The 56,933-nt window shown below is 64.3% G+C and carries 55 protein-coding genes and 2 pseudogenes (2 of these 57 cut by a window edge); 23 read left to right on the top strand and 34 right to left on the bottom strand.

What is annotated here, in order from left to right; genetic code table 11:
• From FCN77_RS12875 to FCN77_RS26905, 6 genes and pseudogenes are all read left to right on the top strand, one after another.
• On the top strand, positions 1-205 hold the 3' end of the coding sequence (locus tag FCN77_RS12875) for a heme-binding protein (protein WP_137322573.1). Its footprint begins 224 nt before the window's first position; the window shows 205 of its 429 coding nt (coding positions 225-429); its start codon lies beyond the left edge, outside the window; the stop codon is at positions 203-205.
• Between the two features lie 150 nt (positions 206-355).
• Positions 356-1,897 carry an aromatic amino acid ammonia-lyase gene (locus FCN77_RS12880; RefSeq protein ID WP_137322574.1) on the top strand — a complete coding sequence of 514 codons (1,542 nt, stop codon included), beginning with the start codon at positions 356-358 and terminating at the stop codon, positions 1,895-1,897.
• Positions 1,898-2,279: 382 nt separating this feature from the next.
• Positions 2,280-2,486, top strand: a pseudogene (locus FCN77_RS12885) (NADP-dependent phosphogluconate dehydrogenase); the annotation flags it as partial.
• A 185-nt stretch (positions 2,487-2,671) separates the two neighbouring features.
• Positions 2,672-3,502 (top strand): IclR family transcriptional regulator, encoded by an 831-nt coding sequence (locus FCN77_RS12890; protein ID WP_137322575.1) that lies wholly within the window; start codon positions 2,672-2,674, stop codon positions 3,500-3,502.
• Between the two features lie 604 nt (positions 3,503-4,106).
• Positions 4,107-4,331 carry a hypothetical protein gene (locus FCN77_RS12895; RefSeq protein WP_137322576.1) on the top strand — a complete coding sequence of 75 codons (225 nt, stop codon included), beginning with the start codon at positions 4,107-4,109 and terminating at the stop codon, positions 4,329-4,331.
• Between the two features lie 10 nt (positions 4,332-4,341).
• Positions 4,342-4,669, top strand: a pseudogene (locus tag FCN77_RS26905) (EamA family transporter); the annotation flags it as partial.
• 149 nt (positions 4,670-4,818) lie between these two features.
• On the opposite strand, the gene FCN77_RS26360 reads toward FCN77_RS26905, so the two are convergent.
• Genes FCN77_RS26360 through FCN77_RS12910 form a run of 3 tightly spaced genes read right to left on the bottom strand, consistent with a single transcriptional unit; the run spans position 4,819 to position 6,746 of the window.
• Positions 4,819-5,193 carry a hypothetical protein gene (locus FCN77_RS26360; RefSeq protein WP_217496142.1) on the bottom strand — a complete coding sequence of 125 codons (375 nt, stop codon included), beginning with the start codon at positions 5,191-5,193 and terminating at the stop codon, positions 4,819-4,821.
• Positions 5,194-5,212: 19 nt separating this feature from the next.
• On the bottom strand, positions 5,213-6,388 hold the full coding sequence (locus FCN77_RS12905; RefSeq protein WP_217496143.1) for a hydantoinase/oxoprolinase N-terminal domain-containing protein: 1,176 nt from the start codon (positions 6,386-6,388) through the stop codon (positions 5,213-5,215).
• The gene (locus tag FCN77_RS12910; protein ID WP_175417086.1) at positions 6,381-6,746 is read right to left on the bottom strand and encodes a DUF917 family protein; all 366 of its coding nucleotides are present in this window, start codon (positions 6,744-6,746) and stop codon (positions 6,381-6,383) included. The genes FCN77_RS12905 and FCN77_RS12910 overlap by 8 nt, the downstream gene beginning before the upstream one ends.
• A 9-nt stretch (positions 6,747-6,755) precedes the next feature.
• Here FCN77_RS12910 and FCN77_RS25970 point away from each other — a divergent pair, with 9 nt between their 5' ends.
• Positions 6,756-7,010 carry a hypothetical protein gene (locus FCN77_RS25970; RefSeq protein WP_217496144.1) on the top strand — a complete coding sequence of 85 codons (255 nt, stop codon included), beginning with the start codon at positions 6,756-6,758 and terminating at the stop codon, positions 7,008-7,010.
• Positions 7,011-7,183: 173 nt separating this feature from the next.
• Here the strand turns inward: FCN77_RS25970 and FCN77_RS12915 are convergent, their stop codons facing one another.
• The 6 genes from FCN77_RS12915 to FCN77_RS12940 form a co-directional block, all read right to left on the bottom strand.
• The gene (locus FCN77_RS12915; protein ID WP_137322578.1) at positions 7,184-7,438 is read right to left on the bottom strand and encodes a hypothetical protein; all 255 of its coding nucleotides are present in this window, start codon (positions 7,436-7,438) and stop codon (positions 7,184-7,186) included.
• A gap of 124 nt (positions 7,439-7,562) precedes the next feature.
• Entirely contained in the window at positions 7,563-9,077 is a 1,515-nt protein-coding gene (locus FCN77_RS12920; protein ID WP_137322579.1) for a leucyl aminopeptidase, read from the bottom strand.
• Positions 9,070-9,351, bottom strand: a complete 282-nt coding sequence (locus FCN77_RS12925; protein WP_175417249.1) for a hypothetical protein — start codon at positions 9,349-9,351, stop codon at positions 9,070-9,072. Before FCN77_RS12925 ends, FCN77_RS12920 begins: the two co-directional genes overlap by 8 nt.
• A 105-nt stretch (positions 9,352-9,456) precedes the next feature.
• On the bottom strand, positions 9,457-11,052 hold the full coding sequence (locus FCN77_RS12930; protein ID WP_137322580.1) for a hydantoinase/oxoprolinase N-terminal domain-containing protein: 1,596 nt from the start codon (positions 11,050-11,052) through the stop codon (positions 9,457-9,459).
• Positions 11,033-12,118, bottom strand: coding sequence for a DUF917 domain-containing protein (locus FCN77_RS12935; RefSeq protein ID WP_137322581.1), 1,086 nt, complete (start codon positions 12,116-12,118; stop codon positions 11,033-11,035). Before FCN77_RS12935 ends, FCN77_RS12930 begins: the two co-directional genes overlap by 20 nt.
• A complete protein-coding gene (locus FCN77_RS12940) occupies positions 12,090-13,586 on the bottom strand; it encodes a cytosine permease (protein WP_137322582.1) in 1,497 nt (498 codons plus the stop codon). The genes FCN77_RS12935 and FCN77_RS12940 overlap by 29 nt, the downstream gene beginning before the upstream one ends.
• A 129-nt stretch (positions 13,587-13,715) precedes the next feature.
• Between FCN77_RS12940 and FCN77_RS12945 the strand changes: the two genes are divergently transcribed.
• Positions 13,716-14,444, top strand: coding sequence for a TetR/AcrR family transcriptional regulator (locus FCN77_RS12945; protein WP_175417250.1), 729 nt, complete (start codon positions 13,716-13,718; stop codon positions 14,442-14,444).
• A gap of 141 nt (positions 14,445-14,585) precedes the next feature.
• Positions 14,586-15,557, top strand: a complete 972-nt coding sequence (locus FCN77_RS12950; protein WP_137322584.1) for an IS30 family transposase — start codon at positions 14,586-14,588, stop codon at positions 15,555-15,557.
• Between the two features lie 186 nt (positions 15,558-15,743).
• Here FCN77_RS12950 and FCN77_RS12955 read toward each other — a convergent pair whose 3' ends face one another.
• The 5 genes from FCN77_RS12955 to FCN77_RS12970 all read right to left on the bottom strand — a co-directional run bounded on the left by FCN77_RS12955 (position 15,744) and on the right by FCN77_RS12970 (position 21,579).
• Positions 15,744-16,943, bottom strand: a complete 1,200-nt coding sequence (locus FCN77_RS12955; RefSeq protein ID WP_137322585.1) for an alkaline phosphatase family protein — start codon at positions 16,941-16,943, stop codon at positions 15,744-15,746.
• Positions 16,944-17,070: 127 nt separating this feature from the next.
• The gene (locus FCN77_RS12960) at positions 17,071-19,131 is read right to left on the bottom strand and encodes a phosphocholine-specific phospholipase C (RefSeq protein WP_137322586.1); all 2,061 of its coding nucleotides are present in this window, start codon (positions 19,129-19,131) and stop codon (positions 17,071-17,073) included.
• A 256-nt stretch (positions 19,132-19,387) separates the two neighbouring features.
• Positions 19,388-19,513 (bottom strand): hypothetical protein, encoded by a 126-nt coding sequence (locus FCN77_RS27395; RefSeq protein WP_302645117.1) that lies wholly within the window; start codon positions 19,511-19,513, stop codon positions 19,388-19,390.
• Between the two features lie 69 nt (positions 19,514-19,582).
• The gene (locus tag FCN77_RS12965) at positions 19,583-20,242 is read right to left on the bottom strand and encodes a response regulator transcription factor (protein ID WP_137322587.1); all 660 of its coding nucleotides are present in this window, start codon (positions 20,240-20,242) and stop codon (positions 19,583-19,585) included.
• Positions 20,239-21,579, bottom strand: coding sequence for a sensor histidine kinase (locus FCN77_RS12970; RefSeq protein ID WP_137322588.1), 1,341 nt, complete (start codon positions 21,577-21,579; stop codon positions 20,239-20,241). Before FCN77_RS12970 ends, FCN77_RS12965 begins: the two co-directional genes overlap by 4 nt.
• Before the next feature lie 178 nt (positions 21,580-21,757).
• Here FCN77_RS12970 and FCN77_RS12975 point away from each other — a divergent pair, with 178 nt between their 5' ends.
• The 7 genes from FCN77_RS12975 (at position 21,758) to FCN77_RS13005 (ending at position 29,532) form a co-directional block, all read left to right on the top strand.
• Positions 21,758-22,891 carry an ABC transporter permease gene (locus FCN77_RS12975; protein WP_137322589.1) on the top strand — a complete coding sequence of 378 codons (1,134 nt, stop codon included), beginning with the start codon at positions 21,758-21,760 and terminating at the stop codon, positions 22,889-22,891.
• A gap of 75 nt (positions 22,892-22,966) precedes the next feature.
• A complete protein-coding gene (locus tag FCN77_RS12980) occupies positions 22,967-23,668 on the top strand; it encodes an ABC transporter ATP-binding protein (RefSeq protein ID WP_137322590.1) in 702 nt (233 codons plus the stop codon).
• 91 nt (positions 23,669-23,759) lie between these two features.
• Complete coding sequence (locus tag FCN77_RS12985) at positions 23,760-24,197, top strand: DUF2871 domain-containing protein (RefSeq protein WP_137322591.1); 438 nt, start codon at positions 23,760-23,762, stop codon at positions 24,195-24,197.
• Positions 24,198-24,225: 28 nt separating this feature from the next.
• Positions 24,226-25,848: a DHA2 family efflux MFS transporter permease subunit gene (locus FCN77_RS12990; RefSeq protein ID WP_137322592.1), complete on the top strand. Its 1,623-nt coding sequence runs from the start codon at positions 24,226-24,228 to the stop codon at positions 25,846-25,848.
• Positions 25,849-25,988: 140 nt separating this feature from the next.
• Positions 25,989-27,473, top strand: a complete 1,485-nt coding sequence (locus FCN77_RS12995; protein WP_175417251.1) for an AarF/ABC1/UbiB kinase family protein — start codon at positions 25,989-25,991, stop codon at positions 27,471-27,473.
• A 266-nt stretch (positions 27,474-27,739) separates the two neighbouring features.
• The gene (locus FCN77_RS13000; RefSeq protein WP_137322594.1) at positions 27,740-27,940 is read left to right on the top strand and encodes a hypothetical protein; all 201 of its coding nucleotides are present in this window, start codon (positions 27,740-27,742) and stop codon (positions 27,938-27,940) included.
• A 503-nt stretch (positions 27,941-28,443) separates the two neighbouring features.
• A complete protein-coding gene (locus FCN77_RS13005; protein ID WP_137322595.1) occupies positions 28,444-29,532 on the top strand; it encodes an IS110 family transposase in 1,089 nt (362 codons plus the stop codon).
• Between the two features lie 236 nt (positions 29,533-29,768).
• On the opposite strand, the gene FCN77_RS13010 is transcribed toward FCN77_RS13005, so the two are convergent.
• From FCN77_RS13010 to FCN77_RS13025, 4 genes are all read right to left on the bottom strand, one after another.
• On the bottom strand, positions 29,769-31,007 hold the full coding sequence (locus FCN77_RS13010; RefSeq protein WP_217496145.1) for a hypothetical protein: 1,239 nt from the start codon (positions 31,005-31,007) through the stop codon (positions 29,769-29,771).
• Positions 31,004-31,327: a helix-turn-helix transcriptional regulator gene (locus FCN77_RS13015; RefSeq protein WP_123253988.1), complete on the bottom strand. Its 324-nt coding sequence runs from the start codon at positions 31,325-31,327 to the stop codon at positions 31,004-31,006. Before FCN77_RS13015 ends, FCN77_RS13010 begins: the two co-directional genes overlap by 4 nt.
• On the bottom strand, positions 31,324-32,265 hold the full coding sequence (locus tag FCN77_RS13020) for a tyrosine-type recombinase/integrase (RefSeq protein WP_137322596.1): 942 nt from the start codon (positions 32,263-32,265) through the stop codon (positions 31,324-31,326). The genes FCN77_RS13015 and FCN77_RS13020 overlap by 4 nt, the downstream gene beginning before the upstream one ends.
• 287 nt (positions 32,266-32,552) lie before the next feature.
• Positions 32,553-32,963, bottom strand: coding sequence for a helix-turn-helix domain-containing protein (locus tag FCN77_RS13025; RefSeq protein ID WP_137322597.1), 411 nt, complete (start codon positions 32,961-32,963; stop codon positions 32,553-32,555).
• A gap of 53 nt (positions 32,964-33,016) precedes the next feature.
• Here FCN77_RS13025 and FCN77_RS13030 point away from each other — a divergent pair, with 53 nt between their 5' ends.
• Entirely contained in the window at positions 33,017-33,883 is an 867-nt protein-coding gene (locus FCN77_RS13030; protein WP_137322598.1) for an alpha/beta fold hydrolase, read from the top strand.
• A 105-nt stretch (positions 33,884-33,988) separates the two neighbouring features.
• On the opposite strand, the gene FCN77_RS13035 is transcribed toward FCN77_RS13030, so the two are convergent.
• Both FCN77_RS13035 and FCN77_RS13040 read right to left on the bottom strand, forming a co-directional pair.
• Positions 33,989-34,924 carry a phosphotransferase gene (locus tag FCN77_RS13035; protein WP_137322599.1) on the bottom strand — a complete coding sequence of 312 codons (936 nt, stop codon included), beginning with the start codon at positions 34,922-34,924 and terminating at the stop codon, positions 33,989-33,991.
• Between the two features lie 216 nt (positions 34,925-35,140).
• Positions 35,141-35,638 carry a MarR family winged helix-turn-helix transcriptional regulator gene (locus FCN77_RS13040; RefSeq protein WP_137322600.1) on the bottom strand — a complete coding sequence of 166 codons (498 nt, stop codon included), beginning with the start codon at positions 35,636-35,638 and terminating at the stop codon, positions 35,141-35,143.
• Between the two features lie 89 nt (positions 35,639-35,727).
• Between FCN77_RS13040 and FCN77_RS13045 the strand changes: the two genes are divergently transcribed.
• A complete protein-coding gene (locus FCN77_RS13045) occupies positions 35,728-36,357 on the top strand; it encodes an NADP-dependent oxidoreductase (RefSeq protein ID WP_368074267.1) in 630 nt (209 codons plus the stop codon).
• Positions 36,342-36,656, top strand: coding sequence for a zinc-binding dehydrogenase (locus tag FCN77_RS27710; protein ID WP_368074268.1), 315 nt, complete (start codon positions 36,342-36,344; stop codon positions 36,654-36,656). Before FCN77_RS13045 ends, FCN77_RS27710 begins: the two co-directional genes overlap by 16 nt.
• Positions 36,657-36,940: 284 nt before the next feature.
• Here the strand turns inward: FCN77_RS27710 and FCN77_RS13050 are convergent, their stop codons facing one another.
• On the bottom strand, positions 36,941-37,402 hold the full coding sequence (locus tag FCN77_RS13050; protein WP_137322601.1) for a MarR family winged helix-turn-helix transcriptional regulator: 462 nt from the start codon (positions 37,400-37,402) through the stop codon (positions 36,941-36,943).
• Positions 37,403-37,540: 138 nt separating this feature from the next.
• Here FCN77_RS13050 and FCN77_RS13055 point away from each other — a divergent pair, with 138 nt between their 5' ends.
• Together FCN77_RS13055 and FCN77_RS13060 are read left to right on the top strand one after the other, a co-directional pair.
• Positions 37,541-37,873, top strand: a complete 333-nt coding sequence (locus tag FCN77_RS13055) for a hypothetical protein (RefSeq protein ID WP_137322602.1) — start codon at positions 37,541-37,543, stop codon at positions 37,871-37,873.
• On the top strand, positions 37,870-39,444 hold the full coding sequence (locus FCN77_RS13060) for a multicopper oxidase family protein (protein WP_137322603.1): 1,575 nt from the start codon (positions 37,870-37,872) through the stop codon (positions 39,442-39,444). Before FCN77_RS13055 ends, FCN77_RS13060 begins: the two co-directional genes overlap by 4 nt.
• A gap of 81 nt (positions 39,445-39,525) precedes the next feature.
• Here FCN77_RS13060 and FCN77_RS13065 read toward each other — a convergent pair whose 3' ends face one another.
• Complete coding sequence (locus FCN77_RS13065; protein WP_137322604.1) at positions 39,526-39,912, bottom strand: hypothetical protein; 387 nt, start codon at positions 39,910-39,912, stop codon at positions 39,526-39,528.
• 251 nt (positions 39,913-40,163) lie between these two features.
• Between FCN77_RS13065 and FCN77_RS13070 the strand changes: the two genes are divergently transcribed.
• Positions 40,164-40,595, top strand: a complete 432-nt coding sequence (locus FCN77_RS13070) for a class I SAM-dependent methyltransferase (RefSeq protein ID WP_254679020.1) — start codon at positions 40,164-40,166, stop codon at positions 40,593-40,595.
• A gap of 121 nt (positions 40,596-40,716) precedes the next feature.
• Here FCN77_RS13070 and FCN77_RS13075 read toward each other — a convergent pair whose 3' ends face one another.
• The 8 genes from FCN77_RS13075 to FCN77_RS13105 form a co-directional block, all read right to left on the bottom strand.
• On the bottom strand, positions 40,717-41,232 hold the full coding sequence (locus tag FCN77_RS13075; RefSeq protein ID WP_137322605.1) for a putative immunity protein: 516 nt from the start codon (positions 41,230-41,232) through the stop codon (positions 40,717-40,719).
• Between the two features lie 108 nt (positions 41,233-41,340).
• A complete protein-coding gene (locus FCN77_RS13080) occupies positions 41,341-43,872 on the bottom strand; it encodes a Tn3 family transposase (protein WP_217496147.1) in 2,532 nt (843 codons plus the stop codon).
• Positions 43,869-44,354, bottom strand: a complete 486-nt coding sequence (locus tag FCN77_RS26365; RefSeq protein ID WP_217496148.1) for a DUF4158 domain-containing protein — start codon at positions 44,352-44,354, stop codon at positions 43,869-43,871. Before FCN77_RS26365 ends, FCN77_RS13080 begins: the two co-directional genes overlap by 4 nt.
• A 270-nt stretch (positions 44,355-44,624) precedes the next feature.
• Positions 44,625-45,170, bottom strand: coding sequence for a hypothetical protein (locus FCN77_RS13085; protein WP_137322606.1), 546 nt, complete (start codon positions 45,168-45,170; stop codon positions 44,625-44,627).
• Complete coding sequence (locus FCN77_RS13090) at positions 45,121-48,540, bottom strand: RHS repeat-associated core domain-containing protein (protein ID WP_137322607.1); 3,420 nt, start codon at positions 48,538-48,540, stop codon at positions 45,121-45,123. The genes FCN77_RS13085 and FCN77_RS13090 overlap by 50 nt, the downstream gene beginning before the upstream one ends.
• On the bottom strand, positions 48,438-50,741 hold the full coding sequence (locus FCN77_RS27400; RefSeq protein ID WP_137322608.1) for a hypothetical protein: 2,304 nt from the start codon (positions 50,739-50,741) through the stop codon (positions 48,438-48,440). Before FCN77_RS27400 ends, FCN77_RS13090 begins: the two co-directional genes overlap by 103 nt.
• 451 nt (positions 50,742-51,192) lie before the next feature.
• Positions 51,193-52,110 carry a LamG-like jellyroll fold domain-containing protein gene (locus FCN77_RS13100; RefSeq protein ID WP_175417254.1) on the bottom strand — a complete coding sequence of 306 codons (918 nt, stop codon included), beginning with the start codon at positions 52,108-52,110 and terminating at the stop codon, positions 51,193-51,195.
• Entirely contained in the window at positions 52,107-53,897 is a 1,791-nt protein-coding gene (locus FCN77_RS13105; RefSeq protein ID WP_137322610.1) for a hypothetical protein, read from the bottom strand. The genes FCN77_RS13100 and FCN77_RS13105 overlap by 4 nt, the downstream gene beginning before the upstream one ends.
• A gap of 529 nt (positions 53,898-54,426) precedes the next feature.
• Here FCN77_RS13105 and FCN77_RS13110 point away from each other — a divergent pair.
• Positions 54,427-55,032, top strand: a complete 606-nt coding sequence (locus tag FCN77_RS13110; RefSeq protein ID WP_137322611.1) for a recombinase family protein — start codon at positions 54,427-54,429, stop codon at positions 55,030-55,032.
• A 117-nt stretch (positions 55,033-55,149) separates the two neighbouring features.
• On the opposite strand, the gene FCN77_RS13115 is transcribed toward FCN77_RS13110, so the two are convergent.
• The 4 genes from FCN77_RS13115 to FCN77_RS13125 all read right to left on the bottom strand — a co-directional run.
• Entirely contained in the window at positions 55,150-55,500 is a 351-nt protein-coding gene (locus FCN77_RS13115; protein WP_137322612.1) for a DUF3096 domain-containing protein, read from the bottom strand.
• Between the two features lie 211 nt (positions 55,501-55,711).
• A complete protein-coding gene (locus FCN77_RS25975) occupies positions 55,712-55,849 on the bottom strand; it encodes a hypothetical protein (protein ID WP_175417255.1) in 138 nt (45 codons plus the stop codon).
• The gene (locus FCN77_RS13120; protein WP_137322613.1) at positions 55,846-56,643 is read right to left on the bottom strand and encodes a CDP-alcohol phosphatidyltransferase family protein; all 798 of its coding nucleotides are present in this window, start codon (positions 56,641-56,643) and stop codon (positions 55,846-55,848) included. The genes FCN77_RS25975 and FCN77_RS13120 overlap by 4 nt, the downstream gene beginning before the upstream one ends.
• 99 nt (positions 56,644-56,742) lie before the next feature.
• On the bottom strand, positions 56,743-56,933 hold the final stretch of the coding sequence (locus FCN77_RS13125) for a hypothetical protein (RefSeq protein WP_137322614.1). The gene runs 241 nt beyond the window's last position; 191 of the gene's 432 nt are visible here — the last part of the coding sequence; its start codon lies beyond the right edge, outside the window; its stop codon occupies positions 56,743-56,745.

Genomic DNA, 56,933 nt, shown 5'->3' on the forward strand with positions numbered 1-56,933 from the left:
GACCAAAGACCTGGGCGATAACGCTCAGCCCCAGGAACAGTTCTTCGGCATCCACGCGAGCAATCAGGGTCGGATCATCATCTTCGCCGGTGGCATACCCGTGCGCCGCGCCGGTCGCATCGTCGGCGCCATCGGCGTAAGCGGAGGATCCGGCGACCAGGATCAGCACGTGGCTGAAGCCGGGGTTTCCGGGCTCGAAGGCTGACCTTCACGTTCGACCACGGTCAGGGGGTACCCCCAGGGTACCCCCTGACTGCATCCAGTGGGCCCCCTCCCAGCCACTACAGGGTCGTTGGCGCTGACTATTTCCGAACCGACTCCCGTTCCCGCCAAGGTAACGACGGAAGGACCAGCTTTGATTGAAATCGATGGCAAAACTTTAGACCTAAATCACATCGCAGCCGTAGCACGCGGCGGTGTTCAGATCGCAATCGCACCGTCAGCGCGGGTACGGATGCAGGAATCACAGCGGGCAGCAGCAGCAACCGCATCCGCACGTCCTTTCTACGGACGCTCAACCGGAGTCGGCGCCAACCGTTCGATCCCACTGGACCAGACTGCCGAAAGCACCAAAAATCACGGGCTCAATCTCCTGCGAAGTCACGCGGTGGATGCCGGGAGAACTCTTGAACCAGAGGTTGTTCGGGCAATGCTGGTGGTCAGGCTATCCCAGCTTGCTGCCGGATATTCAGGCATCGATCCTGGCGTCGCGGACGCTCTGGTGGCAATGATCAATGCAGATTCTCTGCCCGAAGTGCGGGAATTCGGTGGCATAGGAACCGGGGATTTACCGGCACTGGCCGGGACAGCGTTGACGCTCATGGGCGAACGGAAAACCGCGAACTGTTCCGAGATCCCATCCTTAATAGAGAGCTGGGCAGTCGAAAACGCGCTGCCCTTCCTCAGCTCCAACGCACTCACGATCGGGCAGGCGACTCTGGCGTATCTTAAGTTGGCGACGGTATTCGAGAATCTGCGGTCCGTCAGCGCCCTGTCTTTTGTGGCCCTGTCCGGAAACCCCGAGGCATTCAGTGAGGAAGTCGGTCGAGCTGCGGATTCTGTCGAAATAACGGAGGCGGCCCGCTCGTTGAGAGCACTCGTTGAAGGCCATGGACGTCCTGCCCGGATTCAAGATCCATATTGCCTGCGCACCTTGCCACTGGTGATTGGCTCCGTTTCCGAGGACCTCAATGCATTAAAGGCAACTCTTGAGCATCTGGTGGTCGCCGGACAGGAAAATCCGTTGGTCTATGGATCCGTTGCGGACGGGACAAACGACGTCGCTCATCACGGTCTCTTCGAGATGACCATCCTGACCAAGAGAGTCGACGCTGTCCAGCTCGCCCTTGGCGCAGCGTGCGCCACGGTCATTCGACGAATCAGCCTGTTATGCGACCCGGAATACACGAACCTCAACAGGTTCCTGGCCGGTGACGACAAAGGACAATCAGGCGTCATGATGCTGGAATTTGTCGCGGCAGCGGCAGCGGCCACGATCCGCGCGGGTGCCCCCGCGAGCCAACAAACTATCGCAGTGTCCCTTGGTGCCGAAGATGATGCGAGTTTCGCTCCCGTGGCCACATCCCGACTTGAATCAACTATCCGTGCCATGACAACACTCGTGGCCATCGAATTCATTTGCTCCTCCCGTGCTCTTCGACTGCAGGACAGATCACCAGAGGAATTTACTAACCCCACGTTCCGAAAGATGCTGGAAGCGGGCTTCTCCCTTCCAGCAGCCTTCCAGGACAGAGATCTCCGACCCGACATCGACGCAGCAAGCCGCCTGGTTCTCAGTCCGGTCAAACATCTGGTGCCTGCGCATTCAGCAGCTACCACCGCCGTATCAGTCAGCGCCCACCAAAACCGGCCGTCGGTGGCCCGTTTTCTCTCCTGAGATCACCGGCTTGAGTGCCGGAAATTGCGGATAGATACACTAAACCATTCCCCGCGGCTCGTTGTGCGCGGGGAAGGGTCCTCACCGGAGCCAATCGAACCGTTTGTGCCTTCCAACGTTTACTTATCTGCTGTCCGCCCAGATTGGCTCTTGCGCAAGGTATCAAGACCCGGAATTCGGTCAGAAAATATTCGTTTGTCCATTGAACATCGAAGGACCCATATGTCTCGCTCCGTCCCGGAGCCGGTCATCACACTCACAGTCAACAGCCGTGCAGACATCGAGAAGCAGCTTGACGCGGCCGCCGCGGCCGCCGGGCGGTTGGCCACACGCGACCGCCGTCAGGGAATTCTCGTGACCCGCCACGAGATAAATAGCGGTAGTCCGGCTCGGCATCCCGGTACCGGTGTTCTCCTCCTAGCTGGCCTAATATGACGGCCTGCGCCGCAAGCGACTCCCGGCCGCCGTGATCCAGGGCCAGCGTGACATCTTCGGCGCCCACACCTACGGCCGCATCGATACCGAAGGCACGTTCCACACCCTCTGGGGCGAGGACAAGTCCGAGATCGAGGCTGTGGACGCCCTTTAGCAGAAGAACTGGGCCCTTTACAGTCCCGGCTGGAGAAATCTCCGAGGCAGTATCCAGGCGCCTGAAGAGACCCAATTAACTTACTTGTCGAAATTACGGGAGCGGACGTGCCTCATCGGGAGGCACTCCCGATGCGTCCCACGGTATACGGCCGCCTCCGGTCGGCATTGAAGAAGAGGACACACATGCCAGTCACGACTGCCGCTGTCGGCGGCTTCGCGGTTCGGGACCAGAGACTAGACTCGAAAGTGCCTGCAGCAGAAAACACTCTTCGGATTCTCAAACTTCTGGCCTCCAGAAGGGGCCCGATGCCCGCAGCGAGCATCGCCCGGGCCCTGGGAGTTCCTCGGTCGAGCGTCTACGATCTGCTCGGCGTGATGGAAGCTAACGGCTTCGTGCTCCACCTGCCCGAGGAACAGCGGTATGGCCTGGGGATCCGCGCCTTCGAAGTCAGTTCCGCCTATTCACTCCAGGAACCCCTGTCCCGGCTGGGCCGGCCGATGCTCGCCTCGCTCGTGGACGTGATCGGCGAAAGCGCCCACCTGGCCGTGCTGCATGGCCGTGACGTGCTTTACATCGTCGAGGAGCGGGCCAAGAACCGCCCGTCCCTCGTGACCGACGTCGGTGTCCGGCTGCCCAGCCACCTCACCGCCAGCGGGAGCGCCATACTTGCCGCCGTACCCAAGTCCCAGGTCCGAGCGCTCTACCCCAACCCCGCCGCCTTCACCGCACGGCACGAGGTGGAGGGAGCAATCATGAAGTATTCCGTACTGTCCTCGCACCTGGACCAGGTCCGGCAGCGCGGCTACGCCACCGAACACGGCGAGGTGACGCCCGGCTTCGGATCGATCGCCGCCGCAGTCACAGACCACGTGGGATGGCCGACGGCCGCCGTCGCCGTGACCTTCCTCGAGGACAAGCTGCCCCCGGAGCAGTGGCCCGTCCTGGCCGCCCGGGTGCAGAAGATCGCGGACGAACTCTCTATCCGGATCCACGGCCGCCCCGGTTCAGGCTAGCCGTCCGGCCCAACAGCGGACCCCTGTGCCCGCGATCCGAATTTCGAAATGAACCCCTGACACACGAAGGATCCCCCCGTCAAACACGCCGATTCCACCACCATACCCGCCAGGTCCAAGCAACCCTCAACACCCGGCACAGCCACGGGACGCCCGAGGGAAACCGGGCCGCGCCTGCCCATGAACAACCTTGCCCCGGAGGTCGCCCACCGCCGGGAACGCCTCCTCGGCGATGTGCCGGAACGGGCGTCATCCGCCACATCGCGGCCGGCAATGACCGCACGCTCGAAGTCGCCGGGGAACACGACATCCGCGCCTCCAGGACGAAAATTTCGCAGGCGGTCGCTATATGAGGCAGCTTTCGGGAAAAGACGCGCCGGCCGTCGTGGGGACGACAGCGGCGGACACCGAAACAGCAAATCGAGCTTCCATCCGTGGCGGTTCCACCTCCGTTGGAATGCCGTCGGCAGCGACCGCTGCGTTCGAGTGCCCAGCCGACTGCTACTACCGCACCGGTGCAGAAACCGACTAATCCTTCACATCTCCGGCAATCATCACGCCCCAGCGACGACATGGCCGAAATCTCCATCCAGAAAGCGCAGCAATGAAAGAAGAAACCAATTCCGCACCCGGCTCCTCAAGAATTGACGTCGCGATTAGTGGCATCCACCTGCTCGACCAGGCTCTCAACAGCGCCGAAACCTCTCTGATGCCGCACGCACGTCGGCAGAGGACCGGAATTCTGATCTCCCGGCAGGGCCCCGGCCAGTACATCGTCGAAACAAGCGCAGCCGTTCCATACGGGCTGACTTACCAAAGAGCGCTGTAACGCCCGGCGCATCGGGTCCGGCCGGGCGGTCGTCGCAGCGGTTCTGGCCGCCTTCGCCCTCGCACTCACCCGGCAGCGCCTTCCTCGCGGCACGCAGTGGTCGCCGCCGGGATCGTCGTCGGCTTCCCGCTACTTACGTGCAGTTCTCCGCGGGCGCACCGGCACCCTTCTGGGTCATCACAGCCGTGGGTGCACTGGCAGCCATAGTTTTCGCCTCAGCCCAATCCGGTAGCTTCGGACAGCTGCACTGGGCGGATCTGCTCCTCGGCGCTGTTGTGTCCGCGGCCGTCGGTTACGCGGAAGGCGGCCTGCTGACACGCAAGCTGGGCGCGTGGCAGCCTCGGGGTTTGAGGACCAATGCTCGGGAAAGTCACGCTAAGCCGATCTCCAGTGGTAAGGGACTGCTTCAGAAACAGGAGCCGTGGCAGTTTTGCAGGTTCCGGCCCTGCCGTCACTGAATTTCGACTGTCCTGTCCGGGCACTACACCTAATGTGTGCCGATCCTGTCCCTGGCGCGGGTGCGCAGGATGCCGGCCGCCTTGACCCTCAGGCGTGTGGATGGCACTGCCACGTAGTTGAGCTGGACTTCGGAGATCTGCACGATGCGCACCTCGGCGGCGTCGGCGCCTGCCGCGATGGCCTGGACAATCGCGGCCTCGGTGGCTTGCTCGATGGCTTCACGGCGTTGTGCCGTGGGCGTTACCAGTTCGGCCTGGCCGCTCACGAGTGCGATCGCGGCCCCGGCAGCATTCGCGACCGATGCGTGGTCCGGTCGAAGCACCGTCTTGTTGCCGATCCTGGCGGGGACCAGTTCGGCCGCGCCGCCCACGGCGATGATCGGTGCAGCCGCCGTTCGTCCCACCGAGTAGCCGGCGAGTGATTCATCGAAGCGGCCGAGCGCATCGGAAAACCGGTCGCGGTGGACATCGCCAAACCGGCACGGTACCGGTGTGGTCCAGCGGCCCTCGGCCACAACGGCATCGGTGAGGGCTGGCACCTCGCCGCCGAAGCTGAGGGCCAGGTCGCGGATGCGGCATCCGACCGAGTCGGGGCAGTGCCCGTGTGGGTGGAGGATGGTGCCGCCGCCGAAGGGCAGTGCGGTGACGTCCGGCATCGGGAAGTTGGTCTGTACGTCGCCAATGACCGATCCTGCCGCCGACTCCCATGCGAAGCCGTCCACCAGCACGCCCAGATCTGTGGTGGGTTCCGCCGACGTCGATGACGATTGCGTCGTCCAGCCCGGTCAGCAGGGCAGCGCCGCGGATGGAGTTCGACGGTCCCGAGCCGACGGTGAGTACGGGGAAGCGTTTTGCGTACTCGCCGGTCATCAGGGAGCCGTCGTTTTGTGCGAGGAAGGTATCCACCATGAGTCCGCGCTCCCTGACGGCGGTTTTCAGTGCTTCAACAACGCCATTGGCGGTGGTGTGGAGTGCGGCATTGAGGACGGTCGCGTTTTCGCGTTCGATCAGGCCGAGTGTGCCGACCTCGTGGCTCAGTGATACCGGCACCGGTCCCAGGTGGTTGCGGATGAGGTCGGCGACTTCTCGTTCCTGGTCCGGCGAGGATGGGCTGAACACCCCGGCCACGGCAAAGGTTGCCGCTGTTCCGGCAATGCGGTCCAGGAACCGCCGGAGACCGTCGAGGTCCAGGGGGGCGATGGGGTGGCCGTCGGGGAGGTGTGCGCCGTCGAGTTCGACGACCCCGGCTATGCTTGCCTTCCGGAGTGCGGACGGCCAGCCGGAGAGTGGGGGGACGGCGGATGCAGCTGACCGCCCCAGCCTGATGACGCCGACCCGGTCCAGGCCCCGGCGCTCAACGACGGCGTTGGTGGCGTGGGTGGTGCCGAGCATGAGTGCGCTCACGCGGCCGGTCTGATCGCCCAGAGCGTCCACTACGGCGTCCAATGCGTACCGGATCCCGACGGAGACGTCGGTTGTTGTCGGTCGTTTGAAGGCGAAGAGGATGGTGTTTCGCTCGTCGATGACGGCCGCATCGGTGTTGGTTCCGCCCACGTCAAAGCCGATGCGCAGCGGGCTGTCGTTGGTGGGGTCAAGCATTGAGTGCCTCCAGGGGGACGTAGGGGTGGTCGAATCCGAATGCGGCCGGGCCGGCGATCGCGAGTCCGCGCTCGGTGCGCCAGATCGGATCACAGGGCCATGCGAGCACGGTCACTCGCTGGCCGAAGCGGATCGATTCGGTGGCGATGGGGTGCCCGGTGGCGGAGTCGAAGACTGTGATCAGATCCGGAACGCCGGCGAGGGTGCGGCCGTTTTCTTCCGCGAGCAGGTTTTCGTTCTGCAGTCGAACCGTGACGGTGCGGCCCCGGTCCTCGGCCGGCCCGCACTCGGTTTGCCTCCGCGGCGCACGGCCGCGGCGGCCACCGAGGCGCCGTTGGCACGGATGCTCCCCGGTCACCGGCCGGAGATGCCAAAGAAGGCAGAAGCCAAAGACACCGAAACAGCGAATATGACGGTGAGTATCCCCGCGGCGCTGCGGAACAGGGCGCGGGCCGCGTACCGGGCGACCAGCTACGCCGAAGGGGATAACACCTGGAGCCACTTCGTTGCAAAGGCGATCGAAGCAGAGACGACCCGCCGAGAAGCCGAGCACAACGAGGGCGAGATGTACCCTTCCTGGGGGGAGAAACTTCCAGGTGGCCGGCGGCTCAAGGACAGCTGAAGAGCATGCCCGATCTGGCCCGGGCAACGCCGCAGGCCGGCCGTGGGGCGCCCTGCGCGGGTGAACTTTGCGTGCAGGGCCACGGAGAGGACTCCATTCGATAGCAAAACCCGGGCGGTAAAGCGTTCTTCGTAGAAGCCCGCCCATCCCCCCTTGGCGGGCTTCTTCACCGGTCAGGCGACGGCCGGCTCCGTGCCGGGGCTCTCCGTGGGGGTCAGGGCCTGGGGGCGGGTGATTTCAAGTTCGGCCATGTCCAGCAGCCGGCGGCCGCCGGTGAGCATGTCCATGATCCAGAAAAGCCCGTGGTCGGGGACCGTCTCGGTCACCTTCCCATGGTGCACCAGGGAGCCGTTGTAGAAGGCCTTGATGTCATCTCCGGGCGCGAGCTCACGGCAGGAACTGACGATTGTCGTTTTGTTGAGTGTCATGATCGGGTCCTTTCCGAAGAATCCCTTGGTCATAGGGTGAACGCCCCAGGTTGCCTCCACGTTTTCAGCGCATGATTTTCTACACGGCGATGACCCCGCGCTGAGCGTCACGCTGGTTTAGCAGTTACACGGTCAGCATGTCCTCCATATAGGTCACTAAGGTCCGCACCGTGCAGCCGGTTCCCTGTTCCGGCGTGTACCCGTATGGGCTGCCGTTGTTGAAGGATGGACCGGCGATATCCAAGTGTGCCCACGGTATCTGTGCGCCTTCGGCGTCGTTGCCCACGAACTCGCGTAGGAACACGGCCGCCGTCATCATGTCGCCGTTGGGTTCGCCGATGTTGGCGAGGTCGGCCACCTGGGAGTCAATGCCGGAGCGTAGTTCTTCGGGCAGCGGCATCGGCCAGACGAGCTCGCCCGCACGGTCGGCCGAGGACTTTAGGGCAGCGGTGACACTGTCCGAGCCCATGACACCGGCCGTGCGGGTGCCCAGGGCGATGAGCTGGGCTCCCGTGAGGGTGGCGACGTCGATGATCGTGTCCGGTTTCTGACGGCTGGCCGCGACCAGGCCATCGGCGAGGACCAGGCGCCCCTCGGCATCGGTGTCGAGCACCTCGACGGTCTTGCCGCCGTAGACGGTCAGTACATCTGCGGGCCGCAGGGCGGCGCCGGAGGGCATGTTCTCCGCGATGCACAACCAGGCGGTGGCCTTGATGGGCAGGCCAAGGGCCGCAACGGCCAGCACGGTGTTAAGGACGACGGCAGCGCCAGCCATATCGCTTTTCATTTCACCCATGCCGAGCGCCGGCTTGATGGAGATTCCGCCCGTGTCAAACGTGATGCCTTTGCCCACGAGGGCGATAGACTTGGTGGCCTTCGTCGGGGAGTATTCCACCTTGACCAGACGAGGTTGGCGGGAAGAGCCCCTGCCGACGCCAAGAATGCCGCCGAAGCCTTCTTTTTCAAGACGTGTCTCGTCCCACACGGTGATGGTGACCGGAAGGCCCTCGGCGAGTTCTTTGGCCGCTTCGGCGAAGGACTCCGGGTAGAGGTGGTTCGGCGGCTGGTTGACCAGCGTTCGGGTAGCGTTGACGGCCCTGCCGATCAGAGCCGCGCGGTCCAGAACAGCTTGCGCGTCCCTCGCCTGAACGTCGGTGCATATAAGGGCCCTGGCGACCGGATCCTTCAGGCCTTCGGTGCTGGAGCGGTGTCCCGTATAGGAGTAGGCGCCCATGGCGGCGCCTTCGGCCACTGCTCCGACGTCGGCAAGGGAAGCCGTCGGAAGGGCCAGGGTCACGGAGGGGAGCCCGGCGAGTTGCCGGATAGCCGAACCGGCCGTTCGGCGCAGCGTCTCTTCACTGAGAGCGCCGCCGGAAAGCCTGCCGGCGCCCGCAAGGACCAGAACCGCTGCCCCGGTTTCCGGCAGGCCCGGCAGGCGATGAGCCTGATCGTTGGCTCCCGTGACACCGAGGTGCCGCAGCGAGAGGGCCAAGGTCCCCGCAGCTTCAGCGCTCAGCGGATTGGCCAGCAAGATGGGTCCTTCCGGACCTTGGGCGACGCCAATGACGAGCGCGTCACTGGGGGAATTTTCCAGATCCTTGGCGATGACTCCGAGGGTGATGCCGGTAGTCCTAAACATGCGGATCAGTCTCCGGTACGGTGCAGTAAATGCATTCGGCGCCACGTTCGGCCTCGCACTGGCCCCGCTCCTGTGTCAGGCCGTAGGGCACCTCCGCACTCACGGCCACGGCAAAAGTTGCTGGCCCGTGGCGGGTGACGAGGACGCCGTGCTTGCCGGCACGTATCGCCTGGTTGCGGGCGGCCTCTTCGGCGGCGTTCAGGCCTTGCTCGATGGTGACCGGCCGGTCGCCCGTGACAAGAAAGATGCATCCGGTTTCGATGGATGTGATCATCGGGCTGTTCCAGTCCTTGGCTCACGGCAGGTGCCGGTTGCTTCGTGAACGACAGGACCTTGCTGCTCAGTGGCTGTGGCCTTCAATAGTGGTTCGGGGTGATTGTTAGGATGCGGCATAAAGCAGGGTTCCTGTTTTCAATGCGCCGGCGGCTTTGACGCGGATCCGGGTCGACGGTTCGGACGCGTAAGCCAGGGGCACTTCTATGACCTGGACAATTTGCACGGAATCCGGGTCGGCGCCGGCGTCGATTGCACGGACGGTGGCTTTCTCCTGGGCTTCCTCCAGCGCGTCGCGGCGCCTCGACGTCGGTGCGATGGTCTCGTATTGTCCGCTTGCCAGGGCGATGGCTGCCCCGACGGCATTGGCAACTCCGGAGTTTTCCGGGCGGATGGTGTCGTACTTCCCGGAGATGCGGTCCGCGATCAGAGCCGCTCCGCCCCCGACCACAATCAGGGGCTGCTCTTTGCCGGCTGAGAGCGACGCGACGGACTCGGCCACGGCGTCATCGAAGATGCTCAGTGCCGCAGCGAAGTCCACGTCGTTGACATTGCCGGTGCGCCATTTGTTTGGGGGGAGTGCAGGGTCTACCTCCCAGCGGCCGCAGGCAATTGCCGCATCCGACAGAGTGGCAGTGGCGCCGCCGAAGCACAGGGATTCCTCCCGTATCCGGTAGCCGACGGACCGCGGGCCCACAGTTCCTCCTGTCAGAACTGAACCTCCTCCCATGGCGAGGGCGATGACGTCGGGCATTGGGAAGTTGGTTTGCACTCCGCCGATGACGGAACCGGCGACGGATTCCCTCGCGAAGCCATCGACGAGGACACCGAAGTCTGTTGTGGTGCCTCCGACGTCCGCGACGATGGCGTTTGTTGTGCCTGAGAGCAGCGCCGCCCCGCGGATTGAGTTGGAGGGGCCCGAACCTACCGTGAGAATCGGGAATCGTGCGGCGAAGTCCGCGCTCATGAGAGTTCCGTCGTTCTGGGCCAGATAGGCGGTGGCGTCGAGTCCATGCCGGGCGATGGCCGCAGCCAATGCCCCGGTGATTCCTGCGGCGGTTTCGTGAAGGGCAGCATTTAGGACTGTCGCGTTTTCCCGCTCCAAAAGGCTCAGATTTCCTACCTCATGGCTAAGTGAAACCGGCATGAGGTGGCCGAGTTCGGCCCGCACAATTTCAGCCACTTCAAGTTCCTGATCAGGAAACATCGGGCTGAAGAGTCCTGTGATGGCGACCGCATCGATCTGTCCCGCCATCGATTTCAGGAACTCTTTCAGACGGTATTTGTTGAGAGGCTCGAACGGGTGACCGTCGATCAGTGAACCGCCCTCAAGCTGAATGTGACCGCCGACAGCAGCCTCTTGCAGATCGCGGGGCCAGGAAGAGAGCGGCGGCACGGCCGAAGCGGCCTTCCTGCCCAAACGGATCACTCCGACCTTGTTCAGTCCGTGTCTTTCTGTCACGGCGTTGGTGGCGTGCGTCGTTCCGAGCATGAGTTTTGAAACGAAGCGCCTGCGCGGGCCGAGGGCGGTCAGTACCGTTTCCAGGGCCTGGCTGATGCCGGTGGTGACGTCGCGTGTCGTGGCCACCTTGGTTGAACAGATGATCTCGTTGCTGGTGTCCAGTACGACGGCGTCGGTGTTGGTCCCTCCGACGTCCATTCCGATCCGAAGGTCATCCGCTCTATCGAATGGAATCTGCATGTTGCTCCTCAACGGGTGTAAAGCTGTGTTTGTAGCCGAATGCCGCCGGGCCGGCTGTCGCGAGCCCTGCGGCCGTTCGCCATACCGGGTCACTGGGCCATGCCAGGACCGTGATCCGTTGTCCGTACCGTAGCGATTCGGTGGCAATCGGCATCGACGTCGCCGTGTCAAAAATTGTGATGAGATCCGGGACGCTGGCCAGCAGTGCCGGGCCTTCGATCGCCAGCAGGTATTCATTCTGGACTTGGACTTCGATGCGCCGTCCGTGGTCGTTCCCCAGGCCTTCCACCGTTATGGTTCCCCGGATGAACCCGTCGCGCGTGGTCCGGTCCACATCGACGATTTTTCCGGAAATGAGCGCGACGGCACTGAGCTCTGCGATGAGCTCGGTGATTGGATCCTGGCTGTTCTGGACAATCCTTCCCAGGCTGAGAGCCTGGCTGACGGTGCCTTGGACCGTGGCGCGGGCTGCTTCCCCGGGTGTCATGAGGTAGTCCGCCATGACGGCATTGGCTCCCGATGCGATGCACACGGCCCGAGCCCATCGCTCAGACCATTCCGGGCTGACGGTGACAAGGCTGCCCACATTGCCGATCGCGTCTGTGAGGAACAGGGTCCCCGGTGAAATCCCGGCAACATTCATCGAAATCATTTGAAGTTCAGGAAACGCCCGTCCTATGCCATCGGCGTCAAGGAGCGGCAATCCCAGGCGGGATGCCCAGCCGACCGGAGATACTCCATTGGCTCCGCCGATCTCCGCCGCCATGACGGCGACGACTTTACGGCCCGTGGCCTTTTCCACTTCCTGGCGGAGTTGCGCCGGTTCATCGCCGCTTCCGAGTATTTCCATACCCGCGGTGGGGGCTCCAATGATGGACATCGGCATGACGATTCCGTCCGCGGGAAGGTCCGAGGGCCGCACCAGCGCCACGTTTCCGTATCGGCGGATTGAATCCTGCGCCGCAAGGACACTGGAGCCAACGTCACCGCCGCCGCCCGTGCCGAGAACAGCACATCCGATTCCCAGTGCTTCGATGTCATCGGGGCCGATCCATGTCCTTGTCATGCGCTGAGCCCTTGTTCGGAACGTGCCGCGGCACGGCTTTCAGAATTCCTGGTGATGGGCCACAGAACGATGTAGCAAACGGCCGACACGATCGGGCCAAGGAAGGCCGAAAGGTCCGCCCCCCGAGCAGCCCGGACACCGGGCCCTGGTAGGTCGAGGTGTGGACGCACAGGAGATTGACCACAGAGCCCAGGCCAAAGGAGACAACCCCGTTGACACTCCATCCGCCCCAGTACCAGTGCCGGCCTTGGGGGTTCTCCTTGTGAAGTTCCGCGCCGTCGTACCGGTTTTTCCTGAGCAGGATGTCAGCAACGTAAATGGCCATGGACGGGGCAAGAACAACCACAGTGAGTTCAAGGGTCTGGGACAGTGATCCCAGAAAATCGTTATTGAAGATCGCATACGCGGCCAGTGCGCAGCTGATCAGTCCGTCCAGGAATACGGTCCGCGCCCTGGACATTCTGATACCCAGGGATTGCAGGCAGAGTCCAGAAGAATAGGCTGTCAGAATGTTGCTCGTCATCGAGCTGAACATGATGACCAGAAGCAGGATGGGGTAGAACCACGCCGGAAGGATCGCCTCCAGCGAGGACTGGGCATCCTGCATATCGATGCTCGTCCCGGCGATGACGCCAAGGACGCCGATGAGGAACGAGGGAAGGAATCCGCCCAGTCCTGTCCAGACCAGAACCTTCTTTGCGCTCACTGTCCGCGGCAGGTAGCGCGCGTAGTCGGCCCCTGTCGCCCAGGACAAAGGAATCGCGGCGGTAATGGATATCCCCAGCAGCACCGCAACAAGCAACTCGTTGCCCTGCAGCGCAGTTTCCGGCTGATAGTCGAAGTTCGCATGGCCGATGACAAAGGAACCCAAAACAGCCATAGCCACGGCCAGGACGATCGAAAAAATCGGGCTGAGCCGGGCAATAGTTGCATGCCCGTAAATGCTGACCGTAAAGGTCACAACGGCGGTAACAAGCAAAATCGCGATCTTGACAGGGACGGAGACTTCAACGCCCAACCGTTCAGCCAGCGCGAATCCAGCCAGCGAACCGATGGCAAGGTTGATGAACTCATAGCAGATCGCCACGAGCCAGCCAACACCGGCGCTCAACGGCCGGTTGCCGCGGATCCCGAACATCGCCCGGGTCACCACCACGCTCGGCGTGCCGGACACCGGACCGCTGATCGCCAGCAATCCGACGCCAACCCAGTACAGATTGCCGACGAAGAGAACAATCACGGACTGCCACAAAGACAAACCCAGCAGGATGACCGCTCCGCCGAGGGTGAAGTACAGGTAGGCGATATTCGCCGCAAACCATACCCAAAACAACTCCCGGGGGCGCCCGTGACGCTCCGCTTCAGGGATCTGGTCGATCCCTCGGGACTCAACTTTGCCAACAACGTCGACGGCATGGTTGCCGCCATGTTCCGCCGGCATGGCTATCACCGCTTGATCCTCGAACATCGAGTCCTCCCGTCCCTTGTTGGCCGGTTGGCCAATATTTGTTTTAAATGTATTCCACCTCACAGTGCGAGGTCAAGACATAATTGGCCGGAAGGCCAATTATGAATCAGAAGTGGCTAGACTATGGTCATGAGCGCATCTCCAAAACGACGGAAAGCACCTGCCGAGCGGCGTCAGGAAATCCTGGAGGCCGCGGCCGGCATTGCTCTGACGAGTGGCCTGGAAGCAGTGACAAAGAGGGAGGTGGCCGACAGGCTGGGCTGCGCTCCCGGACTCGTCCACCACTATTTCGCCACGGTCGACGACCTTGCGGCCGAGGGCTTCACCTGGGCGATGATGACCGAGCAGGACTCAACCTTTCAAAATGTCGCCGCCAGCCCAACCGCCATGGAGGGAATGCGCCGGCTCCTTGGCCAGTGGTTCGATGAAAATGCGACCGATCATGGGATGTTGTGGCTGGACGCCTGGAGCCAGGCTCGCCGGAAAGACGGCATCCGTCAGGCGGTGGACAATGTCATGAGGGACGGCCACATCAGGGTCGTTGAACTGATCGTCCGCGGAGAACGTGAAGGAACCTTCAACGTCGTCGACCCTGACGAAGTAGCTTGGACCATCCTGACGCTTCTGGACGGCGTCATTGTTCATTCGTCCCTCCAGGTAAACCGCGGGCTAATCGACGTGGTCGGGACACTCACAGCGCTGGCCGAGGCACAATTGGGCTTGGCGCCTGGAAGCCTCTCGCCGGCACGACACACCACGGAAGCCGACGTGTCCGAGCCTTCCCCTCCGGGGGATTCGCAAGGTACCACCAGCACAGCACATTCTGCTCCTGCCGATTCGCGCTTCGTTCCCAGCTGAACAACGCCGGCAACTCGCAGAACGCAACGACGAGCTCGACCCCGCACGTGTCATTTTTCAGAAGTCGTCTGCGCCGTTTCATGCGGCAGACCTGCCCCGGCGTAAAGAAGTTCTGACAAGCCGACCTCAACAGTCCTCTGCCTGACCTTTGCCCAGCGTGAGGAGATCGCGGTGATGCGCGCCCAGGGATACTCGCTGCGCCGGATCGGGGCGGTGATCGGCCGATCTGCCTCGACGGTGTCCAGGGAGCTTCGGCGCAATTCGGTGGCCGGGTTGCCCTACCGGGCGACATCGGCTCACGCGCTGGCGTATGAGCGGGCTTCGCGGCCGAAACCGGCGAAACTGCACACGAACACGGTGTTGCGTGCGAAGGTGGAAGAGGACCTGAAAAAGAAGTACTCGCCTGAGCAGATCGCAGGACGCCTGCGGGTTGAGTTTCCCGATGAGCCGGAGATGCGGGTGTCACCTGAGACCATTTACCAGTCTCTCTACGTTCAGTCCCGCGGAGTGCTGAACCGCGATCTGGCCGCGTGTTTGCGCACCGGACGGGCGCTCAGGCAGCCCTGCAGGAAAGCCGGCCAGCGGAAGAACCGGATCCCGGGGATGATCAATATCTCCGAACGTCCCCCCGAGGTTCAGGACCGTGCGGTGCCAGGGCACGGGGAGGGCGACCTCATCATCGGCAAAGGCAACCAGTCCGCGATCGGGACCCTCGTGGAGAGAACCACCAACTACACGATGCTCGTTCACCTGCCGGACGGGTACAAAGCAGAACAAATGCGTGACGCCCTGGCAGCCAAGATCAAGACGCTCCCCGAGGCGCTGAGGCATTCCCTCACCTGGGACCAAGGCATCGAAATGCAGGACTGGAAAACCGTGAAGATCGACGCCGGCATCGACATCTACTTCTGCGATCCGCACTCACCCTGGCAGCGGGGCATCAACGAAAACACGAATGGCCTGCTGCGTCAGTACTTCCCGAACGGCACGGACCTGCGCATCCACAGCGCCGAAGACCTCGACTGGGTCGCACAGGAACTCAACGACCGGCCACGCAAAAGACTAGAGTTCAGAAAACCGATCGAATTGATCGAAGGACTCCTGTTGCAATGACCGCCTGAATCCGCCGTACGATTTTTTCCGTTTTCTGAAGCGGCCCCCTTATGCCGATAGTGGCCAGGCCGGATAGCGCGACTGCCTGCCCGCATGGTGTGCGGACAGGCAGTCTGTCCTGGCTGGTGTATCGGTTCCTCTCAGCCCCTTCTATCGGGACCGGGATCGCCGGGGTCGTTCTGCGGGTCAGGGGCGGAAGAGCTCCTCGAAGGTGCCCGATGTGGTGGGCGAGCAGGTGTTGGCCAGGCAGCCCAGGTGCCACAGGTGCTCGATGGTGGAGAGCAGGGTGTAGTGGTCCGACACCTTGTTCGTTGTCTTGTGCGGGCCGTCAGCGGAGTTGATCACGATCATCGGTGCGTGCCCGCCGCCGAGGACGGCCCCGTTCTGCCCGACCGGGCTGCCGGGGCCGCCAGAGGATCCGGAGTAGTCGTTCTCGTCCCAGGCGAGGACGATGCTGGACTTGGTCGTCTTCCACGTGGGGGAGTCCATGATCTGGTGGACGGTCTGCTTGACGTAGGTGTCGCCGAGCTGGATCGCGCCGTGGTCGGGGCCGGAGTCGGGGTAGCCGCACTGTGGCAGGTTGATGAGGGCGGCCCCGGAGGGGGAGATTCCGTGCATGTCGTGGCACTGGTTAGGGCTGATCCAGACGAAGTTCGGCACGTTGCCGCTGGCCAGGTCGGTCTTCAGGTTGTTCTCCAGGGGCACAATGTTTTGCAGGCGCGGGCTGCCCGGGTAGTTGATGTCCGAGAAGTACATGAAGGGGTTGTGCTTCTGCGCGTACAGCTTCACTGTCGTCGAACCGATCGTAGGCGCGTATTCGACCTGGGAGCCGGCGCTCGGGAGGTTCTCCATGTACGCCTTCCAGCTCAGCCCCTTGTTCTCGAGCTGATCGACAATGGTTTGTCCGGAGAACATATGCGCAGTCGCGGAGGCACTGGCGACCTGCTTCGAAGTGAGGAGTCCGGTGGCCCCGGTGTCACTGGAGCCGGGAACAAACTCTTCGGGGGCGCACGCGACATTAGCGCCGGCTTTGCAGTCGTCCCAGATGCCCTGGGAGCTTCCCGAGATGGTTGCGAGGTAGTTCGGGAGGCTGGGGTGGGTGACGCCGTGGTAGTTCGCCGCGGTGTTGTAGCGCTGGGCGAGTGAATTGATGTAGGGCGCATCGGTGGTGTTGCCGATGACCTGGTCGTAGCCGTGGTTCTCCATCATGATGACGAAAACATGGTCAGGGCCGTTTGTCCCCTGCCCGGCCGCCTGGGCGACCGGGCCCGACGTCGTTTGCGCGTCCGCGGGTGCAGCCGCACCAAGGGCCGCGAATCCAGTGAACGCGACGGCGGCAGCAAGTGCCGCTGCTGCCACCGCTCGGTTTTTCAGCATATTGGGCATCGAATATGTCCTTTCGGGTTGCGCCCCGGACGGAACGACAGTTTCGTTGGTTGTACAGCAAGGTGAAGCTCAGGTGACGGACGGCGGAGCGAACGACAGCCTGCGGTCCCCGGCCCGGGCCGGCCTCTTATCGGCCCAGCTGTGGGTCGCTCGTGAGCGCGCGGCTGTTCTCGAGCCGGCCGGCCAGGACGCGGACGAGCTTCGGGTCGCCGGCGGAGGTGATCGTCAGGTCGTACCAGCCGCCCTGGGTCGGGATGACGACCGTCCGGGCCTGACCCGGGTTGAGCGAGAGCGTCTGGGAGCCTGCTCCGTACGCGTCCTTGAGCGTGAGGGCCATGCCCGCGGGTCCGGTGTTCTCGATCCGGAACTGTGCGTGCGGCGACTTTCCGTCAGCGGTCACTCTCACGCGGAGGTCTGCGGCCGCCGTCGTGCCGGCGAGGCGCCGGTACCAGCCGGCCGGGCCGTGCATGTGCACGTCGTACTCGGCGCCGAGCGCCCAGGTCGCGTCGAGCGAAGCCCTGGCTCCGATGGTGTATGAGTACGGAGCCTGCGGCAGGAGGTTGGAGCGGACCTGCACGTGCACACCGAGGGTGCCGCGGTTGGACCAGTGCGCGGCGAGCGTGCCGCCCGCAATGGTGGCCTCAACGCCGAGGGCGTAGCCCAGCGGACGGGACGGGCGCGTGCCTTTCTCCTGGGAGGGCATGCTGTTCACAGCCGGCGGCGTCGGAACGTAGTTCGGGTGGCGGTTGTGGTCCACCGGCTTGTACGCCGAGGTGTCGGGCAGGGCAGGGGCCGCACCGCCGGCGGCGGAGAAGTCGAAAGCGCTGGTGAGGTCGCCGCTGACCGCGCGGCGCCACGGCGTGATGTTCGGCGAGGCCACGCCGAAGCGGGCTTCGAGGAACCGGATGATCGATGTGTGGTCGAACGTCTCAGAACACACCCACCCGCCCATGCTCCACGGGGAGACGACAATCATCGGCACGCGCACACCCAGGCCGAAGTGTCCCGGGACGTCCTTGCTGCCGTAGAAGGTCGGTGTGCCGTCGTACCACTCGCCTGCGGTCGAGACCGTGGAAGCACCCGGGATCTGCGGGGTATTCGGGTGCGGCGGGACGATGTGGTCGAAGAATCCGTCGTTCTCGTCGTACATGAAGAACACGGCCGTCTTGCTCCAGACCTCCGGGTTGGACGTGAGGATGTCTAGGATGTTGGCCGCATACCAGGCACCGAAGTTCGGCGGCCAGTTGGAGTGCTCCGTGTACGCCTCCGGGGCCACGATGTAGGACACCTGCGGGAGCTTCCCCGAGGCGACGTCCTCGCGGAAGATGCTGAAGAGGTCATCTCCGGCCTTGGCGTTCGTGCCGGTACGCGCCTTCTCGTACAACGCAGTTCCAGGCTTCGCGTCCTGGTACTGCTTAAAGTACAGGAGCGGGGTGTCGCCGTAGTTGCCGATGTGCGCGTCGTTGGTCCATCCCCAGTAGCCTTTGGCGTCGAGTCCGTCGCCGATGTCCTGGTAGACCTTCCAGCTCACCCCGGCCTGCTCAAGCTCTTCGGGGTAGGTGCTCCACCAGTAGCCTTTCTCGTCGTTCCACAGGTCCGGGCCCCCGCCCTTGCGGTCCGGATCGTCACCGCCGGCGAACATGTAGTAGCGGTTCGGGTCCGTCGGGCCGAGCACCGAGCAGTGGTACTGGTCACATACGGTGAACACGTCCGCGAGGCCGAAATGGAACGGAATGTCCTGGCGCCCGTAAAAAGCCATGGTCGCGTCCGACTTCGCGGGCAGCCACCGGTCGTACTTGCCCGCGTTGAAGGCCTCGTGGGTCATTTTCCACGAGTGGTCGAGGTCTTCCATGAACTGCATGCCCAGGTTCGGCGCGTCCGGGTGGTAGGGGAGGACCTCACGCGTGCCGTTGTTCTGGTAGAAGGCGTCCTTGCCGCTGGGCAGGACCGCGGGGTGCGGGTCCGAGAACCCGCGCACACCCTTCAACGTGCCGAAATAGTGATCGAAGGCGCGGTTCTCCTGCATGAAGACCACCACATGCTCAACATCCTTGATCGAGCCGGTGGCCCGGTTGGCCGGGATCGAGGCGGCGCGTGCGACGCTTTGGCCGAGCATCTCGGCGATCGCGGTGCTCGCAGCACCAGCGCCCGCGAGCTGAAGAAAACGTCGACGATCGAGACCGGGCATGAACTGCTCCTCATACTTGATTACTGGCAAACCCCCGGCGCAGTGTTCCAGCACCAGGTAAAGCACAGGTATCGAAACGGCAAACTCTCGGTGACACGCCCACCCGGGGCGAGGAGCACAGGCCCCAACCAAGGTAGGCGGCTCGTTCCCGTGATGCCGTCTTGGTAGGTCGCTGCGACCTGATTGCCGGATCCCCGCCTACCAAGGACCGCACGACAATCAGAACCTCCTGTGGGAAAACGAGCGGTAAAAGTCGTCAGGACCCCAGCTCTTCGGTTGAGTGAATCCGGCGGATGAGGGTGAGGCCGGCACCTACCAGGACCCGGGCTCCGGCGGCCTGGACAAGCAGGACGATGAAGGCCAGGAATTGCCCTAGGAGCATGACGAACGCCACCCAATCGTGGTGGCGTACGTCAAGTGGAAGGCGAGCATCGAAGAGTCAGTCATATGCTCATGCCTGCAGGCCGGGGGGCCGGATGATGCGGCGCTGGGTGGCGGCGGCGATGGCTGCGGTGCGGTTGTCCACGCCGAGTTTGCCGTAGATGTGGCCCAGGTGGGTTTTCACGGTTGCCTCGGAGATGAAGATTTGTTTGGCGATGGCGCGGTTGGATAGCCCGGTGGCCAGCAATTCGAGCAGTTGGACTTCCCGCGGGGTGAGGGTGGGCGCGGGGTTGTTGATTCGGCCCATGAGCAGGGCTGCGACTCTTGGTGCCAGCGCCGTCTGGCCGGCGGCGGCGGCCAGTACTGCCTGGTGGATCTGTTCGGGAGGGGCGTCCTTGAGCATGTAGCCGCTGGCTCCTGCTTCCACCGCGGCCAGGATATCGGCGTCCGTGTCGTAGGTGGTCAGGATCAGGACCGGCGGAGGTTCCTCGAGCAGTTTGATGCGCGATGTGGCCGTGACTCCGTCCATTCCGGCGCCCATTTGCAGGTCCATGAGCACGACGTCAACCCGGTCACCCAGAATTTGCAGCCGTTTCAGTTCCTTGAGAGCTGCTTCCCCGTCGGCCGCTTCGGCTGCCACTGAGATGCCTTCGAAGGCGGTGAGCATCGCCCTCAGCCCGGCCCTGACGACGGGATGGTCATCGACCAGCAGAATGCGGATATCCTTCATTGCTCTTCCCTCCCGAAAGTCTCGTCCAGGGGCAGGCGGACGGCCACTACCGTCCCCTCCCCGGGGGCCGATTCCAGGTCAAGTGAACCGTTGAGTGCCCTCACCCGTTGCTGCAGCGAGAGGATCCCGTAACCGGTCCCATCCGTCCGGGCCTGTGTCCGCGCCGTTAATCCGGCGGGATCAAAACCGGCACCGTCATCATAGATGTCCATCGTGACTTCACTGCCCAGAAATGCGACGGTCACGACGGCGTTGCCGGCTCGGGCATGGTTTCTGACGTTGGCGAGGCTGGCCTGGGCTGCCCGGAGCAGGGTCACCCGGTATGGCTGCGGCAGCTCCACGGGGTCACCGTCGAGTTCGAACCGGCACCGCAGCCCCAGGCCCCGGGCCGCGGAGCTGGTTTCGGTGCTTTCGCAGAGCCGGCGCAGACTCTCGATCAGGGAAGCTCCCTGCAACTGCGGGGACGAGAGCCCGCGGACGAAACTGCGGGCCTCTGCCAGGTTCTCCGACGCGGTCTGCTGAACCAGCGCAAAGCGTGCAGCGGCGGTAGCGGTGTCTCCGTCCGCGAGCGACTTTTCCGCCGCGCGGGCCACCAGAACGATGCTCGAGAACCCCTGGGCGAGGGTGTCGTGGATTTCCCGGGCCAGCCGTTCGCGCTCGGCCAGGACGCCGGCGTCGTGTTGGGATGCGGCCAGCTGCGCGCGGGTCCGGCGGAGTTCATCGGCTGCACGGCGCTGGTTCTCGGCTTCCCGGTAGAGCGCCCGGTAGGCAAGTCCGGTCACGATGGAAAACGCCGCACCGAAGAGCGGGCCAATGACGACCGCTGGCTGGGGGGCGGGGAGCCCGCTGGCGGTCCATTGGGCGGCAATGACCGCCGCCGTCATCAACGCGATCGTCAGCAGCGCAATCCGACGCGGCAGCAGGTGCAGGTGGAGGAAGAAGAGGGGAAACGCCAACCACGCGAAGTCCCCACTCCCGGCCAGGAGGAGGAACCACAAAGCGGTGACGATTCCCAGCCACAGGACCCCGTAGGGTCGCGGATCGAAACCCGCTCCGGCCGCGGCGAAGCGCTTTTCCAGGATCGTCCCGGTGAGATACACACCGGCCAGAACCAGCGACGTCCCGGCCAGGACGTATCGCAGAAGGTCCCCGCCACCAGATATGAGCAGCCTCAGGAGGGCCACCCCGAGCAGGGCGGCGAAGCCGACGTGCAGGGTCACCCTCAGTACGCGCAGGATCGCAACGGAGGGCGCTGTATCGAGGTCGTCGGGCAGGCCGTTGCCCGGTCCTAAGGGACCGTCGCTGTCCGGCGCGGGGAGCTGGTCTGTGGCGGGCATTGGATCAGCTTATGCGTCCCCGGTCCGGCGCGGGTCAACCAAAAGGTTGACCCTGGGATCAACCATTCGTCCGCCCCATATCAACCACCTGCACGATGGCGCGCGCCCCTGCCCGCGGGAGAGTGGATACAGGAGCTTTTCCCGCCCCCCCGCGTCACCCATTGAAAGAAGAGAAAACGTGTTTCTTGCTATCCGCGATATCCGCTTTGCCAAGGGCAGGTTCGCCCTGATGGGCGGTGTCGTCGCCCTGATCACCCTGCTGCTGGTCATGCTCTCAGGACTTACCGCCGGCCTGGGGGACCAGTCAACTTCCGCAATCGACAAACTCGGCGCCGTCCACGGCAGCGGAGTCACCACCCGGGCGGTAGACAGCATCGCGTTCGGTGCACCCGGCACCAACGAGCCCAAGGCCTCCTTCACCGAAAGCGAAGTCACCGCCGCGCAGCTCGAGAGCTGGAAGAACCGGGCCGGCGTGCAGGACGCAGAAGCCCTGGGCATCAGCCAGACCCGTTTCCAGGCCGTGGCCGGGGGCACCGGAGCCGGTACCGGCACCACCAACGTCGCCGTGTTCGGCGTCGCACCCGAGGGCCAGTTGCCCCCTTCCCGCGTCAGCGCCGACACCGTCGTGATCGGAACATCCGTGGCCAAGGCCCTTTCCCTGAACACCGGGGACAAGGCCAACGTCGGAGGCACCGAACTGACTGTCAGCGCCGTGGTCGAGGACCAGTGGTATTCCCACACCAGCGTCGTCTGGACTGCGCTTCCCACCTGGTCCAAGCTCGCCCACCTCAGCGACCCGGGACAGGTCGGAACCGTCGCCGCCATCACGTACAAGGACCGCGCCACCGTTGACGAAGCCGCCGCCAACACCGCAGCGCACACCGTCAGCGCTTCCCGCACCGGATCCTTCCAGGCACTGGGCTCCTACAAGAGCGAGAACGGCTCCCTGACCCTGATGCAGGCCTTCCTCTACGGCATCTCCGCCCTGGTTATCGTGGCCTTCCTGACGGTCTGGACCGTGCAGCGGACCCGCGACATCGCGGTGCTCAAAGCCATGGGCGCCTCCGGCGGCTATGTCCTGCGTGACGCCATCACCCAGGCGGCGATCGTCCTGCTCGCCGGCGCCGGGCTCGGCGGCGGAATCGGCATCCTCGGCGGATTCTTCGCAGCCAAGGCAGCCCCCTTCCTGGTCAACCCCGCAACCACACTGCTGCCCATCCTCGGAATCATCGCCCTCGGCCTGGCCGGCGCAGCACTCGCCGTCCGCCGCGTCACCAAAGTCGACGCCCTCATCGCCCTCGGCGGCAACTAAACCCTCCCGCGGCCCGTCCCGTCCGCAGCCCCCTACAGAATCCTCCCCGAGCACATCACCAAAGGAAGTACCACCATGTCCTCCACCCCCAACCCCCTGAATCTGGTCAACGTCACGCTCGAATACCCGGACGGGGACGGAACCATCAAAGCCCTCGACACCGTGAACCTCACGGTCCAGGCCGGCCAGATGATCTCCCTCGTCGGCCCGTCAGGATCCGGCAAATCCAGCCTCCTGGCCGCCGCCGCCACCCTCGTCCGCCCCACCCACGGCCTGGTACTCATCGACGGCACCGACGCCACCGGGCTCGGCGACAAAGACCTCACCGCACTCCGGCGCGAGAAAATCGGCATCATCTTCCAACAGCCCAACCTGCTCGCGTCCCTGACCGCCGCCGAACAACTCATCATCGGCGACCACCTGCGCGGAAAGTCCGTCAAAGCCGCCCGCGCCAAAGCCGCAGAACTGCTCGACATCGTCGGACTCGCCTCCAGCGCGGACAAACGTCCCCACCAGCTCTCCGGCGGCCAGCGCCAACGGGTCAACATCGCCCGGGCCCTGATGGGAGATCCCAAGGTCCTGCTCGTGGACGAACCCACCGCGGCCCTGGACCACGAACGCAGCGACTCCATCGTCCGGCTCCTGCGCCGCGTCACCGACGACTTCATGGTCGCCACCGTCATGGTCACCCACGACACAGAATTCGTCCCGCTGACCGACTCCGTCGCCACCATGCGCGACGGGAGGCTCACCGCCCCCGTACTCACCAACGCCTAACGTCCACCGTCGCTCCCCGCAAAACCACGCCCCTCCCGCACCAGCGCGGGAGCCCGCCGCCGCCACCCCCATCAAGCCAAGGACCACCGCCATGAAAAAGCTCTACTGCGCCGCCTTTACCTACATGATCGCCGGACTGGCGTCCGGGTTGTTCTACCGCGAATTCACCAAAGCCAACGACTTCACCGGCGACAGCCAGCTTTCCGTGGTCCACACCCACCTCCTGGCCCTGGGCATGCTCTTCTTCCTCACCGTCCTGGCACTGGACAAGCTCTTCAACCTCTCCGCACTGCGCATGTTCAACGTGTTCTTCTGGACCTACAACGCCGGCCTGGCCCTCACCACGGCGACGATGGTCCTCAGCGGCGTCCTTACCGTTCAGGGCAGCACCCCGTCCGCTGCGATCGCAGGCATCTCCGGGCTGGGCCACATCGGCCTCACCGCCGGCTTGATCCTTCTCTTCATCACCCTCGGCAAGCGCGTCTCCGGCAAAGAAACCGCCGAAGCCGAACTCACCACCGCCAACTGATCCGCCCGCTGACCCGGAGGCGGAAGACATGACCCTGCACCTGGAAGCGCCGGCGACCGGCGCCCGGAAACGATGGGCCGGCCTGGCCGTACTGGCTGCCGGGCTGTCCATGATCGTCATCGACGGGACCATCGTCGGGGTCTCGCTGCCGGCCATCATCGCGGACCTGAAACTGGACCTTTCCGAGGCCCAATGGGTGAACAGTCTCTACTCCGTCGTGTTCGCGGCCCTGCTGCTGACCGCGGGAAGGCTCGGGGACCGCATCGGCCGGCGGCGGCTCTTCATTGCCGGGGTGCTCATTTTCCTAGGCGGCAGCCTTCTCGCCGCCATGGCTCAGGAAGCTGCCCCGCTCATCAGCGCCCGGGTCATCCAGGGAATCGGCGGGGCGCTGGTCCTGCCCACCACCTTGTCCACGGTCAACGCCACGTTCCGGGGTAAGGACCGTGCCACCGCTTTCGGGATCTGGGGTGCTGTCATCTCGGGGGCCGCCGCGATTGGGCCGCTCCTGGGAGGATGGCTGACCAGCACTTTCTCGTGGCAATGGATCTTCCTGGTCAACATCCCGCTCGGCGCCGCGGTCATTACCGGCGCAGTCCTGGCAGTTCCGGAAACCCGGGCACGGATCACCGCGCCCGGACTCGACGTGGACGGGCTGCTCCTGAGCAGCCTCGGTTTCGGGTTCCTGGTCTTCGGCCTGATCGAGGGAAGCTCGCTGGGCTGGTGGACGCCCGCAGCGTCCTTGACCGTGCTCGGAATGGCCTGGCCGGTCACCGCGCCCATCTCGGCTGCCCCCGTGTCCCTCCTCACCGGGGCAGTGTTCCTCACGCTCTTTGTCCTCTGGGAACGCCACCGCGCCAGGATTGGACGGTCCGCGATCCTGGACCTGGAGCTGTTCAACACCGGTACTTTCCGGTGGGGAAACCTTACGGCCATGGTCGTGGCGACCGGTGAATTTGGTCTCCTCTTCGTCTTGCCGCTCTTCCTGGTCAACGTGGCCGGGCTCTCCGCCCTGGGCGCCGGAGTCATTCTGGCGGCAATGGCCGCCGGCGCGTTCATCGCCGGAGCGCAGGCACGCCACCTCTCGGCACGAATCGGCGCCCCCAACGTCGTCACCCTGGGCCTTGGTCTGGAAGTCTTCGGCGTCCTCCTTCTGTCAGCCTTCCTCCGCCCGGAAGCGTCCCAATGGCTACTGGCCGGACTGCTGGCCGTCTACGGCCTCGGACTCGGACTCGCCTCCGCCCAACTGACCCAAACGACCCTTGCCGACATCGCCGTGGATCGCTCCGGGCAGGCCTCCGCCACCCAGAGCACCGTACGCCAGGTTGGTGCCGCCCTCGGCGCCGCAGTCCTGGGCGGCGTCCTCTCGCTCAGCCTTCTCCGGACAACGGCACTCACCGGCGTCCCCGGCGCGGCCGCCAAGGACCTGATACTCCAGACCCGGGACAGTGCCGGTGGTCTCATCGCAGCCCTCCGCGGACAAGGAACCACCGGAACGTTCGGCCCCCAGGGACCTGGCATCGTCCAGGAACTCGCCTCCGGATTCAGCGACGCAACCCGGATCACTCTGGTCGTCTGCAGCTTCTTTCTGGTCGTAGGGTTCGCGGCGTCCCTGCGCGTCGCCGCGATGTCCCGCAGAAGCCGGGACGCCTAGCCCCACGCCCACAACGACCAGGCGGCCCGCCTTCCGGCGTGACCGGACCCGCCCGCAGAAAGGCAGGGCCCGGGCAACCCATGCGCCGGGCAGCGAACCCACGACTGACCAAACAATTACGGCATCAGGAGCATAAAAGCATGGATCCAGAACGACTCATCTTGATCACCGGAATGATCGGGCTACTGGCGTTGACCATGATGCTGCTGGCACTCCTGTCCCGGCGGATCCTGGGCGTACGCATCGGGGCGGGCCGCACCGTCATGGCCCTCATCGTGGCAGTCGGGCGGAGTTCCTTTTCGAATCCCAAATCCTCTGGCAGACCCCGAACCGCGGACTCGCCTACATCAGCATCCAGTTCGGTATCGCCCTGTTCGCCGCGTTTTTGTTCCTGGTCGTCGCTGAACTCATCGTCCCCGCGGAGTGCTCCCCCGCCCCACACCTGGCTGGCAGGCCTGCGGGCCGGATCCCAGCGAGGGGCCCGTTACTCCCGGATCCTGCGCATCGGCGCAAAGCACGGACTCTTCCCGCTCCGGTCCTCACACGGCCCGGACGTCAACGCCACCCGGGCAAGATCCCTGCGCCTGGCCCTCGAGGAGGCAGGTGCCACGTTCGTGAAGTTCGGCCAAATGCTCTCCACCCGGCCGGACCTGCTGCCTCCGGAATACATCACCGAACTCTCCCGGCTCCAACAACACGTGGCACCGGTGCCCTGGGACCAGGTACGCCAAATCCTCGAAGAAGACGCCGGCCGTCCAGTCGCCGAAGTCTTCGCCGACTTCGACGAAATACCCCTGGCGGCAGCGTCGATCGGGCAGGTCCACCGGGCCACCCTCCACGACGGATCAAGGGTCGCCGTCAAAGTCCAGCGACCCAACATCCGGCACAAAGTGTCCCTTGACCTGGACATCGCCGTGCGGATCGGGAGAAAGCTCGAAAAATCCACGGCCTTCGGCAGATCCCTGGGTACCGAGGCACTGGCCCTCGGCTTCGCGGAAAACCTCCGGGAAGAACTGGACTACGAGCAGGAGGCACGCAACATCATCGCCCTCCGCACCGCCGTCGCCAGGCACCCGGAGGACGTGCGGGTCGTCATACCATTCCATGTCCCTGAGCTCTGCACATCCCGGGTGCTCGTCATGGAAATGCTGGACGGACGAACCTTCAGCGACCCCGCAACGGCCCGCTCCATGGAGACCGGCACCCGGACAACATACGCCGCCCGGCTGATGCGCAGCCTCCTGCGGCAAATCATGATCGACGGGACATTCCACGCGGACCCGCACCCGGGAAACATCATCGTCCTCACCGACGGCCGGCTGGGCCTGGTTGACTTCGGCTCCGTAGGCAGGCTGGACCACGACCTCCGGACCAGCATCCGACAAGTCGTACTCGCCATCGACCGGGCCGACGCAGGACTCCTCGTCAACGCCCTCTTCGAAGTCGTTATCCGCCCCGACGAGATCGACGTACCCGTCCTCAAACGCACCCTCAGCCAGTTCATGGGCACGTCCCTCCAGCCCGGTGTCCCACTGGACCTGAAAGTCATCAACGAACTCGTACGCATCCTCGCCAGATTCGACCTCGCCATCCCCCGGCCCTCGCCGGCGCCTTCCGCGCCATAGCAACCGTTGAAGGAACTCTGACTTCCCTCGCACCCGGCTTCGACATCGTCGCCGAAGCCCGAACATTCGCAGGCGCCCAAATCGGAGAACACTTCACCCCCGGAGGAATCAAGGAGAGCGTCCAGCGCGAGCTGCTCGACACCCTCCCGCTGCTCCGTAAACTGCCGCGCCGTCTCGACCAGCTCGCCACAGCCCTGCAGGAAGGCCACCTCAGCGTCAACGTCCGGCTCCTCGCCGACCGCCGCGACCGGGAGGTCCTGACCAACATGCTCGGCCAGGCCCTGCTCACACTCATCGCCGGGGTGCTCGGAATCATGGGCGTCATCCTGCTCGCCTTCGGTAACAGCGCCGACGTTGCCCCCGGCCTGCCGCTATTCCACGTCATCGGATACAACCTCGCCGGCATAGCAGCCGTCCTCATGCTCCGCGTCCTCTACCTGGTCTTCAACACCAGCACTAACCACTAAGTATCCCAAAGATTCCTTGACGCCACGAAAGGTCCCAGGTTGAAATCTAGGACGTCCTTACAGGGAACGAATCAGCAGACTCCCGGGGCTCTCGGAACGTCTGCTGCTGAGGCAGCATTCGATTGAACCTGTCCTTCGGGTGGCGCACGCGGCAGCGCCTTCGATAGCAAAACGGGGATTCTGATACCTTCAAATCGAACCTGTTGCGACTGTGAGACTTGATCTAGCTGGTCTGGGACTGGCTGGCAGGATAGATTCCGGCCGTTCCACCCCGGAGACGTGACTCATGTTGCGACTGACCCCAAGGTGTCATTCGATCGACTTGTCCGTCTGCGGTGGTGGTCGGCCGGCGCCCGTCCGGCCCACCACGGTAGCTTGATCAGAAGATTGTCCACCCTTACGGGCGTGACCCATCACAGTGCTGTTCCGTTGTGACCCTTACCCGGACTGGTACCGGCCGTTATCGGCCACCAGAACCATGTCCAACACAAAGGAAAGGTGCCGTGACCAACACGTCTATCGTCGCGCTTTCTCACCCGTTTGTCGTGGGTGTCGACACCCACGCCCGAAACCACGTCTACGCCATTCTCGACGCCACCAACGGCGCCATGCTGGATAAGCAGGCATTCCCCACCAGCGCAGCCGGGATCAACCGAGCCATCAAATGGGTCGCACGCCGCACCAACGCCGACGCAGACACCCTCTGGGTGGTCGAAGGCGCCGCCTCCTACGGCGCGATCCTCGCCGGCACCGTGGCCACCCATGGATTCCCCGTTGCCGAGGCTCCTCGCATGGATGCCAAGAGCAACCGCGGGGTCGGTAAGTCCGATGCCCTGGATGCCCAGCGCATGGCCATGGCCGTGCTGCCTTTACCGGTGGAGAAGCTGCGTCGTCCCCGCTTGAATGACGGGATCCGCCAGGGCTTGCGGATCCTAGTGACCGCTCGTGAATCCATAAGCAAGGACCGCACCCGTTCGATCAACGCCTTGAACGCGTTGGTACGCAGCAACGACGTCGGTACCGATGCCCGCAAGAAGCTCACCCCCGCCCAGATCGAGGAGATCTCCCGGTGGCGTGAGCGTGAGGAAGAACTGGCTTTGAGCATCGCCCGGGCTGAAGCGATCCGTCTAACCAAGCACATCCTGAACCTGGAGGAGCAGCTGAAGTCCAATGAGAAACAATTGGACGAGCTGGTCAAGGTCAGCGAGGCAGCTCCCCTGCTCGAAGAGAAGGGCTTCAAGGCGGTGACCGCGGCGAAGTGCTTGGTGGCATGGTCGCATGAGGGACGGGTCCGTAGCGAAGCGGCTTTCGCCTGCCTGGCTGGCGTGAGTCCCATCCCGGCATCGTCGGGCAACACGGTGCGGCACCGGCTCAACCGGGGAGGCGATAGAAGGCTCAACAGCGCCTTACACATGGCTGCGATCACCAGAATGACCTATGACGCTGAAACCTGTGACTATGCCGAAAAGCGCCGCACTGAGGGCAAAACTGATAAAGAAATCCGACGCTGCATCAAGCGCTATTTGGCCCGACGTGTGTTCAGGATTCTGAATGCCACGGCTCAGGCGCAAAAGGTGCAGGAAGCGGCTTGACAGACATAGAAGAGTCGATGGCTGGAAACCGCCGCACCTTCACCGGGCATTAATTCGGGCAGGATATACGGGAATGTCCGCCGTGAGTTCAGCCAGATTGAAGTCCCATTCCGTGGAACCCACGGCTTTTTTCGGGATGAAATGCGAGAACCGGCGCGGTTCAGATTTCGCCATTGCGCATGGGGCCGTTGAGGGTGATTGACCTTCCGGGCTTAACCGCCGTGTTCGAGCTGGGCTTAGGTGATGGCTTGGGCGAAAGCGGTGTATCTGCTCGCGGTGGTGTGGCCTATGTTGAAGATCAGGGCGAGGTGCAGGGGGTCGGGCCCGATGCTGAGCGCTTCGTGAAGGATCCGATCATTGCGGATGCGGTCGATTCCTACACCGTCTGGCAGCAGCTGGTCTGTGATGTACGTCTGGCTGACGGAGCCGACGCCGTGGGCGGTGCCGCGGGAGATGAGCAGATGCGGGTTGGGTGTGTGCGGCCACGTGCTGCGGCGGTGTTCGGTCCAGACTTTCAAGGCCCGATGGGCCAGTGGCCCGAGAGGCTGGGCGACGCCGCGGAGGGTGATGCGCCGGTTGGGGAGGTCGACGTCGTCGAGGATGAGACCGCGGATGGTCGTGGCGTCGGCGGCGTGGACGGCCGCCAGGGCGACGACGAGCCGCTGCGCGGGGGTGGTGACGCGGGTTTCGATCGCACGGATCTCGGCGTCGGTCATCGGCAGCAGGCTGCGCTCACCGCCGGGATTGGTCAGGCGGGCTGTGGGATTGGTGAAGACGACCCGCCGTCGGGTGGCGAAGCGGAACAGTGAGCGCAGCGCGGTGATCGTGTTGCTGCGCGGCCATCCGCGCAAGGGCTCGATTGCGGTCGCGATGTCCGTGGAGGTAATCTCGCGCAAGTGTCCGCGGCTGGCTGACCACTGCTCCAGCAGCGGTCTGACGGAACCGAAGTAGCTGTAGACCGTTCGCGGCGATCGTGGCCGGCTGCGGGTGTCGCCGTCGAGGAGCACGAGCAGCCAGGCACGGACATCGGAGGCGAACGCGGCCGGCAGTTCATTGGTGCGGCGGTGGATCCAGGAACGGATCGCCGGCTCGGTGTCATCATCGAGCAACCCTGCGGCAGCGAGCACTTCGGCGATTCGGACACCGCGGCCTCGCTCGGACGCGCGGTGCCTGACCTCGGTGAGCGGGACAGTGTCGCCCGGAGCCCGGTCGTTGAGCAGCAGTGTCAGGCCGTCCAGCACGTAAAGGAAGGTCGCAGGTGACCAGCCGTGGGCCTGGCCGACCTGTTCGGCGCGGGCAGCCGCGAGGCGCAGGGCCGGCTTCTCGGAGCCGAGCGCCGGGTGACGCCATCTCGGGGGCGGCGGGGTTCCGGTCTGGCACCGGATCTCCGAGGCTCGTTTCCGGCAGTTAGGTCTGCAGTAGAGCCGGTCTCGGCGGCCGTCGGTGAAGACGGAGCCGCAGCGGACGCAGATCACCGCGGGGGCAGCGACCGCCCGGTGCGGGCGCGCGGTTTGACTGCGTGGTCCTGGCCGACAGCGAGGGTGCGCTCGGTGCTCGCCGGCGTCGGCGCGGGCACCGAGTCGGCGTCGGGCAGGAGCAGATCCTCGACGCCGCAGCCGAGCACCGCGCAGATCACATCGAGCTCGTCGAGACGGACCGTGTTTGGCTGGCCGGACCACAGCCCTGACATCTTCCCGGCGCTGATCACGAGGCCGCGCTCGGCGAGCATCCGCTTGAGCTCGCTGGCCTTCCAGATTCCGCGATTTGCCGCGGCCAGCCGGAGATTCCACTTCATGAGGTCAATCCCTTCCAACGGTCGGTGGCGCGCTCGTGGCCGCGCAGCCAGGCCTCTTCAACGTGAGAACGGTGGACATGGACGTACCGGGCCGTCGTTCCGGTCCACGTATGGCCCAGCAGCTCCTGAATCGCGAACAGCGTCATCCCGGAACGGTAGAGCTGGGATGCGCAGTAATGCCGCAGCACGTGCGGGGTGAGCTTGCCGGACCAGGCAGGCAGGTGCGCGTCCGTGGCTTCGGCCAGTGAGCGCCGGAACACGTCCGCGGTCGCACGAGCGCACGACCCATCGCCATTCTTGCGCTCGGACGGAAACAGTGGGGCACCAGGGCGAGCATCGTCGGCGTCGAAGTGGCCCCACACGTCATCGAGGTCGAGCATGCGGGCCTCGTTGATCCGCAGCCCCACATCGGCAGCCAGCCGAGCCACCGCATAGTTGCGGGCAGCCGGACCGAACTTCCGGCAGGAGACCAATTCCTCCCGCCACCCGGCGAACAACCGGTCGATCTCGGGTTCGGTGGGCGGCACCCGCAACTGCGGGTCCGTTGAGGCACGCGGGCGGTTCATCTCATCCAACGGGCATTCGATGACACGTCCAGTAAGGCCGTGCAGCTCGACTTTGTGGCGGAGCTCGAGGAACTCGAAGAACACTGACAGCGCGCCCGCCCGACCGGTCCGAGTTGCTGGCCTGGCATCACGCAGTACCTTGCCGAAATAGGCATCGGCATCGGCAGGCTGCATCTCCCAAAGAGGCCGGCCGAACCAAGCCCTGATCAGCTCGAGATGGTTGGTGTCGTTGCGGATGGTGCTGTCGACCAATCCCGCCGAGGCACGAGCCAGCACGAACTCGGCGAGCAGGTCGGTCTCGAAGTCTGCGATTTCTTCTTCAGTCATCAACCGCTGATGTTCACGAAGATCACGCACAAGTGCCAGAGTCACGACTTGCCTCCTACTTCGAGTTCATCCTGAATGAAGCAATCACCTTCTAGACGAAATTCTGACACGCTTGGTGACAATCTTTCAGGAGGAGCCTCAGGTGAGTCCTGCCGGCATTAATAGCCCGAATCCGGGGCTATCGGGCCATGTATAGACGGCAGCCGGATCCAACGAACTCGTCGACTATTGCCCAGGAATGGCGGAAACACGCGCATATGGAGAAGGCCGAAGTGCAGCGTCGGGGCGGCCGGTGGACGACCGGCTTACGGACAGTCGGCCGCCCTTCGTTTCTACGACGGTAACGAGTGCATCCAAGACTCTTCGACATTGCTCATGTTCTCCTCCGCCCACCGTTTAAGTCCCTGAAGCGGTGCGACGAGGGTGGTGCCGCGGGCGGTGAGGGAGTAGTGCACGGCGGGTGGGCTGACAGGTTCGACCCTACGGTGCGCGAGGCCGTCATCTTCGAGCTGACGAAGGGCCCGTGTGAGCATCTTTTGCGACACACCGGGCATGCGGCGACGGAGTTCGCCGAATCGCAGCTCGTCCTCAGCGAGGAGCAGCACCACCATCACCGTCCACTTTGATCCGACACGATCCAGCAGCAGCCTCGTCGGGCAGGCAGCGTCGAACAGGTCGCCTATACGGCCATTGGTTCCCCCGGAGTTCCCTGGGGTGCTCGAAGTGCCTCCTTGTCCAGTCACATCCACTCTCCTACAGTTGCCTAGTACCCAATGGTAACTGGAAGGCGAACGACATGAGCAACCCGAGACAGCCGTACAAATCGGTCGTCGAGACAGTGCATCTCGGTGATCTACCCGTTAGCGTGCGGATCGCAGGTAGCGGAACAACGGTCTTGTTGCTGCACGGCTTTCCTCACACGAAGGATGTCTGGCGAGAAGTGGAGCCATACCTGGTCGCGGGCGGATGCCAGGTAGTGGCCCCGGATCTTCGCGGCACCGGCGATTCGGGACGGACGGCGACCGGGTTTGATGCTCAAACCCTTGCGATGGACCAGATACGCCTTCTCGATGCATTGTCACTAGGGGCGGCTCACGTGGTCGGGTTCGATCTTGGCGCCGCGCCGGCGTTCGTACTCGCAGCGGCGCATTCCAGCCGCGTGCTGAGCCTGACTGTCATCGAGGCCATCATCGGCGGCCTTTCCGGCGCGGAACCTTTTCTAAGTTCGGGCGGGCCGTGGTGGTTCCGGTTCCATCAGGCACCGGGCGGTCTCGCCGAGGACCTCTTGGAGGGAAACGAGGACCGCTATGTTCGGTTCTTCCTTGCTCTGGGCGCGCGCTCCGGCATGCCCGAGGACCTCGCGCAGCGGTTCGTCGATGCATACACGGGCCGAGACAGTCTCCGCGCGGCGTTCAGTCACTATCGGGCCATGCCGGCGAATGCGCAATGGAACCGAGCCTGGTCAGAGCGTGGGAGGCTGCCCATGCCGGTAACGGCGATCGGCGCCTCGACAGTAAAGGACTCGCTGGCGCGGCAGCTCAGCCGAGTTGCGGACAATTTCGAAGGCCACCTGTTGCCTGAAAGTGGGCACATAATTCCGATCGACGCGCCACAGGACGCCGCGCGAATGGTGCTCGCCACCGCTAGCCGCTGCTTCGGCTAAACCACGTAATCCATACAAGGGGAACAGGAAACCGTGCCCCCTGAGAGCCGACCAGGGCAGAGCTCGCAGGGTCGAACCGACGAAGCATGTCCGATGAGCGATCCCTTACCGGACGCCGGCGCGCTGGAGTCTTTGGGGTGCTTGCTCGGTGAGTGCCTGCAGTGCAGTGGGCGGTGATTGGAAGAGGCTTTCACCCCTGGCATTGTGGAGCGCTGGCCAGAGGCTGGCAGCCCAGGCAACTTCGTGCTCTTCAGCGGTGAACAGCTGGCCTCTTGCCTGTTCATAGCTATGGATGAATTCATCCGAAGCTTCTAAGGAGGCAAGTGTCGGGACGCTGGTGCTTGCGAAGGCTCCCGATGCTGCCCCGACAATTGCCGCGGCTGGGAGGGCCACGAGGCTGTCCCAGTCGTGGACCGCCCAGGGGCTGACACCGTCCCATCGAAGATTCTGGCTCTCCCAGTCTCCATGGCCAACAACCAGCGGTAGCGACGAGTTGGCGAGCCGTTCGGAAACGGCACGGGCAATTGCGGTCACGTGCTCGGGTACTCGGTCTTGGTCCATGGCGTCCACGACTGGATTTGGCGGCCACAAGCGACCGGTCGGTGGGTTCCAATGCATCCATGGTGGAGGCGCGCCAAGGCCGGCCGGAGACTCCTTTTCGAGGATTGCTGCCAGGTCCGCCAGGAGTGAAGCCGATCGACGGGCGAAGGCCAAGTCTCCGTCCGTGTTCATCTCACCGCCTGGACGCCAGGATTCTGCGCTGACCACCATCCCGGGATCAAGCTTGTCGACGCCTGTCATGGGACGGGCACAAGGAAACCCGGAATTAACTGCGGTCGACTGCAGTTGAAGACATCGGCTGATTCTACGCGCGGATTCTGGCCGGACTTTCACCGCACAGGGTCCCCGGTCGTCGGAATCGAAACGGAACAGATATGACATCTGGCCGCCAGCGTCGGACCGCAACGAAGTGAGTATGCCGTGTCCCAACACGCGTAGGCACCATGCCTCAACCTGAACGTGCATTGCAGCCATCACCATCGTTTGATCCTACAAACAGCAACCCAACCGGTCCGGCATCCCCTGCAGACCGGGCGAATGCACCCTTCGTACCGACGGGCGATCCGTCCGGATGAGGATCCTTCACCGGGCACTGTAGCGCCCGCTGTACGACCGGCTTTTGGACGGCTGCGTGCTCGATTCCTGTCGCGACTGCGCCCCCAACAGCGGCGGGCAATTGTGGTTGCCTGCCAGCGGTCACTTGCTCCGGCGGCGGTTCGCTGAGCGTGGTGGTGCTGCGCGGAGGTGTGCGTTGACACATCCGAGAATCCGCGCGAGGTCGTCGGCGTCGCCGTCGCTGATGGGGGCGAACAGCAATTGATGGACGGTGTTGATGTGGCCTGGGAATACGGCCGTGAGGACGTCTCGGCCGACGGGGGTGATTGCAACGACGGTGCTGCGCTCGTCCTCCGGTGACGGTGAACGCGTGATGAGACCGCGCTGCTCAAGGAGCTGTGCCTGGTAGGTCAGGCCGCTGCGGCTGTAGACCACGCCGTCGGCCAGGTCAGTCATGCGCTGATTCCCGTCCGGCGCGTCGCCCAGGCGCGCCAGGAGCTGGAACTGCACGTAGCTCAGGCCGCCTACGTCACGGAGCTGTCGCTCGACCGCCGGCCGGAGGAGGCCGCTGACCTCGGTGAAGGCGAAGTACGCGGCGAGTTGGGTGGGTGTTAGGGAGGCGGGCGTCGTCTCAGTCATTCTCCAATCCTACCTGTTGCTTCGATTTCGAAGTAATGCTACATTCTCTATATCGCTTCGAATTCGAAGCAAAATGAGAGGATATGATCATGAAGGCAGTGCAGTTCCACAGCATCGGCGGGCCAGAGGTCCTGCAGTACGGCGAGATCCCCCAGCCGGTTCCCGGCCCCGGGCAGGTGCGGCTCCGCGTCGCGGCGTCGGCGTTCAACGCGGCGGACAACGGTATGCGGGCAGGGTTCCTGCCGATCCCTATCAAGCTCCCGCACATCCCCGGCTACGACGTCTCCGGAACCGTCGACGCGATCGGCGAGGGAGTCACCGGAACGGCCATCGGCGACTCGGTGATCGCGTTCCTCCCCATGGAACGCGACGGCGGCGCGGCGGAGTCCGTCATCGCGCCCGCGGAGTCCGTGGTGCTCGCGCCCACGAGCATCCCCTTGGCAGACGCGGCGGCGCTGCCGTCCGTGGCGTTAACCGCGTGGCAGGCGCTCTTCGACGCCGGGGAGCTCACCGCCGGGCAACGGGTGCTGATCATCGGCGCCGGCGGTGTCGTGGGGAAGTACGCCATCCAGCTCGCCGGGCGCGCCGGGGTCCACGTCATCGCGACAGCCAGTCCACGCAGCATCGACGCCGTACGCGCCGCCGGGGCCGACCAGGTCATCGATCGCACCGCCACCGAACCCTCGAGGCGATCGATGGACAGGTGGATCTCCTGCTGAATCTCGCGCCGATCGACCCGGAGCTATTCGCCGCCTACGTGGCTAAGGTCCGCGACGGTGGCCGCGTCGTGAGCACGACGGCGTTCATGGAGACGCCCGACGACGAGACTCGCGGCGTGACCGCGGTGACGGTGTTCGTGCTGCCGAACCGCGAACGACTCGCGGAGCTGGTGTCGCTCGTCGACGGCGGCGCACTTACCGTCGAGGTCACCCGCAGGATCCCGCTCGCCGAAGTGCAGGCCCTCCACGCCGAAGCAGCCGCCGGCCGCATCGCCGGCAAGACGATCATCCTGCCATAGATACGCCGCCCACATCTCGACGGGGACCGATGATCCACCGGTTGAACGACTCCAGTGGACCCATCCTTAAGCGGACGCCGAAAGGCTCGAACGCGCTGGCGTCCGGTAAAGGATCCCCTCAACGCGCACATTGGGAACATCGGCCTGATCGCTAGCTGAGGTGAACGTTGCGGCAGTCTGTCTGTGTGCACTGCTCGCCGAAGCAGTCCGACCAGGGGCGGTCTCAGGCATCGACGGCTCTGCCCGGATCGTCCGCGACCGACGAGTCCTTTTCGTGAAGATGGTCAGTCCGCTGCGTGGAGCCGCCCGTCCTCCGGCCCGGTTCCCTGAGTAAACCGGGCCAACAGCGACTCGAGCATCTCGAGTTCGGCCTGGGTGAATGCCGCGAAGAGTTCTTCCGCGGTTGCACCGGCGAGCCGCCTGGCGGTGTTGAAGGCGGCTCGTCCGTCTTTCGTCAGTGTCAGATTGGATACGCGTTTGTCGACCGTGGACTGTGTGCGGGACAGGTATCCGAGCTTCTCGAGGTCTTCGACCGTCCGGGTCATGCCCGCCTTGTCGCTCCCGGTCTCCACGATCAGATCCCGCTGGGTGGAAATCCCATCACGGTCCAGCAACGTCATCACTCCGAAGTGGCGGCCCGTCAGACCCAGCGTCGAGAGGGCAGCGTTGAGGGCGCCGGCAGCGCGTCCGTGTGATTGGCGCAGCAGCAGGCCCAGTCTCAGTTTCACTCCGGGGGGCTTCTGCATGTCTCCATACTATGTTAGATTCGATTGAATCCGATTCAAGTGAATCTAATTTACGGAGAGACGGTGACGAAGATGACGGGAACGGATACAGCCATCGTTCGGCGTTCAGGGCCGCGGTGGCCGCGGTGGGTGTTCCGTGTGACGAGCACAGCAGCGGCGGTAATGCTCTTCGATCAGGCCGTCTTCGCCGGCCAGTTCCTGTCCGGCAGCTATGATTCCCTTCACCTGCACCGGGAAAACGCGACCTTTGCCGGGGTATCCGTGCTGATCTCCGCGGTCGCGGCGGTCCTGCTCCGCTGGCCGGGTCGCGGGCCGTGGTGGCCAATCGTTGCCTGCGTTGGCACCTTCGGGCTGATCGGATTGCAGATCGTGCTCGGATTCACACGGGTGATCAGCGTGCATGTGCCGCTCGGGGTGGCGATCTTGATGACCGCCACTGCCCTCGCCGTATGGGCATGGAGACGGGCATGAGCGATGTGAGCCGGCGGACGTTCGTCGGGGCAGGCCTGCTGGCAGGCATCGGCCTGGGCGTCGGGATTCCCTACAGCCTCGGGGCCGGCGGCTCCACCTCAACCGGGAACCTTCTGCCCAGCCGGCTCCCGCTCCCCGCCCTGTTCACATCACCGTTCCGTACTCCGCCGGTGCTGTACCCCGTACGCAGCGATGCCGACGCGGACTACTACGACATCAGTCAAACCCGGGCGGACGTTTCGATCCTGCCCGGCACCAAGACAGAGATCTGGGGCTACAACGGGATCTTCCCCGGCCCAACCATCGTGTCCCGGCGTGGCCGCTCCGCCGTCGTCACTCACGCCAACAACCTTCCCGTGCCCACGGTCGTGCACCTCCACGGTGGACGCACCCCTCATGACAGCGACGGCTATCCGACGGACTTCATCTATCCGGGCGACATGTCCTACATGAACCAGCACATGGACATGCACGGGCAGGGCATGGGCCCATCGATGGCAGGAGACACCACCGTCGGCCAACGCAGTTACCACTATCCGCTCGACCAGCGCGCAGCAATGCTCTGGTACCACGACCACCGGATGGACTTCACCGGCCCGAGCGTCTGGCGCGGCCTCGCCGGGTTCCATCTCGTGCGCGACGACGAAGAAGACGCCCTCGGCCTGCCGGCCGGTGCGCGGGAACTGCCGGTCATGATCACCGACCGCAGCTTCGGCGCCACAGGGGACTTCCTCTACCCCAGCATCGATCCCACCCTCATGACGACGCCGGGCGTCACAGGCTCTTTCGTCGCCGGCGTCCTCGGAGACGTGATGCTCGTCAACGGCACGCCCTGGCCGGTCGCGAAGGTCGACGGCGCGAAGTACCGTCTCCGCATCCTCAACGCCTGCAACGCCAGAAGGCTCAACCTCCGCATCGACCCCCAACCAGACGGGGGAATGACACAAATCGGCACGGACGGGGGCCTCCTCGCCGCGCCCATCCGTCACGAACACTTCGACCTCGCACCCGCACAACGCGTGGACATCGTCGTCGACTTCGCCGGCTACAAACCCGGAACCGCCGTCACCCTGCTCAACGACTTCGGCGAGGGCAACATGTCACAGATCATGAGATTCATCGTCGGGCCAAAGAGCCACGACACATTCACGGTTCCCGACCGGCTCTCGACCATCGAGCCGATCACCGCCGCTGACGCCGTCGCCACGCGGACCTTCCGTTTCCAGTCCGGCGACGTCGGCCACACCAAGGGATGGCTCATCGACGGCCAGCCGTTCAGCTCCGACAACATCTCCGCAGCCGTAAAGCTCGGCACCGTTGAGATCTGGCGGCTGATCGCCGACTTCCACCACCCCGTCCACCTGCACCTCAACCCCTTCCAGGTGCTCTCCCGCGGAATCGGTGGCCCTGGAGCCTTCGACGCCGGCTGGAAGGACACCATCGACCTCCGCCCCGCCGAAGAAGCCGCCATCGCGATCCGCTTCGACGGCTACGCCGGAAAATACGTCTTCCACTGCCACAATCTCGAACACGAAGACATGGCAATGATGGCCAACTTCATGACCCGATAACGAAATGTGGGGCGTCCTGTCAGCGGCATAGGGAGCCTGTCCCGCATGAGGATCCTTAACCGGACGTTCTAAAGCGGTTGATCAGAGGTTGAGTGCGGAAAGCACCCTCGCGCGCAGCAGTTGGTACTCGCTGACGTATGCTTGGGGCCCCTCTGGCGGTCGGACGACGACACGGGGCTCTTCTATGATGCGGTGATTTTTGAATTGCTCTCGAGTTAGGTCGATCTCGAAACCCCCGGGGAACCGGTTCCAGTAGTGGACTTCGTCTTCCTCGTTGCCGCCACTGACGTCTGCGATGAGCAGATCACCGCCGAGCAGGTCTTGCAAGACGAGAGCTGTAGGCCCGCACTGGCCATGCGCGGCATTGTCTGGGTGCCACTTGGTGAGGCTCTTGGCGTCGAGGCAGGTTGTCTCGGCACTCCATGACAAGCGGAATGCGCGTTCGAGCTCGAGCAGCGTATGAGTCATTGAGACAGCGTATCTAGGTAAATCACTGAATCGTGACGGATCAATCGACTAGCGCACTATCGCCTGCGACCAGCATCTGGGCTGAGCGTCGGGAGCGTCCTGCAAGGGATCCGCCGGCGGACGCTGGCCGCTATGAAATTCAGTGTTGTTCCTTCCCCGATACGCTCGTCAGTATGGAGAGCGAATCTATCCGAGCCGCGTATGGGGTGCGTGCCGCCGAGTACACGCGCATTCTTGGTTCCGTTGAGGACATGCACGTAGAGGATCGGGAACGCATCGGACGTTGGGCATCAAGTATTGACGGCCAACTGATTGATGCCGGGTGTGGACCCGGTCATTGGACCGACTTCCTGTATCAACGCGGGGCGTCTGTGCAAGGAATCGATCTCGTTCCCGAATTCATTGAGAGCGCCCGCGTACGCTTTCCTGAAGTGCCTTTTCGCGTTGCATCGTTCCGTAATCTAGACGTACCAGATGGAACAGTGCATGGTGTGCTGGCCTGGTACTCCCTCATACACGTGCCACCGGACGAGTTGTCCTCGGTGCTCAGGGAGATCTCTCGCGCCCTTACCCAGGGCGGGCAATTACTCGTTGGATTCTTCGATGGGTCTCCGGGCGATTCTTTCCCGCACGCTGTTACAACGGCGTACTACTGGTCCCCGAGCAGATGGGGGACCTTCTGAGCGAAGCGGGTTTCGAGGTGCTCGACGTGGAGACACGCCAGGACCCGGGCAAGCGGGCTCATGCAGCCATAAGTGCCGTCGTCCGGTAAAGGATAGGCATAGGGACACCGATCAAGGTGCCTCAGTCGTTGAAGACGGACCAGCAGATGCTGTTTCTGCGGCTCTGGTCCTCAAGGACCAGGGTGCGGAGGTGACCGGGAATCTGCTGGCGCTGCCAGTTGCGTTCAGCTTGCCTAGCTCCTCGCCTCTTATGCTCAGTTACCGCAGCCGCAGCAGCCTTAATGGCATAGGCGGCCGCCCCCAGATCGTGTTCGGGAACATGGGCAATACACGCCGCTTGGCCGGCTGCGTACGCCGCGAACCGTGCGGCACCACGCAGAGGACGCGCGGCGCCCATTGCATGCCCTCCCATCGCACGGGTGGCCATCATCTTCGCTTCACCGCGCGCCCAGGCTCGGGCCGCTTCGATCGCTGTACGAGGCCGGTGATCCCCTGGATTCGCTTCCTCGAACAGCCCTAAAACGTGCTCGGCGCAGGCAGCCGCCCAGAAGGTCAGGAGTTGATGATCGTCATCGGTAAGGAGACCCCCGCGCCGGATGGACACGAGACGAGGATCGCGGACAGCAGGAAGGATCATATGACTGTTTCATACTCTCCCGGAGCCCCGATGGCAACCGACCTCCCCTGAAACCACAGGCACGAAGAACCGTGGGCATAAGGACACCCAGGATTCCGGCCACGGCCGTCAGAACAGGGTGTCTCGGACCCTCAGTGGCCGGTATCCGGTGGGTCCGAGTTGAGCGAGTTCGCCGTCGATGTCGACTTCGATGGAGCCGAAGAAGTTGATGTTCTCGCTGTGTGCCGGGGAGATGTGGGCCAGGACCTCGTCATCGACGCGTCTCCCGGATCGACGCATCGATTCCACGGCGAGTCCGTAGTATTCGGTTGTCCACGCCACCACGGAGTTGGTCATGAGTGTGAGGCACCATGCCTGTTCGGTTTGTTGTTCCAGGTGCCGGCCCCGGATGACGCCTTCGTGGGCGTAGAGCAGATCCCGTTTCAGGGCGTGCAGCGACTCGCCTTTGTTCAGCTGGCGTGAGATTCTACGCCGGTACACAGGATCGCTAAGGTATCTGGCGGCGTAGATGGTCCTGCGCAGGGACCCGTATTCCTTCAGGGCCGCGGCGAGGCTGTTTTGTCGGGTGGATGCCGAGAGCTTGCCAGCCAGCAGCGACGCGGTAGCATGCCCGAATTTCAGTGATCCGGCCACACGCAGCAAATCGTCGTAGTGTTCGGCGATCAAATCGGTGTTCAGCTTCCGTGTCAGTAAAGGTCCAGCGTTTGGGTGGTCGGCTTGGACCTGCGCGCGGGACCCGATCCGGCTCAGTGTGATCTTGCCCAGGTCCCGGATACGCGGTGAAAGCTGCAAGCCCAGCAGATCGAACAAGGCGAAGTTCACCAGGGTCACTCCGTGGGTGTCGGTTGCATGTTCGGTGATGGGAATATCCGTTGCGTTCCCGAGGATCTCATCGAGAACGTAGTGGGCCTCGCGCTTGGTCGCGACGATGATCTTCGTGCCGTAAGTGGCGTGTTGATCAGTCACGTGCGTGTATGTCGAGAGGCCTTCATTAGCGAAGTACCGGCTCATTGCCCTGGCCGTGATGGACTTCCCCCGTGTCGGGAATCGCTGACCGTCGGACGAGGACAGGGTGCCTGTGCCGAATACCGGGGTCAGCGGCAGTTTCTGGTGATAGGTGATCAGGGCCAGATTCGCTGCCCGCAGGGTTTCTTCGCGGACATACCACTCCGCCGTCCACGCCAGCACATCGTAAGAGATTCCGCAGGCATCGGCCATCCTCGTCAGGCCAAGGTTCGTTGAGTGCGCCAGGAGCACCGCGATCAGATTCCGTTTCAGCCCCGGGCTGCGCGCCTGTTTGCCCCCTGCATGGGTGAAACAGCCCAGGAAGCCCGTGCGTTTGTCCAGCTCGATCAGTAGAGACACGATCGGCGCGAAAGGCAGCATCTCGGTCAGTTCTTCCTTGAGCGCCACGGCTTCGGCCGGCACGTCTTCCGCTGTCAGCGGCGAGATCACCAGGTCACCGTTCTCGTCCAGACGCACCGGTCCGTCCCCGCGGGCGAGAACTTCCTCCAGGCCATCGAGTGCTTCGTTAAGTTCCTCCTGCATCGCGGCCAGTGCACGTTCCGGGTCCGCTGGCTTAGCGACCAGCTGACAGAACTCCTCGCGCTGCACGCCCCACTTTTCCGGGGTGAGCAAGTACAGGGCGGGGTCGGAGTAGCGGCGCGAGCCCGGTACGAACACGTCGCCTGTGCGCAGCCCGTCACGCAACGCCAACAACGTGCACAGCTCCCAGTAATGCCGGTACGCGACCGTGTTTCCGGACTCCGCCGCATCCTGCAGATACCCGGACCACCGAGCCGGGACGAACCCAACCGGCGCGTCCGCAGGGACCCTGCGGGTACCCGTGGCGTTCAAATCCCGAAGAATCCCAATCGCGTCCAGGAGCTCACTTGCAGCCGTGCCACCGGAGAACGACACTGCGGCGAGGAACTGCGGGGTGAACTGCCTCAAATACCCGTACGAACCATCCAAAGCCGCGAGATGCCCATGATCACGTGGCAAAGGAGGCAACGCGACCGACTGCGCCGAACGCAGCCGCTCCCACCCAATCCGCTCACCGCGGATCAAGCCGCCAATCTGTTCGTCGTCCAGCTCCATGTCACAGATGATGGCCAGCAAGTCATCCAGCAACGCTTGCCGCCCCTCACCGGCCTTGGCCCGTTGAGCCAATACGTCGTGCATTTTGCTCGCGGCTTTGCTTTCCCGGCCAGAGATGGTCTGATCAAAAAGTTGCACGACCTCGTCGAGAACCTCCGTCCCCGACTGGGCCAACAGTGTCAACAGAATCGGGTAGCGGCGCTCCGGCTCACGGCGTTCCAGCGCCTGTGCGCTCGACCGGCGCCCTACACTCGCCAAGAACCTGCGCCGTTCAGCGGGGAGCGCCGACAAGTCCAGGGCCTCCACTCCTAAACATCGCAGGAAATCCAGCTTCGAGATTTCGGTTTTCACCGCCGCCGAGGAGGCTTCGACAGGTCCCGTGGAGAGCCACCGCAGCCGGTTCATTCCGATCTTGGCATCCGTGACAAGCAACGCATCCAGATCCACCCGCCGAGCGTCCGTTAGCTCATGAGCAAGCCGATCAAAAGTCTCTCTCTGAGCTTCGGCACGAGCATGAGCAACCCGTTCCACCACGGTCACCGGCCCGGGCGGATAACCCGCGCCGTGACTAAATACTCACACGCCATGCGGAACAATAGCGTCGGCGAATCGTGCTCCATCGCACGAGCCAGCAAGAACTCGTCCAGCTCCTTGAATTCCATCGTTGCCGGTACCCGCCAACCCAGATATTTTGAGACCAAACGCAAATGATCAGTGCGGGTCTTCGCCCGTCGTCCGTACATACGCAACACGCTTGGCTCGACGCCGAGCTGGTCTGCTAGGCGTTGCACCGCCACCTTCGGCGCCGACGACACGTCGGCCGGGACGAACCCAATCCAAGGCAACGCACATAGCGTAACCGCCACTCCGAGCCTGTCCGCAGGGCCTCGACCTCGACCAGGATCAACAAACGCAAGATCCGATGCTGAAAGAGTGAAGAACCGAAACAGCTCATCCCTGCTGATTTCAGGGAACCGCCGCAGCCCCTCCAGCTCCTGCTCAGTAAACACTTGCGTAGCCACAACGAACCTTCCAGAGAGCGCACGGAACCCGCTCTCGGAAGTCTACCCAGCCATATCCGCCCGATTTCCGGCGAATACTACCGGGACCCCGAGGGGGACGGAACCGAAGAAAGCCCCGGAGGGTTGGTTCCCTGACGTACGGACTCAGCGAGCTTAGAAGCAGTGAGGGCCCCTTTCCAAAGGGGCCCTCACCTGCTCAAACTCTCACTGGCTTTCCATCTGCACTATGCTTTCGCGATGGCGCCCGTCTCTTGATTTAGGCGAGAGTAATCAGGCCGGTGATACGCCGCTTTCCCAGTACTTGTCGCCTAGTGACTCTCGATATCGGAGTAGAAAGGCAGCCAAAGTCGGTGCAGCTCGATACCAGTCACCACGAACGTCCAGGGGAAGGACAACGAGCACCCCCGTCCCATCCTCAGCAACAACCAAGAGTTCGAGATCGCCTAAGAACTCGCCGATGACGATGTCTCCCGGTGCCGCATCATCCGGTCGCGCCGAGCGAAACTCAGCTGTCCGAGTCACCGCATCCTCGGGGGACAGCAGGACCAAGCCCCACTGTCCATAGTCGACATCCTCGAACAGGCGGGAGTTTCGGCTCGTTGACCAGAGGAGACGTAGCTCATCCGGCACCCCACCCGTCCAGCATGCATCAACTTCCGCCACCGAGGCCGGCGCGGACAGTGAGCAGCCCAACTTGAAAGGGTTGTCGCCTAGTCCGTCCCTCGGCTCCTCGAACTCCCGGAACGATTCAAGAACTTCTGCAACGTCAGCCACCATAACCGGACCACCAAGGATTGAATTGTTGTTGATGTACATCCCGCAACACGGGTACCAGATTATCGAAATTGTTTGTGCCACCGTACTCACGTGGCTGAATGTGATGGATGTCATACTTCGCCCAACCGCCCTCTGGCGTAGCGAACCCTCGGTCGTACCAATTTCTAATGTAAGCACCCCGTTCCTTTGCACCCCACGGAACCCTCTGGGATACGGGCACCTTGGACAGACCTGACCCCGGGAATAGGATCGCCTCCCCCGTACGCGGATCAACGACCTTAGGGTACGTGCGGCCAACGCCATTCAGCAATGAGGCTTCCCCGACGGCGCCTATCCCTTTGCCTGCGCCGCCCGGGAAGAACACTCCGGCAAGCGCGGCGATGTTATCCCAACGGCTGGCGCCTTCGCGGGGCGGGCCCCCGTTCATCGCGTCTATCGTTTCCTCGAGGCTCCATAGACCCTTTTTGCTGCCTGAGGCCTCTGTGGACGACACCGGCGAGGCTGGGGCCGTTCTGGGTCGATCCCGTGAGGGAGCCAACATTCTTTGGAAGAAGGACGGCGGGGTGTAGGCCGGCGGGGTGTAGTAGCCGGGCGCCCAGGGGCCAGCTGGAATGTACGGCGCGGCGACACCGACGTTGGCGTCGGCTCCGTGCCAGGAACTGGAATCGTCGGTGACCTGCGGTTTCATGATCATCAGGCCGGACGGGTCGGAGTTGTTGATGGCGTCGGCTTCGCCGTAGACGTAGGGGGAGAAGTTCTTTGCCTCGTTCCGCTTCAGGATCGGGTCCGGGCTTGTGAATGCTCCGGTGACGGGGTCGAGGTCGCGGGCACCGAGGTGGGTGAGGGTGCTGATGGTGTCTGCGAGTCCGCCGATGTAGCCGTTGGGTGCGCCGTATCCGGCAGGGTTGGCCGCGTTGGACCCCACCCCAGTGGTGGCCGCGGGGGCGGTGGTGTAGGTGCCGGAGCCCGCTGCGGTCTGGGCCGGGCCGCGGGCCAGGCCCATGGGGTCGGTGTAGCGGGTTTGGGCCGTGACCGGTGTTGTCACGCTGCTGGGCTGGACGATCGTCTGGGCGGTGTCGACACCATCGCTGAGGATGAAGGCGAGCTTGACCGCACCGGCAGCGGCGGTGCGTTGGGCCACGGTTTTGCCCGCGAAGGTGTAGGTCTTGGTGGCGGTTTGGACCCCTGCCGGGGTGGAGTGGGCCGTGACCGGGCCGATGGTGACGGTGGTGCCGGTGCCGTCGGTGATGCCGACAAGGTTCCCGCCGGCGTCGTAATACCGGGTCCCGATACTGCCTGCGGTCCCGGCCACGGGGGCCGGCGGCGTGCCGGCTGCCGCGGAAGGGTTCGGATTCACCGGGAGGGTGGAGGTGCCGGTGGTGGTGGCGAGTTTCCCGTCCGGGGTGTAGGTCAGGGTTTCCCCGGCACGGCCGGTCATCCGCCCGGCGGCATCCCAGGTGAAGGAGTTGGTGGTGGGTGCCCCGGTGGCGGGGGTGCTGGTCAGGGACTGGAGCCGGTGCGGGCCGGGCTGGCCGGCTGCGGGGTAGGTGTAGTTTTCGGTGGTGGCGAGGTTCCCGGTGGCGTCGAATCGTTTGACTGTGGATCGGTCCCCGGCGGGGGTGTAGGTGTAGGTCTGGGCGTAGGGTGCGGGGCCGCCGAGCCCGGTGACCGACGTCGAGTCCGGGGTGGGGGCGGTGTTGCAGTTCTTCGCCGCCGCGGTCCAGACCGCGGCGAGCCGGTTGGCGTAGTCGTAGGTGTAGCACTGGTAGTCATCCGGCGCCCCGGGCCGGGACGGGTAGGAGAGTTCCCGGGCGCTGAGTTTCCCGGAGGGGGTGTAGCTGTAGTTGGTGGTTCCCAGGTCCGCGGTGACGCCTTTGGCAAGGTTGCTTGCGGACTGGTTGGCCAGGCGCCCGGTGGTCGCGTCCCAGTTGAAGTAGATCTGGTTTGTTCCGGTGGTGTCGGCCGTGGTGCTGCCGGCATTGGGATCGAACTGCTGGTAGGTGGCGATCTGGTTCAGGTGGCTGTATTGGGTCGAGCCGGCGAGAACGTCCGAGCCGGCGTCGGTGAGGGCGGAGGGGTTTTCGAAGGAGTCGTAGTAGGAGTAGACGGTTTCGGCGGCGAGCCCGCCGATGGCGGGGCTCGCCTCGGTGCGGACGTTGCCGGTTTTCGTGTAGCCCCGGGTTGTGGTGTAGTTCCCGGCGTACCCGGTCAGCCCTGCGGGCAGGGTCACGGTGGTGGTTTTGGGCAGGTAGGCGGGGTTGTAGCCGGATACGGCCGTGGTGACGGGCTGGTCGTAGTTGGGGCCGTTGTACCGGGTCGCGGTGCTGAGCTGGCCCTTCTTCTCCCCATCGAAGGTGCTCGTGGCCAGGGTGTGGGCGGTGCCGCCCTGCGGAGTGACGCTGGTGCTGACCGCCCGGTCCAGGGTGTCGTAGCTGTAGCTGGTCAGGGTCCCGGCGGCGTCGGTTGTGGTGCCGACGCGCCCGGAGGGGTCGTAGCTGGTGCTCACGGTGCCGGTGTCAGGGTCCGTGGCCGATATTTGCCGTCCGGCGGCGTCCAGGGTCCAGGACCATTGGTTGCCGGCGGTGTCTTTCATGGTGGCCATCCGGCCCAGGGCGTCATAGCTGTAGCTGGTGGTGTCCGGGGTGCCGGTGGGGGTGGTGCCGTGGTAGATCAGCCGGGAGACGATGTTGCCTTCGGTGTTGACGATGGTGCTGGCCGCCGATTCGTTCCCGGGACCGGTGGTTGTGGTGGTGTCGGCACCGGTGTAGCTGATGTTGGTGGCCCAGAGCACCTGGTTGTCGTTGGCCAGGGCCGTCGCGGTGGCCAGGCGGCCGGCGCCGTCGTAGTCGTACTGGTCCGAGGATGGCACGGCCACGGTGGGGATCATGAGGGTGGAGCCGGGGTTGGCGGCGTAGTAGTAGTCGTTGTTGACGAGGCGTTTGGCGCCGGTGGTGTTGTAGAAGGTGTCGGTGGCGATCGTGCCCCCGCCCGGTGAGGGTTTCTGGGTTTGGCGGACCCGTCCGAGGCCGTCGTAGATGTCGTAGCTGATCATGGCTTCACTGTTGCCGTTGATGTTGGTGTGCATGATCGATGAGGGTGCGGTCTGGGAGATGGTGTATGCGGTTGCCTGGGTCGGGGCGGGGTTGAGGGCCTGCGGGCGCATGGGGTCCCAGACGCCGGTGACCCGCCCGGAGGCGTCGTACTGGTAGCTGGTGACGTTCCCGTTCTCATCCGTGCTGGAGCTCTTGTTGCCCCGGATGGCATCGAACGCGGTGGTGGTGGTCCAGCCCTTCGGGTTGGTGGTGGTCACCGTGGTGGGCAGCCCGGTAGCCGGGGTGTAGGCGGTGGAGGTGGTCCGGGCGGTGCTGTCGGTGGAGGACACGGCCCGGCCCAGCCCGTCGTAGGCCATGGTGGGTCCGGTTTTCCAGGTCGTGACGGTCGTGCCGGTGACGGCGGTGGCGGTGTCCGTGCGTGCCGGGTTGCCCCGGGTCGGGGCCTGGTAGCCGGGTGCTCCGGGGGTCGCGGCCGTGGAGGCATCGTAGAGGGTGGCTCCGGCGGTGAGGATGTTCCCGGCCGGTGCCCCGTTCCCGGTGCAGGGCCCGGCGTAGGTGCTGGTCGTTGCCGGCAGGGCCAGAAGATTCGCCCCTGGGTTGTCCGCGAATGCTGTGATGGTGCAGCTGCCCGGCGAGCCACCGGTCTCTCCGGAATCGGACACGGCTGTGTTCCGGCCCAGGGCATCGAAGGTATTGGTGGTTGTGGTGGTGCGCTTTCCCGTCCCGGTGCTGCTGGCAATGATCTTCTTGACCGTCCCGGTGCCGGTGTGGCGTGCCTGCGCGGCACCGGTCCCGGCAGCCCCCGTCGCGGTCGGTGACGACGCCCAGGGGTGTTGATGCTGGTGCTTAGCTGCGCGCCGGCCTCGCCCAGGAATTTCTGGGTTTCGACCGCGGACCCTGCAAGCCAGGGGGAATCGGTGATGGTCGTGCCGTCGGAGGCGGTCACGGACGCGGCGACGGTCCCGCCGCTGCCGTTCGACGGGGTTCCGTCCAGGCCGCGCAGGTAGGTGGTGATGCTGGAGGGGTTCTGCCCGGCGACGGCGGCGTTGCCGGTGATGGTTTTGACCTTGCCCCATCCGGCGAGCACGGACCAGCTCAGCTGGGAGCCGCCGGTACCGGCCACGTACTTGGGTCCGGCGTATTTCCAGGCAGGTGTGCCCTGGTATTCGTACCGGGTGAGCATGTCCAGGCTGCCGGTGGCGCCCGGTCCGGCGTTGGTGGCCACGGAGGCGACGGGGTAGATGTGGAAGTAGTCCATCCGGGCCGGTTGGGCGATCGGTGTGGTCGGGGTCCACCACTGCGGGAAGCAGCGCTTCGTGTTCGTCTCAGGAGCGGCGGGAAGGTTGGTCGGGGTGCATTCGGCGCCCTGGTACGTGACGGCGATCGAGGCCCCGGTGACGGTCTTGATCGAGGAGATCCGGTACCGGTCAAGGGGTGCGAGGCCGTCAACGACCCAGACCCGGTTCTGCAGGGTCTGGCCGGAGAAGATCACCCCCGGGTCCGAGATCGCCCCGCCGGTGCCGGTGGCCGTGTTGGCTCCTTGGTGGTCCACGGATCCCAGCCACAACGCCGGTTTCGTTCCGTCTCCGGGATCCGGCATGGAGTGGTGCAGGTTCCAGACGTCCACATTCTGGTAGGCGGTGGGGCTGGTCGCGGTGCGGGTGGTGACGGTCAGCAGGCGCTGGTCCGTGTAGAAGGTGGGTGAGTAGACCGTGCACGCACCGGTCGGCGCGCAGGCGAAGGTGGTGGGAACGTCGTTGCCCTTGCTGCAGTCCACCCCGGTGCAGCGGGGCGTGTAGGCCAGCTCGATGCGCAGCGGGGAGGGGCTGTCCAGTTCGGTGCCGGCGCGCATGCCGTAATCCACCCGGGTCAGGCGGCTGGAACGCACATAGCTGAGCCGGGCACCTGTCCCGGCCTGGGCGGTGTAGTTGTTGGTGTCCTGGGTGTAGTAGAAGGCCTGGGAGTTGCCTTGGACGTCGAGGACGTAGTCCAGGTTCCAGGCGTAGGCCTGCTGGCACAAGGACGCGGCGAAACTCCCGGCAGCACAGGGCTGGGACGGGCCCGCCGCCCCGACCGGGACCGTATCGGCAGAGTTCGTGGAAGCCTTCCCGGCGGCCCAGCCGGGCAGATGGTTCCGGCCGAAGAAATACTGCGTCCCGGAAGTATCCGTCAGTTTCCAGTAACCACCGTCAAAGGTGCCGTTTGACCCGGCAGCGCTCAGGTATTCGATGCGGGTGTTGTCATCGTTCTGCAGCCGGTACGTGCCGGTGGCGGCGTCCTTGATGACCTGGCCTGAACGTCCACCGAAAGAGATGCTGAACTGCTGCCCGCCGGTGGCCCCGCACAGATCGTAGGACCCGGACACGCCCTGGTCCACGCACGGGGCGAATTTCTGCCGGATGGACCCGACCCCGGCCAGGGACCAGCCGTCACCGACGGCGGAGGCCTGGTTGTTCGTCGAACTGGTCAGCCCGTCGACCGTGGAGGAGTCATAGGCCAGGGCCAGTGAGGGGCCGGCCCCGCAGGGGCGCTCCGGGCGCTGAAGGGGTAACTCCACGTGAAGCCACCGGTCTGACCCTTGACCCCCCATGTCCCGGAGGACGCCCCGGGCAGTCCGGTGAAGTCCCCGGAGCCCTTGTCGTTGCCCTGGACCGGCGCCGCCAACGGCGCCCTGCCCGTGAAGCTGGCGGCCTTGACGCCTAGCCCGGTCCCGGTCCCGTTTGCCTGTGCGGGGGTGCCGGTGACCGTCGCGGGGCCAGTGCCGGTCACGGCCCCGTGAACGGATGCAGGATTGGCCCCGTCCAGGAAGGGTCGCCCACTCGCCGGATCTTGGGCTGTTGCGGTCCAGGGGTTGACCTGGACCGCCGTGACGGGCTCGGGCAAGTGGGGTGTCCATCCACTTGAATGGTCGACGGTGATTACGAACAATCCTGCGGTTGCGGTGACGACCGCGGCCGCAACGGTCAGGACCGTCGCCCGAAGGGAGTTCGTGCGCGGGAAGGCCGTGTTCATTTCAGGACCCCTTCAGTGCTGCTGCCGAAATTGTTCTGCGCGTTGTGGAATTGCTGGGGTGTGAGGACGCCTTGGGCCATGACGGGTCCCAGAATGCGGCCCGTGAATCCGCCGCCGAGCTGCACCGGCTGGGTGCCCGAGGACCCAAGATGATTCGGGGTGGTGGTGGCAGTCGTCCACGTGTCGGTCAGCCCGCTGCTGGTCACGTTAATCCGCAGCTGCTGGTTGTTCTTGTCGTAGACCGCGGAAACGAAATTCCAGGTATTTGCCGCCAGCGCAGGACTTCGTTTGACAAACTCCAGGGCCGGCGGTCCCGCGGAGGTCCAGGTGTCGAATTCGACGTATCCGGCAGTGCCCAGGCGCAACGCCCCGGCGGTGGTCCCGGTGCCGGCCATTTGCGCTATCAAAGACTGGATCGTTGTGTCGTTTGGTCCGGGCGGGGCCGTAGGGCAGATCCAGCCGGACACGCTGAAGCTCTCGGCGGTGTTGACGGCCGAGGATGCGGTGCTCGCGGACTGGGTGGTGCCGGTGAGCTGCAGTGCCCTGCTGGTTTCGGTCGCGAACGGGTCTATATCGCTCTGGCACGTCGGGGTTGCCACCGGTACATGGTTGCCGGTCTCAACATCGACCCAGGCCGCGCCGGACGTAGTGGTGGACAGGACGGTGGCCGGGCTGTTCGCCGTGTGGTCCGCGGTGAACGAGTAGGAGGCTGCGGTGCTTTTGACCTGGGTGTTGACGTTGCCCGCATAGTCAAAAGACCATACGGTCAACTGCGTCTTCACGGTATCGATCGCCCCGAGGGAGACGCTCGCAGACCGTCCGTCCGCGGGGCAGACCACCACGAACTCACCGAACCGTGGTGTGTTGCAGCCGAAACTAGCCGGCAGGGTCGGCGCCGTCCCGGCACCGGTCACCGCATAAATAAAACCCTTGGCCGGGTAGGGCCATTGTTGCTCAACGTGAAACTGTATGGCGTGACCCCAACGGTGCCATTCGGGTCCTTACCGGTAGTTGCGTTGATCGGAGTAATGGACGACGGCGGGGTAATCACGGGCGGGGCAGGGGCCGTGGTGTCCACCGTGAAGTTGAACTGCATCACCCCGGAGACTTGTCCTTGCCCGTCGTTCGATTGGGCCTGCAGCTGGTAGGTTCCGTCGGGAAGCACGCCGCCTTGCCAGCTGGGGTATCCACCGGATCCGGGAACTGTCACCGGGGTCGTTGTGGAAAACATGAGTTGCCCGGAGCTTTTGAACACACTGAACCACACCTGGATTGGCCCGCCCGCGTCGCCATCGGGATCGCTGTCGTGAACCGTGTAAACCGGCTGCCGGTCCCTCGTCACAAACGTGGACGCGAACGGCGCCCCCGTCCACAGCGCGTTGGTGATGGTCCAGATATTCGGGGTGGTCGGCGGGGTGTCATAGGTGACGATGACCGAGGCATCATTGTTGAACCGCTTCCACCCCAAAGGATCGCCCTCGTTGCCGGCCCGCAGGGACACCGTCCACTGCCCGACCTGGGCAAGGGTGCTCTTGACCGCCATCAAGTCGAAGCCCACGGTCCCGGCCGGGCAGCCTGCAGAGTAACCCTTGGCTATCGTTTTCGAGTCGACCTTGGCCACGAGCCCGGGCTGGGCGTTCCACGTGTTCCCCGTGCCGACACCACCGGTGACCCACGCATCCACCGGGGTTGCCGTGCACGAAGATGCCCACGTCTCCGTGGCGTTCATCCGGGCCGCGAGAATGACTTTGCCCACCATGGGCTGGGTCGCGAACTGGTAATACCCGCGCGTTGTGTGTGAGACGCCGTCGGGCGCCCAGTACGGCGGGAGGTAGCCGACGTGGACGGTGGAGTCCGTGTATTGGCCGTTCCAATACGAGGTGTTCGGGTAGGCGCTGTCCACGTACAGGTACGAGGCCCTGCCCACCGACCAGTCCGGGTCCACGAACAGCGGGTAATGCAGGTTCGGGGTGTTCAGGATTTCGTTCATGCCAAGGACCTGGGTCTGTTTGCCGTTCTCGGTGCCCAGGCTCAGGGTGAAGGGCCGGGTGATCCCGGGCCCACCGGCGTCCAGGGCTGATGCCCCGGGCTGCGAGGAATCCCACCACTGGCCTTTGGCTGTGCGCAGCTCCGCCTTGCCCGTATCCGCGCCTACTGCGGAAAGACCACCGTCGGCCTCGGCTTGGACGGTGGCGTTCTGCGCGTCCAGGAGAATGCGCATTTGCACCACCCGCGGATCCTTCGCCGCCTCGGCCGTGGCGATCTTCAACACCTGGGACACACCGGTCTTGTGGCTGATCTGGATCAGATCCACCCCCGGCAACACCGCGGGGTAGGTGGCAGTGTTGCCCGTAACCACCGGCTCAGGAAGGGCACCGAAAGGCCAGGACTGCTTCACCGCGTGGCCCCGATTGTCATCCACGCTGGCCATCTGCGCGCTGCCGCCGCGCGCGAGCGTGACATCCACCGGCGTCATCCTGGGTTTGAGAACCGGCTGGCCGTTGACGGTGGCCTGGACCAGGTCCGTGGAAAGATCCTGCCACCCGGCAGCGGTCTGCATGCGGGTAGGTTCCGCGTTCACTGTCCGCGTGAACGTCCCGTCAGGATGCGCCACGGTCTGCTCGGTCGGGGTGGTCAACGCGTCAACCACCACATCGGCACCGGCCCGGGCCGCCTCGGCCGTGGCCAGGCCCTCCGTCACAGGACCGGTGATTCCTGTGCCCAGGCTGGCGGGCTGAGGCCCGGCCCAGGCCGCGCCGGGGGCCGCCAACAGTCCCGCAACGACCGACAAACCACAAACAGCACGCAACAGCATCGAAGACCGAGAACCCACGGGACAACTTTCACGAGAAGGGAGTGCGTGGGATCCCCAAAAATAGACCGTTCCCCCAGAACACGGATATCTGAGAGAAAGCTACACGTAAGCCGAATATCTGCGCAATGGTTTCAACCGAACCTCTCATCATGACAACAGGGCCCGCCCGATATTACGCCGCTTACTCCGCAACCACCGGCCCGGCCTGAACGACTTGTAGCCCCGTGTCCGAGCAAGACGGTCCGGCACTCCCAAAACTGGCCCGTCTTGCAAGCGGTGGGATGCAAGACAGCCGACGAGACAAAAAAGCAACCCAACAAACACACGGCTCGCCCTGTCTCGCTACTATGTATTACAACCACGGGCCGGAACGGCCATAGGCAAACACTGTTGCAAGACAAAAGCGAGGCCAGGTATGGGCAAACTGATCGGATACGCCCGCGTATCCACCAAATCGCAGGCCACCGACCGGCAGGCAGCGGACCTTCTGGCCGCCGGGGTCCGGCGTGATGACCTGTATACCGACCACGGGGTAAGCGGCGCCCGGAGCAGCCGGCCGGCATTCGATGCGGCGCTTCAAGCCCTGCACGAGGGCGACACCCTGGTCATCACCACCTTGGACCGGCTCGGCCGCTCCACCGCCAACATGCTCGGACTCTCCGAAGAACTGCGGACACGGCGCATCAATCTGCGTGTGCTGAACCTGGGCGGCGGCAACGTCGACACCGCCACCCCCATCGGCGGCATGGTGTTCACCGTCATGGCAGCCCTGGCCCAGATGGAACTGGAGATCAAGCGGGAACGGATCACCGACAGCGTCAGCAAACGCCGGGCCGCCGGCAAAGATCTCGGCGGCCGACGCGCCCAATTCACCGACAGCCAGATCGAAAACGCCCGCCGCCTCATCGCAGCCGGCGAACCAGCCACCCAGGTCGCACGCGACCTGGGCATGTCCAGGGCCACCCTGTACCGGCGCATCGCAGGAATCGAAGCACAACACTGGATCAACACCCAGGGCTAGCGACTTCCTCTATCTCCCAGTGCAAGTCCCTTACTAGTTACTTGTCGGGTAGGGACACCGACAGGAGTACCGGGCCATCCTCACCGCGGCCTGGCACCTGCTCGCCGAAGGCGAATGCTACGCCGATCCCGGCGCCGACCACTTCACCCGCCTGGACCCGATCAAAGCCAAAAACAACGCCATCAAAAGACTCAACAGCCTCGGCCTCGACATCACCATCACCCCGGCCACCGCAGCCTGAGTCACCGACGACTTTCGTATTAGGTCGAGGACGTGGACGGTGCCATCGCCCAGGGGCGCGATGTAGAGTCGGTCGGCCGCCGGGTCGGTCACCTGATAATCGAGGCGCGTACTGCACCCCGGCAACGGAACATCACGTATGACGGTGAATGGTAGCTTGGCGGCCGAGTCCGTGGCATTCGGCGCGCACGCGGGCAGGCTAGCGATGAGAGCGACCGTGACCGCCACCCGGAGGTACCTTTGAGGAATTCGCTCCTCTGGCCCGCTCCGCCGCTCGCAGGATCACGACATTGATAAGAAACGCGGCCAGTGCGCCGGCTATGGCGGGAACGGCCACCACCGCGGGAGGGAGGCTGCCTGCGGTCGGGCACCCGCCATCACCGCCGTTGACCGCCGGCAGAAAATCATCATTCACGCCCACCGCATTGGCAAAGAGCCGCTAAAGGACCACCAGCACTAGCGTGCCGCCCCCGCCAAGCAGCGCCGGACGGACCTGCCACCTGAGCAGGCGCACGGCCGCTAAGACAAGCCCTCCGGACAAGACGGCCGAAAGGACAATGAGCGCGGGTGAAATCATGAACGTCTCCTCGAAAAACCAGACATTGGCCGCCCGGACAACATAGATTGTCGCCCATCGCCACCCTCAGGAGGGGGCGCGTCAGCACCCACGGTGGTTCCTCGAGCCAGTTCGATGACGTCGCGGGCGAAGGAGAATATGAGCAGCGGAAGAGCCAGCGCGGGTGCCGCGGCCGCAAGGGCCGGTGGAATGCCGGGGGTCAATGCGAGGAGCAGCGCGAACGGCTGGAAGGCCCCGATTGTCTTACGCACTGCGTTCGTCGGGAGTTGGCTCCGAAGGTGGGGCCAAAACTGGGCGGCGGCCCCAAAAACGTAATAGAGGGAACCGATACAGAGGGTCCAAGGCCCGATGGAGGCCGCCGTTGCGCAGGACAGAACGAGCACCAGGGCGGCGTCGGTAGCGGTATCCAGGCGTGCTCCCGCCGCAGAGGCCGTGCCGGTGCGCCGGGCGACGGGACCGTCTACTGCGTCGAGCAGGAAAGCAGCGGCACCCAGGAAGACGAGAAGCGGGTCCGGAGGCTGCCCGGTGAACAGCACTGGCACGGCCAGCGCGGCGCAAAGGGCCACCAGGACTGCCCGCAGCAAGGTGATCCGGTCGGCGGGCGTGGTGAAGCGGGGAGTGCGCCGCAGGATGGAAGCGGCGGCGCATCCGATGACCGTGGCACCGCCGGCCAGCCCGACCGACTGCCCGAAGCCGGGGGAATAGACAGTGGAGAGCCAGATGCCCGCGACGCCGTACGCTGCCACTGCGGCCAGCGCGTCCGACGAAGCGCGCTGTGCGGTCCTGCTTTCCATGAGCCACCTCGCCCACATGCTAACAACAGCGCGTGCGTCGGGCCAGCACCGGCGTCCGGTGCATGGCCCAGCTGAGTGGCCCGTGGCCGACCGCCTCGGTCAGGAGGTGCGCTGTCCTGCGGACCTCAGCGGATGGCCGGCCGGTCCTTTGGGGCTGAGGCGGGCGAGGCCTATACCGGCCAGAAGGCTCCCCAATGCTTCGGCTACCGCGCTGAGGGATTTTTCAAAAAACCACACGGGGTCAAACATCGCAGGGAAGGGGCCGAAGGCAGGAACATCAACGTAGCGGT

This window comes from Arthrobacter sp. 24S4-2 (assembly GCF_005280255.1).
GTDB lineage: Bacteria > Actinomycetota > Actinomycetes > Actinomycetales > Micrococcaceae > Arthrobacter.

Coding starts and splice junctions, on each gene's coding strand:
- FCN77_RS12890 (WP_137322575.1), top strand. CDS start 2,672: ATGCCAGTCACGACTGCCGCTGTCGGCGGCTTCGCGGTTCGGGACCAG.
- FCN77_RS12895 (WP_137322576.1), top strand. CDS start 4,107: ATGAAAGAAGAAACCAATTCCGCACCCGGCTCCTCAAGAATTGACGTC.
- FCN77_RS12905 (WP_217496143.1), bottom strand. CDS start 6,388: ATGCTTGACCCCACCAACGACAGCCCGCTGCGCATCGGCTTTGACGTG.
- FCN77_RS25970 (WP_217496144.1), top strand. CDS start 6,756: ATGCCAAAGAAGGCAGAAGCCAAAGACACCGAAACAGCGAATATGACG.
- FCN77_RS12915 (WP_137322578.1), bottom strand. CDS start 7,438: ATGACACTCAACAAAACGACAATCGTCAGTTCCTGCCGTGAGCTCGCG.
- FCN77_RS12920 (WP_137322579.1), bottom strand. CDS start 9,077: ATGTTTAGGACTACCGGCATCACCCTCGGAGTCATCGCCAAGGATCTG.
- FCN77_RS12925 (WP_175417249.1), bottom strand. CDS start 9,351: ATGATCACATCCATCGAAACCGGATGCATCTTTCTTGTCACGGGCGAC.
- FCN77_RS12930 (WP_137322580.1), bottom strand. CDS start 11,052: ATGCAGATTCCATTCGATAGAGCGGATGACCTTCGGATCGGAATGGAC.
- FCN77_RS12935 (WP_137322581.1), bottom strand. CDS start 12,118: ATGACAAGGACATGGATCGGCCCCGATGACATCGAAGCACTGGGAATC.
- FCN77_RS12940 (WP_137322582.1), bottom strand. CDS start 13,586: ATGTTCGAGGATCAAGCGGTGATAGCCATGCCGGCGGAACATGGCGGC.
- FCN77_RS12945 (WP_175417250.1), top strand. CDS start 13,716: ATGAGCGCATCTCCAAAACGACGGAAAGCACCTGCCGAGCGGCGTCAG.
- FCN77_RS12955 (WP_137322585.1), bottom strand. CDS start 16,943: ATGCCCAATATGCTGAAAAACCGAGCGGTGGCAGCAGCGGCACTTGCT.
- FCN77_RS12960 (WP_137322586.1), bottom strand. CDS start 19,131: ATGCCCGGTCTCGATCGTCGACGTTTTCTTCAGCTCGCGGGCGCTGGT.
- FCN77_RS27395 (WP_302645117.1), bottom strand. CDS start 19,513: ATGCTCCTAGGGCAATTCCTGGCCTTCATCGTCCTGCTTGTCCAGGCC.
- FCN77_RS12965 (WP_137322587.1), bottom strand. CDS start 20,242: ATGAAGGATATCCGCATTCTGCTGGTCGATGACCATCCCGTCGTCAGG.
- FCN77_RS12970 (WP_137322588.1), bottom strand. CDS start 21,579: ATGCCCGCCACAGACCAGCTCCCCGCGCCGGACAGCGACGGTCCCTTA.
- FCN77_RS12980 (WP_137322590.1), top strand. CDS start 22,967: ATGTCCTCCACCCCCAACCCCCTGAATCTGGTCAACGTCACGCTCGAA.
- FCN77_RS12985 (WP_137322591.1), top strand. CDS start 23,760: ATGAAAAAGCTCTACTGCGCCGCCTTTACCTACATGATCGCCGGACTG.
- FCN77_RS12990 (WP_137322592.1), top strand. CDS start 24,226: ATGACCCTGCACCTGGAAGCGCCGGCGACCGGCGCCCGGAAACGATGG.
- FCN77_RS12995 (WP_175417251.1), top strand. CDS start 25,989: ATGGATCCAGAACGACTCATCTTGATCACCGGAATGATCGGGCTACTG.
- FCN77_RS13000 (WP_137322594.1), top strand. CDS start 27,740: ATGCTCGGCCAGGCCCTGCTCACACTCATCGCCGGGGTGCTCGGAATC.
- FCN77_RS13015 (WP_123253988.1), bottom strand. CDS start 31,327: ATGAAGTGGAATCTCCGGCTGGCCGCGGCAAATCGCGGAATCTGGAAG.
- FCN77_RS13030 (WP_137322598.1), top strand. CDS start 33,017: ATGAGCAACCCGAGACAGCCGTACAAATCGGTCGTCGAGACAGTGCAT.
- FCN77_RS13035 (WP_137322599.1), bottom strand. CDS start 34,924: ATGGTGATGGCTGCAATGCACGTTCAGGTTGAGGCATGGTGCCTACGC.
- FCN77_RS13040 (WP_137322600.1), bottom strand. CDS start 35,638: ATGACTGAGACGACGCCCGCCTCCCTAACACCCACCCAACTCGCCGCG.
- FCN77_RS13045 (WP_368074267.1), top strand. CDS start 35,728: ATGAAGGCAGTGCAGTTCCACAGCATCGGCGGGCCAGAGGTCCTGCAG.
- FCN77_RS13050 (WP_137322601.1), bottom strand. CDS start 37,402: ATGCAGAAGCCCCCCGGAGTGAAACTGAGACTGGGCCTGCTGCTGCGC.
- FCN77_RS13060 (WP_137322603.1), top strand. CDS start 37,870: ATGAGCGATGTGAGCCGGCGGACGTTCGTCGGGGCAGGCCTGCTGGCA.
- FCN77_RS13065 (WP_137322604.1), bottom strand. CDS start 39,912: ATGACTCATACGCTGCTCGAGCTCGAACGCGCATTCCGCTTGTCATGG.
- FCN77_RS13070 (WP_254679020.1), top strand. CDS start 40,164: ATGCACGTAGAGGATCGGGAACGCATCGGACGTTGGGCATCAAGTATT.
- FCN77_RS13075 (WP_137322605.1), bottom strand. CDS start 41,232: ATGATCCTTCCTGCTGTCCGCGATCCTCGTCTCGTGTCCATCCGGCGC.
- FCN77_RS13085 (WP_137322606.1), bottom strand. CDS start 45,170: ATGTACATCAACAACAATTCAATCCTTGGTGGTCCGGTTATGGTGGCT.
- FCN77_RS13090 (WP_137322607.1), bottom strand. CDS start 48,540: ATGGCCTACGACGGGCTGGGCCGGGCCGTGTCCTCCACCGACAGCACC.
- FCN77_RS13110 (WP_137322611.1), top strand. CDS start 54,427: ATGGGCAAACTGATCGGATACGCCCGCGTATCCACCAAATCGCAGGCC.
- FCN77_RS25975 (WP_175417255.1), bottom strand. CDS start 55,849: ATGATTTCACCCGCGCTCATTGTCCTTTCGGCCGTCTTGTCCGGAGGG.
- FCN77_RS13120 (WP_137322613.1), bottom strand. CDS start 56,643: ATGGAAAGCAGGACCGCACAGCGCGCTTCGTCGGACGCGCTGGCCGCA.